The sequence below is a fragment of the Ensifer sp. LC384 genome (assembly GCF_001695865.1).
In the GTDB taxonomy this organism is placed as follows: Bacteria; Pseudomonadota; Alphaproteobacteria; order Rhizobiales; family Rhizobiaceae; genus Ensifer.
The window spans coordinates 115,344-170,683 of sequence record NZ_MBST01000005.1 but is presented as its reverse complement, the minus strand read 5'-3'; the positions used below and the strand labels follow the sequence as shown (position 1 = coordinate 170,683).

Genomic DNA, 55,340 nt, shown 5'->3' with positions numbered 1-55,340 from the left:
GCTGATCCTTGATTGAAAACCTGGTTTGAAACTAGAGGTTTTGTCCCGGGACGAAAAGCGCGGGGTCGATTGATATCCTGTTGTCTGCTCGATCTCCCAGAAGACCGGCCCTTGCCACGTCAGTTTCGTGCCAATTCCCTTACGGCTTTCTCGAATCTCTTGACGGCGCGCTCCCGCTTCAGGCGCGACAGACGCTGCGTCCAGAAGATGCCGTCGAGTTGGTCGATTTCATGCTGGAGGCAGATCGCCATGAGGCCATCCGCGTCCTCCTCGACAATGGTGCCGTCGAGCGTCTGGTATCGAACGCGGACGGCTCCGGGACGCTCGACGTCTTCGGAAATTCCGGGCATCGAAACGCTGCCCTCGGCGTGTTTCACAATGTCGTTCGAGCACGAGACGATCTCGGGATTGACGAAGATACGGACACCACTTTCGCGGTCGAGCTCGATCACCGTCAGCCGCTGCAACATGCCGACATGCGGCGCAGTGATGCCGATACCCGGTGCAGCGCGCATCGTGTCGAGAAGGTCGTCGGCAAGCGCCCGCAGGGCATCATCGAAATGATCGACGGTCTTCGCTTCCCGGCTCAGCAACGGATCTGGAAAACGAAGAATGGGACGGATCGCCATGGCATGCTCCTCGGCTGCGGCCGCATAGTGCTATCCGATCGCGCTGTCGATGTCGACTGCGTGCGTGCATGTGCGTTTCCCATGTATTTGCAACAGCTTGAATAAATCTGTTGCCACAGTGGCGACGCCTGCGCCTGCGATGTGGACCTCGGCAGGGCTTTGCGCTAGCAGGGCTGTAAGGCTCAGTTCCGAGAGGCGGATCTGGGCGGTAAAACCGGCAGTGATGTACCCTTTCCCAAGTCCGCGCGTGGCGGGCCGGAAAGTTGGCAATCGTTTCGAGGGCGCGCTCATGAGCAATACCGGCGACGACGACCGCGGTTCCGAAGAAATCCCCGCCTATGACGGGGCAGACATCTATGCCGACGATGGTTCGGTGCGCTCCGACCTCCTGATGCATGTCGGCGCGGCGATTGCCGACCGCGATACGATCTATCTGCGCCAGCATGTCGCCGGTCTGCATTCGTCCGAAATGGGCGACCTGCTCGAGGCGATCCAGCCGGAACAGCGCCTGGCGCTCGTCTCGCTGCTTGGCAAGGATTTCGACCTTTCGTCGCTGACCGAGGTCGACGAGGTCATCCGCCTCGACATCGTCGAGCATCTGCCTAACGAGCAGATCGCCGAGGCGTTGGGCGAGATGGATTCGGACGATGCCGTCTACATTCTCGAGGATCTCGATCAGGAGGACCAGGACGAGATCCTGGCGAAGCTGCCTTTTACCGAACGCGTTCGCTTGCGCCGTTCGCTGGACTATCCCGAGAGCACGGCTGGCCGGCGCATGCAGACGGAATTTGTCGCCGTGCCCCCGTTCTGGACGATCGGGCAGACGATCGACTACATGCGCGAGGACGCGGACCTTCCCGAGAGCTTCACGCAGATCTTCGTCATCGATCCGACCTTCAAGCTTCTGGGCGCGGTCGATCTCGACAAGGTTCTGCGCTCCAAGCGCTCGATCAAGGTCGACGCCATCATGCGCGACACAAGCCATGCCATTCCCGCGGAAATGGACCAGGAGGAAGCGGCGCAGCTCTTCGAGCAATACGACCTTCTCTCCGCCGCCGTAGTGGACGACAATGGTAGGCTCGTCGGGGTCCTGACCATCGATGATGTCGTCGACGTCATCCAGGAGGAGGCGGAGGAAGACTTGCTGCGCCTGAGCGGCGTCGGCGATGAGGAATTGTCGGACTCGGTGGCCGAGGCTTCCCGCTCGCGCGTTCCGTGGCTGTTCGTCAATTCGATGACGGCCTGCATATCCGCCTCGGTCATCGGCCTTTTCGATGCGACCATCCAGCAGATCGTCGCGCTCGCCATTCTGATGCCGATTGTCGCCGGAATGGGCGGCAATGCCGGCTCGCAGACGATGACCGTGACGGTGCGCGCGCTTGCGACCCGCGGCCTCGACATTCATAACGCTCCGCGAATCATCCGCCGCGAGGCGGGGGTCGGTCTGCTGAACGGCATGATCTTCGGCACTCTGATCGGTCTCCTGGCCGGACTCTGGTTCCAGGACCCGAACATCGGCGGCATCATCGCCACGGCCATGCTGATCAACATGATGGCTGCAGCCCTTGCCGGTATCTTGGTTCCGCTGCTTCTGGAGCGTTTTGGCGCCGACCCAGCCGTCTCCTCAGCGGTCTTCGTGACCGCCATCACCGACGTCACCGGCTTCTTCAGTTTTCTCGGTATCGCCACCTGGTGGTTCCAGGTCACGTGACGTCGGCGGTTGTTTGACTTTTACGTCAAGGTCAACGATAGTGACGGTCAAGAAATCATGGAATGGCAGCTTGAATAAGTACTATAGCATTACCGAATTGACGCGGGAATTCGGCATTTCGACCCGAACGCTGCGGTTCTATGAGGACGAGGGCCTCATCCATCCGGAGCGCCGCGGCCGAACCCGCATGTTTCGACCGGCAGACCGTCGGCTGATTCAAGAGATTTTGCGTGGCCGGCGCATCGGTTTCACGATTGCCGAGATTCGCGAAATCATCCAGGTCTACAAGGATCCGCCCGGTGAACTGGGTCAGTTGCAATTGCTGATGAGCCGCGTGGAGGTCAAGCGCGAAGAGTTGCGCCAGAAGCGCAAGGATATCGAAGACACCTTGACCGAGCTCGACAACGTCGAGGAGGCCTGTTTGACTCGTCTCGCCGAGATCGGCGTCGGCACCTGATTGAGCCCGTTTTCGGCGCGCATAGGGATTGAGAAGGGCGGCTCTGGCCGCCTTTTTTTGTGTCTATTTGCAGCCTGATCAGATCCAGCGGCTCGTATGCCGGCAGTAGCGCTCGAACTCGAAGCCGAAGCGCGAAAGCAGATGCCGCTCTTCGTTGCGAATGGCGAAGATCGTCGTCAACATCACCGCTGCAATCGCCATGATGAAGAACCAAGGATTGAGCGTGATCAGGCCAAAGCCGATCATCATCAACGTGTAGCCGAGGTAGATCGGATTGCGGGTGAAGCGGAACGGCCCGTAGGTGACGAGGCACGTGGCGCAGCGGTGCGGAAGCACGGCCGTATGGCGATCCAGCAGCGTCTTGACGGCCCAGAGGTCGAGCCAGATTGCAGCCGCGACAAGAATGCCGCCGGAAAGCCAGGGCACCCAGCCATGACCGTGGGCCACTGGGATCGGCGCGTATCGCGCAAGCAGCAAGGCTGCGAGGGTGGCGGTCCCGTAGAGCAGGGCCGGCCACGGGAAACTCAGCGGCTTGGCACGATAGGCATTCATGTCCTAGTCCCCTGATTGCACGTCCATTGTGCATTGACCGGCGATTCGCGCAATGCGTTCATCGGTGTTCACGTTGATCTTTCCCCTGTTCAGTTCATCGAACAGGTTCTGCTCCACCAGGCGATCGAGCGTGCATCCGCAGAAGGCGTCGCAAGGCACGGCCGGATTGCCGCGGCTGCAGGCCTCGACGCAGTTCGTGCGGTAGGCTTGCTTGGGGTCCGGCAGTGTCGGCGGTGAGACCAGCGAGAAGAGGTAGACCAATCCGATGAGCAGCGGCTGGTGGAGGAGGTATATGGCCAGACTGTGACGCCCTCCGAAGACCAGCGCTTTCGTCCACAGGCGCGTTTTTCCGTCGCCGACGGGGCGCCTTGCCAGAGCTGCCACCAGGCGCGCATGTGCCAGCTTTGCGGTGCCGACACCGAGGAGAAAGGGTGCGAGCCACGGCAGCAGCGGCACGTAGTCGTTCGAACGCGGGATCGTCTCGGAGAGCCCGACCCACCAAAGATACGGCGCATCGAAGATCGCCGAGCGAAGATAGAGCGGGGCGGCGAAGGCGGCGGCCGCAGTCGCGAACGAAATGATAGCCGGAAGGGGCAGGAAGAGCAGACCGAAGAGGCTTGCTGCGGCAATCGAATGCAGGATGCCGAAGAAGATGAACGTGTCGGGGAAGGCGAACCAGGTCGCGATGCTGATCAGTGCGGCCGCGCCGGCGATCTTGGCGAAACGACGCATGAAGGCGTCGAAACGGATCTTCGGCCGTTGCCCGAGTACGAGGCTGTAGCCTGCCAGAAACAGGAAGCTGCTGGCAATCAGCCGCGCAAACATCTTCCACCCGCCGGTGCCGGCGGTTCCGGCCGCGATATAGCCGAAGAATTCCAGATCCCAGACGAAATGGTAGAGGGCCATGGCCACCAGTGCCAAGCCGCGCAGCACATCGATGAAGACGAGCCGGCGACGAGCACTGCTCGTCGGTTGCGGTTCAACGGTTGAAGTCATGTTGGTATCGGACATGGTGCTCGCCATCCTGTTGGCGCGAATGAGACTGTCAGGTCTGGCTTGCGCCAGACCGGTTTTGATCGCTGGGAAAGAGAAGATGCCGCTGAATACCCGCCCGGACCATATCCGACGGGTATAGCAACAGCGGCTAGCCGGCGGCGTCCTGCAACAGGGCCGCACGCGCCTCTGAGAAGAACTGTCGGCGTGTTAGGACGAAGATGACGAAGATTGTCAGGCCAACGAAGGCGTAGGGGCTTATGAACCAGCCGAGATAACCGATCGATAGGAAGATCGCCCTGAGGCCGGCATTGAAGTGCTTGGCGGCAAGTACGTTCATGCGCACCGCGCGCTCGGCCGCAATTTCGGCGCTGTGCCGGTCGCGTATCATGTCCGCCGTCATCGGTATGCCGCCCATGAGGATCGAGCAGTAGTTGAACAGGCGATAGGACCAACCGAACTTGAAGAAGGAGTAGCCGAAGAGGCAGGTGAGCCCGGCGACCTTCAGCTCGAAGGCCGTCCGTCCGCCGTGGAAGACATAGGGCATGTCGGCGAAGATCATCTGTGCCTGCTCGGTCGCGCCCAAGAGAGCGAAGCAACCGCCGAGCGCGAAGATCGTTGTCGAGGCGAAGAATGCGGTGCCGGCCTGCAGCCCGGCAATGATCTGCGTATCGATCATCTTCAGGTCGCGGTTGAGCGAATTGCGAATCCACCGGCCACGATGCTCGTTCATCAGCCGCGTGAGACTGATGCGTTTGAAGCCACGAGTACCGTCTGTCGCCCAGCTGAAGCCGGCCCACAGCAGGATGAACACGACAAGTGCTATGTAATCTTCGAAGGTCATACACGTGTTTTTGGCATGGCTTTTGGAAATTGCAAGATCGGCGCGCCTGTGGAGAATCGGCGGTGCATCAACTAGTGTGATGAAATTGCGGCGGAATTTCTTCCTGCAAAAATGCGTCGACTCCAGCGTTTGGTCGATTGACGGGAGTGCGGATACGCCTCTGACACCTTTCCGCCATATTTCATCGTTGCGTCTTTACACTTTCTTCAGTATGCATTGCGCCATGCACGGGCCCCTGATGTGTGGCCCGCAGCCGTTGAGAGTTTTTCGGAGACATCATGGACAATACAATACAGAAGTCTTGCTGGGGCGTGACTGCTCGCGCCGTAGCCGGTTTCGCTGGCGTTCTTGTTCTTGCTTATCTTTTCGGCGGCCTTTGATACCCAAAAGTCCCCTGATTGACAGCGCGGCTTCGTAGAAGCCGCGCTGTTTTGATTCCGGGCGGTCGTAACGTCAGGCCTGGTGGCTGCTGCCCGTTTCGCCAGCGCAATGTCGCACCAGCGGGATCGGATGTCGGTTGATCGCCTGATCGACAGGGGTAGGATGGCTTAGGGTTTGATCCTATATCTAAGGGTGAGGGTACTGCTTCGGTCCTGAGGAGAGATCGAGGTTTGTATCGACTGTGCAATCATGCATATGACGGCATCCGGCGATCGGCCGGGCGGCATATGTTCAGGCTCCGGGCAGGCAATTCATGTTTCTTTCCGTTTTCGACGTCTTCAAGATCGGTATTGGTCCTTCGAGTTCGCATACGATGGGGCCGATGTCGGCTGCCAATCGCTTTCTCGAACTGATCCTGTCCGACGAATGGCCGCGGCCGTCGCACGCATCTGTCGCTGCCATCAAGGTCAGCCTGCACGGCTCGCTCGCCCACACGGGCATCGGCCATGGCTCGGGCAGGGCGGTTGTGCTCGGGCTTGTCGGCGAACGTCCCGATCGCGTCGATCCGGACCGCATGGATGCCTTGATCGACGAAGTTGAGCGGACCGGGCGCATAACGCCGCCGGGACATCCACCTTACGAATTTCAGCCGAAGACCGATCTGATCTTCGACAAGAAGGTGCCTTTGCCGGGCCATGCCAACGGCATGTCTTTCTCGGCTTTCGACAAGGACGGCCGCCTTCTGCTCAAGCGCATCTACTATTCGATCGGTGGCGGTTTCGTCGTGACCGACACGGAACTCGACGCCATGCGCGCCTCCAAGAACAAGCCCGCTGGCGTCAAGGTGCCGTTCCCCTTCAGCACCGCCCAGGAAATGCTGGATATGGCGGCCCGGTCGGGCATGACGATCGCGCAGATGAAGCGGGCAAACGAAGAATGCACCATGTCGCCCCAGGAACTGAACGAGGGGCTCGACCGCATCTGGGGCGCCATGAGCAGCTGCATCGATCGCGGCCTCAGCCAGGACGGCATCATGCCGGGCGGCCTCAAGGTGCGTCGCCGCGCCCGCTCTATTCACGACAAGCTGCAGGAAGAATGGCGCTCCAACAAGATCAACCCGCTGCTCGCCAACGACTGGCTGAGCGTCTACGCCATGGCCGTCAATGAAGAAAATGCGGCCGGCGGACGCGTGGTGACGTCGCCGACGAACGGTGCCGCTGGCGTCGTTCCCGCGACCATCCGCTATTACATGCATTTCCACGACGACGCCGATCAGGACGGCGTTCGCGACTATCTGCTGACGGCCGCTGCCATCGGCGGCATCATCAAGCACAATGCGTCGATTTCGGGTGCCGAAGTCGGCTGTCAGGGCGAGGTCGGGTCGGCCTCGGCAATGGCGGCGGCGGGCCTCGCGGCCGTTATGGGCGGTTCGCCAGAGCAGATCGAAAACGCTGCCGAGATTGCGCTCGAACATCACCTCGGCATGACCTGCGACCCGGTCGCCGGCCTGGTCCAGGTGCCCTGCATCGAACGCAATGCGCTTGGCGCCGTCAAGGCCGTTACCGCCGCGTCGCTGGCGCTCAAGGGCGATGGGCAACATTTTGTGCCGCTCGACGCCTGCATCGAAACCATGCGCCAGACCGGCGTGGACATGAACGAGAAATACAAGGAAACCTCGACCGGCGGCCTGGCGGTCAATGTCGTCGAATGTTGAGCGGCGCACGAACGATTGTGGATGACGCTGCGCAATTCGCTTGACCGTGACGGTAGGACGGGTGTTCAAAAACAGCCATGTCTCTGCATCTCATAAAGCTCTGCGTCGGAGCGGAATCGATCGAGGACCTGCGCGAATGGGTTTCGCGCAAGGCCCTGACTGCGATTGCCGCCGGCCTTGAACCGCATTCGTTCCACACGACCCGCATGGTCCCGAAACGCGTGGACGAACTTCTGGATGGCGGCTCGCTCTATTGGGTCATCAAGGGGCAGGTGCAGGCGCGTCAACCGTTGATCGGCATCGAGACTTTTACCGACGGGGAAGGGATCGGCCGCTGCAACCTGATTCTCGGCCCCGAAGTTGTCGAAACCGAGCTGCAGCCGCGCCGGGCTTTCCAGGGCTGGCGCTACCTCAAGGCTAACGAGGCACCGCGAGATCTTGCGTCGCTGTCCGGCGGCGGCGCCGACATGCCGCTCGAACTCCGGCGCGAACTGGCTGAACTCGGTCTGCTCTAGCCAGACGAAAAAGGCGGCCGAAGCCGCCTTTCAAATTCAGAACAATCAGAGGATGCGCATCTTCAGCGGCTGGCGACGGCCGGGCGCCGTCACGTGAAGATGGATGCCCGCGCGTGGCTGTGTCGAGCGCCAGGCTCTTGCGCCATGTGTCAGCAGCATGCCCACCAGATCCTTGGTCTTCGCCTTTGGGCGGTTGAGACCGAGATCGGCAATGCGCATCGCTGCCTCGTGCAGCGGATGCAGATTGATGCGCGACGGTTTAACCCGTCGCCCCGGCAAGGGAGTGACACCCGGAACATTCTCGTTCATTGCCATAACTAACCTCGTACGCTTTACAAAACCGAGGGGGGTGGCCGAACTAACAAACCGGCCACCGAAACTAGATGCCGTCTACTGCTGGGCGGCCCAGCAGGAAATACCTTTCTTCTTCAACGCCTTGCATGCGTTGACCGCTGCATTCTGGTCGTCGAATCCGCCAAAGCGGGCGCGGTAGACCTGAGCGCCGCCATTGCTGAAGGCGACGGTAAAGGGTGTTGCCTTGCTGAGCGCCTTACCACCCTTGTCCTTGGCGTTGCCGAGCAGCGTCATGGCCTGGTCCTTGTCCGGCGTCGCGCCGATCTGGATGACCCAACCCTGAGGCTGTGGCGCGGCCTGCGGCTCGGCTTCGGCCGCCACCGGCTCACGCTTGGGAACGGAATTGGTGATCTGAGCGTCGACCATGCCTGCAGCAACCGGCTGGCGCGATAGCTTGATGCTCTGGGCGTCCAGCGTATTGGGAACGATCTTCGGCGAAAGGACCGGGTTGTCCGAGGCGCGCTTGGTTCCGGCATAGGCCATCTGCACGCTGTTTGTATTTTCGCCATTGTAACGCACGGCCGGTACGGGGCCGGTGTTCGGCAGATCGAGACCTGCAACTGCGGCAACCGGGCTGGCAACGGGCGTTTCCGTGACCTGTGCGACAGCGATCGGCTCTTCTGCCACGGGCGCAGCCGGCGTTTCGGCGATCAGGTTGCCGCCGCCGCGGCGCGAGGCCGTCGGCATGTACTTTGCCACGAGACGGCGCATCTGGGCGTCGCGGCTGGCACCGGAGGTGCCGCCCATGACGACGGCAACGATGCTGCGACCGTCAAGTTGCGCGGAGGTCACCAGATTGAAGCCTGAGGCACGGGTGTAGCCGGTCTTGATGCCATCGACGCCGCGCACATTGCCCAGCAGGCGATTGTGGTTGCCGATCGTCTGCTTGCCGAAACGGAAGCTGCGGGTGGAGAAATAGTCGTAATACTGCGGAAAATGCTGGCGCAGCGCGAGGCCGAGGCGGGCCTGGTCACGCGCCGTCGTGCGCTGCTCGGTGTTCGGCAGGCCGTTGGCGTTGCGATAGGTGGTGCGGGTCATGCCCAGCGCACGCGCCTTGTTGGTCATCATGCGGGCGAACCGCTGCTCCGAGCCACCCAGCAGTTCGCCGAGCGCCGTCGAGGCGTCGTTGGCCGAGCGGGTGACGAGCGACAGGATCGCTTGCTCGACGGTGATCGCCTGTCCCGCGCGCACTCCAAGCTTCGACGGAGGCTCGGCCGAGGCGTTCTTGGAGAAGGGAACGGGTGTCGATTTGCTGATCCGGCCAGATTCGAGAGCTTCGAACGCCAGATAGAGCGTCATCATCTTGGTCAGCGACGCAGGGTAGCGCAGTTCATCCGCATCTTCTCCATAGAGAACCTTGCCGGTTTTCGCATCAACGACGATGCCCGAATATTTCGGATTGGCCAAAGCGGGCACTGCGAAGGCAACCGATGCGACGGCGCCCGCAAGGACGATCCGTCCTACCATCTTTGAAAAAGCGCCGAACGGGCGTTTCGCGAGATCAAGAAAACCTGATTGGGACACTACGCTACTCTTCATTCTCATGTCATGGGTGTTGTCCGGACGCCGCCTCCGGGAACGACCGTTCCTGAGACAGTATCGGCATAGCGTTACCAATCGGTTTATGATGAATGATTGGTTTCCGGAACCGGACGCATTTTTACAGAGGTGATACCGGTGTAGCGCAATGGTGCGGCGCACAAGCCAGCATCACACCACTTGGACGAAATCAGGGCACGAGATGGCTTTTCACAAAGCCACCCACAGCATTGTCGATTTCGCGCCATTGCGGCAGCAGATTGCGGGAAAACCGGTAAAGGATGACCAGATCCTTGCCTGCATGAATATCGCGCTGGCAGTCCGCACTCGTGGAGGCCTCGTTGGCGCCAGGATCCAGGCAGCGCACGACATAGGTTGGCTCCCCTTCGCGCTCAGCGGTAAAGAAGGCTTCGCCTGCATAACTCGACGTCGCCTTGATACCATGCCGCGTCAGCCCGTTGGGGCCGGGGCTTGCGGCGCCCTCGAAAACCTGGCTGTAGATGGGCTCGAGCCGACCGGACATGTCGCGCGACATGGTGCTCTGCGAGATCTGCAGGAAGATCAGGCTCTCGGGACGGTTGACGTTATTGAAGAGGTGGCGGTTGTCATCACTGTAGCCTTCGAACGCCGGCCAGGTCAGGTAGATGTCGACGCGTTCAGCGATCGATGTTGCCCGCTGGCTTTCAAAGCGAATGACATTGGCGGGCAAACGAAGATGATCCTGGCCGATGAAGATATCGTAGGGCGTGAGGCTGGACGTGTGGCCGGCAAGGGCGAGGTTTTCCCCAAACCAGCGTCCCGATAGCGAGAGCGCCGCGGTGATTGCTGCGAGCAAGACAACGACCGCGGTGACTTTGTAGACGAAGCGTCCTGAAAGAAGCGGGCTCAGTTCCGGCTCGGAGTTCCCGTTTGAAGAGGTGCTCATCGATGGGGCATCCCGTCGCGGTGGCCGCGCGATATGTGGCGGTTCAACTGCCGCCGGTCGGTTTGTAGCGTCAGGTGGACTCTGGCAAGGTTTGCTTGTCTGACGCTGGTCGAAGATGGTTAATTTTCGATGAAATCGACGCGCGTCTCCCGTCGGCACGAGCTTGGTCGTGGTTCAGTGGGGCGATCAGTAACGAAAAAGCCGGCTCCGAGGGACAGCGGAACCGGCCAGGGCCTGGTCTGATACGGGGATGGGGACTGACCAAAGCCCGGTAGGCGGAGCGTGGCGCGGGAAATCACCCAACCGCGCCACGGTTTCATCCGATGACGGCTTACTGGGTGCGGACGCTGCCGACGGCGACCGTACGGCCATCCTGCAGCTTGACCCAGCGACCGGCATGTTCTGTCGACTGCCGCTTGAGGTAGGTATATTCGGTGTCCGACCACAGCAGCACCTTGTTGCGCATGTTGTCGAGAATGAAGTCGCCGCGATCGGTGCGGACCGTGAGGACCGCGTGGCCATCGCCATTCGGCTGAAGGACGACGGTGATCAGCAGGTCAGAGGCGGAGAAGCCGCTTTCGATGAGTTTGCGGCGCTTCAGCAGAACGTAGTCTTCGCAGTCGCCGACGCTGTCGGGATAGGACCACTTTTCTTCGACGCCATGGATTTCCATGTCGGTCATCGGCGTGATCGCCTGATTGACGTCGTAGTTGACCTCGAGAATTTTTTGCCAGCCTTCGCGCGTCAGGACCGTCGGGCCGCGATCGGCGCCGTTCGACCGGCATTCGCCCGGATTGATCTTGCAGAATTCATAATGACCGATCGGCGGATTGGTCGCGCCGGTCACGGTCATGTTTGCCGGAAGGGCCAGCGCACCCTCGACCAGGCTGCCGGTGAAAAGTGCGGCGACAGCGATCATTTTGGTGATTGTCTTGAGCATGATTGTCTCCCCGTTATGGTTCGACAATGCCACGGACATTTTTATCGCTCGCGAAGATGCGAGGTAAAACAAAGTACAAATGAAAGCCGTATCAGAATAAAATAAGAATAGAATTTGAGATATATTTTAGTTGAATTTGATTCAAATTTTAACGGTTTTCAAAGGCTGCCAATCGCACAAGTGGAATCCATTAAGCATCTAAATGGTTGCAATGGCGGTGTTTTGCGAGCGTCATATCGACGGCACGCGCGACGATGCTAGGCTGTATGGCGGTGGTGGGATCTATCCGGAAGGGACAATTCCCCGCTTCACGCTCGGTCGCAATGCTTGAATTCAACGTGAAATCAACGCGAAGAGCGAAAATACGCGGAAAAAATATTTGAGAAAGTTGTGCCGGAAAATCGGTGCGGGGACTACGGGCTGTGCTGAAATGGAGCAAAAGGGCCGCGGGCAAAGCGCGGGCACGGGTACTTCAGTTCGATTGTCAGGGGCAGATCGGAATGGGGCCTTGGTGGTTTACTGTGTCTGCTTCACCGAGCGCGGTCGGCCGCATGTGGATGCCGCCACTGACATGGCGTCACGATTGAGGGCGGCAATATCAGTGCAGATTGGTATTACAGCGCCGCGCGTCTTTTAAGACGCGCCAAGGTCTCTGTAACACTTTGAATTACTGGATAATTTTATCCTTAAATCGATTCCGATTTAAGGAATTATGCATTAGAGGAATTCCGTCAGGGCTTCGCGGGACTGAACGCCCGAGAATTCGATGGCGACGCCTTCCTGGAAATGACGGACAATCTTGCCCTTCATGTTGCCGAGCCTGATCTGCGCGCCGATCGGCGGACGGTTTTCGATATCCACGGCGGCGCCGGACAGCGAAAGGTCGATGATGCGGCAGGGATATTTCGCGCCGGTATCGAGCGTCAGCTCGGTCAGTGTCTTGCGCGGCGCCAGACGATCATGGCGACGATCTTCCGGAAGCCCGAGTTCGTGCTTGTTGGCAATCCATGTCAATTGCGCCGCGAGCTTCTCGCGCTTGCGTTCCGTCGCGTTGAGCTGGATGACGAAGGCGTTCTCGGCAAGCCGAGATACGGTGCCTTCGAGCCGCCCGACATGGTCGATGTAAGCGATGATGCGTTCGCCGGCGCGCGGGCGGGCCGGCGATGAAAGGAGCACGTCGCCCGGTGACATGTCGACGGCGGTGCAGTCGTATTCGTCGTGGTTGGCAAGCATCAGTCGCCCGGTGAGATTCACCGAGACGCGCTGGAATGCGCCTTCCTGGTGCGGCTTCGGACCGTTATTTTGAGCGTGCTGAAACGAGAACATGATCACTCTGCATCGACGTATCTTGGCACGCGAAAGCATAGTGCGATCCGGTTAATAGAATGTTCGCCCTGCGGTTGGTATCTGCGCCGATCCTGGCACAGGCGCACCGTGTCAGGCGTCACGGCCGCCCTCGAAGACGCGCAAGTGTTGCACCCGGCGGATTCCCGGAGAAAACGTCTCGTCCTGGGCCGGTCCTTTGAGAAGGGCTGCGGTTCGATCCGGATCGAGTACCCTGAGGCCTGTAACATCGAGACCGTTGACGGGCGTCGCGTGCAACCAGTACGGGCGTGACAATGGTGAAAGGGAACCGAGAATGCGGTCGCTGTGGCCGTCGTTGGAGGCGAGGGGAAGGAGTAGGACCTCGGTCTCCAGCTCTCTGCCGTCTTCCGTTTGTGCTGTCGCCGACAGCATGACGGGCACGTGTCGCGCCATCACCTTCCGGCTGACCTGAAGCGTTCTGCCAGCCTGGCTCCCAAACCAAAGTGTGCCAAATTGCTGACCGCGCAACTCGTGGCCGAAGAGGGCGCAAACATGCGTTCCAGCGAGGCGGAATTTCATGCCGCCGAAGCGGTCCCGCTCGAGAATGAAGAGGTCGGGGAGGAGCGTGCGGATGGCCGACGGTTCGATTTCGTCGCGACGCGGTCGTTCGCGGTCGCCACGGATGAGGTTCCAGTACTGGAACAACTGCGTTGATGTCTTGCTGCGCATGATGTCGTTCATTCCATTTCACGCGATCTGTGTGCCGATCCGGCACAAATTCGATCGCTCATTCCGGTTGTGCCGATGACAGAGCGAATTCCGTGCCAGCCGGAAATTAAGGTTAACAAACGGTTTCGATTGCTTCGGCCGCACCGGGCTGGCACTTGGATAGACATCACTTCACGAAGGGTTGCCTTCGGCACAGAACTTGAGCTCGGGGTATTGTGGGCTTGCCGACCGTTCAGTTTTTACTGGACGGTCTTTTTTTGTTTGCTTATGGCTGGGCGCGCTGTCCGGCGATGCGCAATTGCCAGGCCGACTGGGTCGGAATGAAACGGATATGCGGACGAAGAGAGCAGCAACCATGGAACGAGATCAGGCGACGACGCCACCGGAGGCGGATCGGGAAGGCGCCGTCAATCGCACGCGCGAGCCCGCATTCAACCTGCCGGCGGGGCTGACGTGCATCCTGTTGTTCCTCATCGCCGTTCATGCACTGCGCACCTATGTCTTCCCGGACAGTCTCGACCAGGAAATCATCCTGAACTTCGCCTTCCTCCCGGCGCGCTATGATCATCCGCTTGCCGAACAGAGCCTCGCCTGGCTCTGGAGCCCGGTGACCTATTCGTTCCTGCACGGAAGCTGGGAACACCTGATCTTCAATATCTTCTGGATGGTTGCCTTCGGCGCACCGGTGGTCCGGCGCATCGGTATGGCGCGGCTTGCGGTCTTCTGGGCTCTGTCGGCCGCCGCCGCCGTCGCGCTTCATGTGGTTTTTCATTGGGGCGAGATGATCGTTGTCGTCGGCGCTTCGGGTGTCGTTTCGGGCTTCATGGGCGGCGCGGCGCGATTCGTGTTTTCGCCCAGCGGGCGCATCAGCCGCCAGTTCGCGCATCTTAATCGCCGGCTTTCCGTCAGCGAGGCGCTCTCAAATCGTTCCGTCGTCATATTCAGCGCAATCTGGTTCCTGACGAATTTCCTCGTCGGCTTTGGCATGTTCACGCCCGGTGGAGCCGACAGCGTGGCGTGGGAAGCGCATATCGGTGGTTTTCTCTTTGGCTTCCTTCTGTTCGCGCTGTTCGATCCACGCGATTGATAACACACCGATCCTGTTGCGATCATTGTCAGAACGCTTGATTTCCCGGTAACGCTGGCGCACCATTTGAAACGGCCGATATCGTCCGCGGACGGTGCGGCTCGTGAAGGCCGGGTGCTCATAGGTCGGCGCGTCTCTGAGGAGCGGCGCGCCAGCCATGCAGGCATCGGGGAGGGTATAGGTTCCGTTGCCCGACTGTGCCGCACACGACCGGCTGGAACCTTCCCCGCCGACCCGGCGTCGTCGCAACGGGGAGAAGTACGCATGTCAGTAAAAGCGATACTCAATGAAAAGGGCCGAAACGTCGTGACCGTCGGTCCTCGCATGCCGGTTCAACAGGCCGCGGTTCTTTTGCGTGACAATCATATCGGCGCGGTGATCATCATTGATGCGGATGACCAGATCGCTGGCATCCTGACTGAGCGCGATATCGTCGCCGCCATCGCCAAGCATGGCGCAGCCTGTCTGGAGAAACCGGTTTCGGCCGTCATGTGGCAGAATGTCTATTGCTGCACCGAGGACATGTCCGTCGATACGCTGATGGAGATGATGAGCAAGTTGCGAGCCCGTCACCTGCCCGTTGAAACGAATGGACATCTGGCTGGCATCGTTTCGATCGGTGATGTGATCAAACATCACATTCGCGCCATGGAGCAAGAGGCCGAGCACATCAAGGCCTACATCGCCGGATAATGGAAAGGGGCGGTTTCAGCCGCCCTTTTGTCGTCCGGCTGCGGCACAGACTCGAGCATCCGTCCTGAGCGCGCGGTGGCACTTTGCGCCATCGCGAAATATTCGGACAGATCAGCTATCCCGTGGGAGCAGGCGGACCCCGGCGTCGCGCCTGCTATCAGCGAACCAGGACTTCCTGCATCCGGCGGATCTCCGCGAGCTTGGCTTTCGCTTCCTGGTAGCCGCGATCGATCGCCTCCCCGGCGCGATGGAATTCCGAGAGCCCGATATCGTTGAGCTTCGGATGCAAGGATAGATCCGGAGGGTCGCCGGCAAGGCGTGCCCGGGAGATGCGGTCCTGGATGATGTTGAAGGCCTGAACCATCACGCTGGTCATGCCCATTCGCACGGAGTGATGCGTCGGCTCCTTGTTAGTCGGCATATCCTGGGTCTCGGTGCCGGCGCTGTGCTTGACGACGGCAGAGCGGCCATAGAGGTCGTAGTTGAGGTTCACGGCTACGACGAGTTGCTGCTCGTGCGCGCGGCAGACGGAAACAGGCACCGGATTGACGAGCGCGCCATCCATCAATGTCCGGCCGTTGGCCTTGATCGGTTCGAAGATACCGGGAAGGGCGTAGGACGCACGGATGGCGGTGATCAGCGATCCCTTTTCCAGCCAGACCTCGTGGCCGCTGTGGACTTCGGTTGCAACGGCGATGAAGGGTCGGTCGAGGTTTTCGATGCTCAAGCCCTGCAGGTGTTCCTGCATGCGCTTGGTCAGGCGCAGCCCGCCGAAAAGGCCGGCGCCACCGATGGCGAAATCGAGCAGGCCGGCAATACGACGCACAGTCAGCGAGCGGGCGAAGGTCTCAAGCTCGTCGAGCTTGCCGGCGAGATAGCAGCCGCCGACAAGGGCGCCGATGGACGTGCCGGCGATCATGCCGACTTCGATGCCCTCTTCGTCAAGCGCTCTGAGCACGCCGATATGTGCCCAGCCGCGAGCGGCGCCGCCACCGAGCGCGATCGCGATCTTGGGCGGCCTGGGCGGTACGGCGGGTTCTGATGGTGTTGTCGAGAGTGATGACCCGTCCGGGTCGGTCAGGTCGGCAATTTGGCTGCTACGCGTAAAAGTCCAGTTCAACATCCGGCACCTCCAACACCGCCGAACACTTGGCAGCGCGACACGTCCTTCAGAATGCGCGAAGGGCGTCGTGGCACTCCATGCATTGACCCAACCTTCCGAAGACCTGATTCGATCCTGGAACGACGCAATAGTTATGAGCGCTCTTGTCTGGAGGAGAACCTGCCAAGCCGGCGCTGGTGCCGGCCTTGTCCTTATTCATCGCTGAAAGACTGGCACCGTTACTCAGATTACCATCGATCCTGTCGCCGAGCGCGGCGGGGTCGATAAACATTCGCTACAGTCTGCAATACTGCCCGGCTTGCCGCCGTCCCCTAGGAAACGGCATCCTTGCCAAAGGATTAGGCGCCCGCTGGGTTACCAAAATATAAACGCAGTATGCACCCGCCCCAAAAAGGTGCGCAATGCTTAATTTTTGTCATAGACCTCGGTGGGGTCGAAATGACGGTGATCGTCGGTAATCGTAACGGTGGCCCTACCATCATCCATACCAACTGTTCGATAGAAGCAGGAGCGGCGGCCAGTGTGGCAGGTCGCGTCGTGCCCGGCGACCGAAACCTTGAGCCAGATGGCATCCTGGTCGCAATCGGTACGGATTTCCTTCACCGTCTGAAGATTGCCGGAGCTTTGGCCCTTCTTCCAAAGGCTTTTGCGGGAGCGGCTATAATAGTGGGCGACACCCGTCTCGATCGTCAGAGCGAGCGCTTCGGCGTTCATGTGCGCGACCATCAGCAACTCGCCGTCGCGCGCGTCGGTGACGACGGCGGTGATCAGCCCCTTTTCGTCGAAGCGCGGTGTGAAGGCCGGACCGTTTTCCAGTTCGGCCTTGTTGGGAGAGGGGGTCTCAAAGGTGAGCGTCATGAAAGGCTCCGTTGGCAGGAGCCTTACTTGAAGCCCCGCAGCATGGTCATGAAACGGGCCTGCTCGGCCGGTTCGGTCTGGAAGGTACCCGTAAATGTGGTGGTCAGCGTTGTCGAGCCTTGCTTTTGAACGCCGCGCATCGCCATGCACATATGTTCCGCCTCGATCATCACCGCAACACCGCGGGGCGCCAGCGACTCGTCGATCGCCCGGGCGATCTGGGCCGTCATCGATTCCTGCGTCTGCAGCCGACGGCCGTAGATGTCGACCACGCGGGCGATCTTGGAAAGTCCGAGAACCCTTCCATTGGGCAGATAGGCGACGTGCGCTTTGCCGATGATCGGCACCATGTGGTGTTCGCAATGCGAATAAAACGGAATGTCCTTCACCAGCACCATGTCGTCGTAACCGGCAACCTCTTCGAAGGTCCGGCCGAGCACGTCTTCGGCTGCGAGATCGTAGCCGCTGAAAAGCTCACGATAGGCCTTGGCCACGCGGGCCGGCGTATCCGCCAAGCCCTCCCGGCTTGGATCGTCACCTGCCCAGCGCAGCAGAACACGCACGGCGTCCTCGGCCTCTTTTTGCGTCGGCCGGTCGCTCGCGTTGTCGAGCACGGGGAAATTCTTCACTATGGCATCCATAATGGCCTCTTTGCGCAATACGGGGATTGCTTGACGTTTTATCTTTCGGACAACTCGCCACTGGCCATTCGCCTAACCCTGCAGGCTTGGGTTCCGTCGGCGGGCTCCGGGGCTTTCTGGTCCTTGCTTAGCAGTGCAATGGACCGTCCGGCACGGTTTCCCAAACAACAGGCGACATTTGAACCTCTTGCGGAACTGTCGCCCCAACACGACATAGCATATAGTATGGTGCCATAGAGATGAAAGAGGCCGAGGGTACTGCGTCGTGCTTTTTTCCTGGCTACAGGAGAAAATCATGCGCCGATCACCCAAAACCGCGAAAAATCAGCCGGATCGCGTCAAATGATGGATGACATCTACAACAATCGTATTCTCGACTTCGCCGGCAACATCCCGCGCATCGGGATTCTGGAAAATGCGGATGCCGAAGCGGTGGCGCATTCGAAACTCTGCGGCTCGAAGGTTCGGATCTGGCTGAAGATGGACGGTGACGTGGTCACGGATTTTGCCCATGACGTCAAGGCGTGCGCGCTCGGGCAGGCATCGTCATCGATCATGGCGCGCCATGTGGTCGGCGCGCAGGCGGGTGAAATCCGCCAGGCGCGCGACGAGATGCTGGCGATGCTGAAGGCGGACGGCGAGGGCCCGTCGGGTCGGTTCGAGGATATGCGCTTCCTGAGGCCGGTGAAGGATTACAGGGCGCGGCACGCCTCCACGATGCTCACCTTCGATGCCGTCGTCGATGCGATCGGCCAGATCGAGGCCAAGCGAACGGTGGCGGCCGTCTGAGCCATGTGCCGGGATTCGCATTGTGAACATTTATCTGACCCTGGAAACAGACGACCGGCGCGTGGGCGCAATTGGTCCGGTCCCTTCCGCAAGACGCCGGGCCGTCTCCTGGGCATGGCGCTCGTTCGCGCCTATCAATTGACGCTTTCCAGTCTCATCGGCAATGCCTGCCGGCATCTGCCGACCTGTTCCGAATATGGCTATGAGGCCATCGCCCGCCATGGCCTGTGGGCCGGCGGCTGGATGACGCTGTTCCGCGTCGCGCGTTGCGGCCCTGGCGGCACCCACGGCTTTGATCCGGTGCCAGAACGGCTGGAACGCAGGCATCTCTGGTATGCGCCGTGGCGCTACTGGCAACCGCGGCCGAAGGGCGGTTGAACACGATGACGATCCCCATGGAATACCGGCGGGCCTCTGTCGATTTTGATCGCTTCATCGTCGATGCCCGCGATATTTCGGGGCTTCAGACGACGAACCAGGCCTATACGATGGTTCAGGCGGTGCTGCGGGCCTTTCGCTGTCGTCTGGATGTCGAGGATGCGATCCTGTTTGCCGACGTGCTGCCGCCGGTTCTAAGAGCAATTTTCGTTGCCGAGTGGGACCTCGAAGAACCAAGGAGCCCCTTTTCGGTTAGGACGGCAATGACACGGGAAGTGCAGGAGTTTCGTGGCGATCACAATGTTTCGCCGGATACGGCGATCGCAGATGTGGCAGCCGCCTTGCGACGCAATATCGACGAAGCGAAGCTCGATCGCGTCCTGTCACGCCTGCCGGCAGGCGCTGGCGACTTCTGGCGTGGGTGAGAAGGAGCCCCTCGCGTGCAAAGCTACGTTGCGCTGCTCTATAGTATCGTGCTCGCTGAAGGACGCCGGGTCGTCATGGCTGATCTCAGAGCCATGGCCGAGCGACTTGGTCACCGGTCGCCGCGCACGCTCGTCGCGACGGGCAACCTCGTGTTCGAGGCGGACAGGACTGCGGTCCGCAATCTGGAGGCGACGCTCGAGGCGGCATTCGCCGAGACGTTCGGTCGCCATGTCGACATCATTGTCCGCCCTGGCGACGATTGGTTGAAACTCGCCGCAGCAAATCCGTTTCGTGACGACGGCGAGGAGGATGGCACCCGCGTCCATGTCCGCGTGATGCGCGATCCCCTCACCGGCGCCGTGCCTTCGGATTTCGAACGCTATTGCACCGCCGGCGAGCGCCTGGCGGTCGTCGATGGCCATCTCTGGGTTCATTTCACCGGTCAGGCGAGCGAATCGAAACTGCTCGGCGCCTTGACCAAAAAGCGCCTCGGCGTCGGCACGTTCCGCAACTGGAACACGGTGAAGGGCCTTGCCGCGATGCTTCGCGCCTACTGCATAATTCCTTAAATCGGAATCGATTTAAGGACAAAATTATGCAGCAACTCAAAGTGTTACAGCGACCTTTGCGCGTCTAAATAGACGCGCGGCGCTGTAGGCGCCCCTTACCTTTACTCCGCCTCGAAAAACCTCTATCAGGCCTGCGTCAAATAACCGGCTGCGCCGGTCAATCATACCACACCATACCACCCGCATTCGTTGGCGGGACTGGATAGGAGATCATGATGTCGAATCCCGTTTCCCTTACATTTCCTGATGGCTCCGTCCGCCAATACGTCCCGGGCACGACCGGGCGTGATGTCGCCGAGTCGATTTCGAAGTCGCTGGCCAAGAAGGCTGTCGCCATTGCGCTCGATGGAGAGCTGCGCGATCTGTCCGATACCATTGCCGATGGCCGCATCGAAATCGTCACCCGCGACGACAAGCGCTCGCTGGAGCTGATCCGCCACGACGCTGCGCACGTGATGGCCGAAGCCGTGCAGGAGCTATGGCCGGGGACGCAGGTGACCATCGGTCCGGTGATCGACAACGGCTTCTATTACGACTTTGCCAAGAACGAGCCCTTTACGCCCGGCGACCTGCCGGTCATCGAGAAGCGCATGAAGGAGATCATCGCTCGCAACAAGCCGTTCACCAGGGAAGTCTGGTCGCGCGATAAGGCACGCCAGGTCTTCGCCGATAAGGGTGAGGCCTACAAGGTGGAGCTGGTTGACGCGATCCCTGAAGGTCAGGATCTCAAGATCTACTACCAGGGTGACTGGTTCGACCTCTGCCGTGGACCGCACATGGCCTCGACCGGCCAGATCGGCACGGCGTTCAAGCTGATGAAGGTTGCCGGAGCCTATTGGCGCGGCGACAGCAACAACCCGATGCTGACCCGCATCTACGGCACGGCCTGGCATACGCAGGAAGAACTCGACCAGTACCTGCACATCCTTGCCGAAGCGGAAAAGCGCGACCATCGCCGCCTCGGCCGCGAGATGGATCTCTTTCATTTCCAGGAAGAGGGTCCGGGCGTCGTCTTCTGGCACGGCAAGGGCTGGCGCCTGTTCCAGACGCTGACGGCCTATATGCGCCGCCGGCTCGCCAACACCTACCAGGAGGTCAACGCGCCGCAGGTGCTCGACAAGTCGCTGTGGGAAACCTCTGGCCACTGGGGCTGGTACCGCGACAACATGTTCAAGGTGACAGTTGCCGGCGACGACACCGATGACGAGCGTGTCTTCGCGCTGAAGCCGATGAACTGCCCGGGCCATATCCAGATCTTCAAGCACGGCCTGAAGTCCTATCGCGAATTGCCGGTGCGACTGGCCGAGTTCGGCAACGTCCATCGTTATGAGCCGTCTGGCGCGCTGCACGGGCTGATGCGTGTACGCGGGTTCACCCAGGATGATGCGCACGTCTTCTGCACCGATGAGCAGATGGCGGCCGAGTGCCTGCGCATCAACGACCTGATCCTGTCGGTCTATGAGGACTTCGGCTTCAAGGAAGTCGTCGTCAAGCTGTCGACCCGTCCGGACAAGCGCGTCGGTTCCGATGAGCTCTGGGATCGCGCCGAAAGCGTCATGACCGAGGTGCTGAAGACGATCGAGGCGCAGTCCGAGGGTCGCATCAAGACCGGCATCCTGCCGGGCGAGGGCGCCTTCTACGGTCCGAAGTTCGAATATACGCTGAAGGACGCGATCGGCCGCGAATGGCAGTGCGGCACGACACAGGTCGACTTCAACCTGCCGGAGCGCTTTGGCGCATTCTATATCGACAAGGATTCCGAGAAGCGTCAGCCGGTGATGATCCACCGGGCGATCTGCGGTTCGATGGAACGCTTCCTCGGTATCCTGATCGAAAACTTCGCCGGCCATATGCCGCTGTGGATCTCGCCGTTGCAGGTCGTCGTCGCGACGATCACGTCGGAGGCCGACGACTATGGCCGCGAGGTCGCGGAGCTTCTGCGTGATGCCGGACTTACGGTCGAGACCGACTTCCGCAACGAGAAGATCAACTACAAGGTCCGTGAGCATTCGGTGACCAAGGTTCCGGTCATCGTCGTTTGCGGCAAGCGCGAGGCGGAGGAGCGTTCGGTCAACATCCGGCGCCTCGGCTCGCAGGCCCAGACGGCGATGTCGCTCGACGAGGCGATTGCTTCGCTCTCGGCCGAGGCCACGGCGCCGGATCTCAAACGCAAGGCCGAAAAGAAAGCCCGGGGTTAACACCCCGGGACCTTCGCTCCGTCAGCAAACTGTCATATTAGCGGAATATCCGGATGCTACAGCACCGCGCGTCTTATTGGACGCGCCAAGGTCGCTGTAGCGCTTTGAATAGCTGCATGTTTTGTCCTTAAATCGAGGATGATTTTGGGAAACATGCAGTAGGCCATCCATCGGAGACTTCCGTGCAGTTCAAAGAGCTGTCCTACGCAAACGAAAATGACCGGCGCCTGAAGCGCTGGTTCATCCGCTCCATGGAGGGCTTGGCGGGTCGTAACCGATACGCCAAGCTTTACGCCCGCTGGCGATCCGACATCGTCGGCAAGAGCGATCGGATCTTCGGTGAGATGCTGCAGCTCATCGATGTGCGCCTGCAGCTTCAAGGAGAATGGCCACCACGCCACCTGCCGGACACGCCGCTGGTCATCGTCGCAAATCACCCCTTCGGCATCGGTGACGGCATTGCCGTTCTGGCACTCGCCGAACAGCTCGGCAGACCGTTTCGGGTACTGATCAACAACGAGCTGTTGAAAGTGCCGGAGATGGCGCCCTATTCGCTGCCGGTGTCTTTCGAGGAAACGAAGGAAGCCTTGGCACTGAACATGGCCACGCGGCATGAGGCGGTGCGGCTGCTGAAGGAAGGCGTGACGATAGTGATCTTTCCGGCCGGCGGCGTGGCAACAGCACGCTCGGGCTGGGGCAGGGCCGAGGATCTGCCATGGAAGATCTTTCCGGCCAAGCTGATCCAGGCCGCGCGCGCCAGCGTCATACCGATCTATTTCGAAGGGCAGAACGGCCGTATCTTCCATCTCGCCAGCAAGGTGTCGCTGACGCTCAGGATCTCGTTGCTGATCCGCGAATTCCGAAAGCTGTCGGGCACGACGATCGCGGCGCGGATCGGGCACGTTCTCACCTGGGAAGAGCTTTGTTTGCACGCTGACCGCAAGGATCTGCTCGGTCGAATCTATGAGGCGGTCTTTTCGATGGCACCGCCGCGTCGCCGTTTCCTCAAGCGTGCCGGCTGACGCAGCGTTACAGCGCCGCGCGTCTATTTAGACGCGCAAAGGTCGCTGTAACACTTTGAGTTGCTGCATAATTTTGTCCTTAAATCGATTCCGATTTAAGGAATTATGCAATAGCGACCTGCGGTCACGTTATGCGTACGATGTCAGGTCAATCCTGCGCTTCCGCCGCTGCTTCCGGGCTTGCGGCCGCGCCGCCATTGGTCAGGAGCACTTCGATATCGGTGTTGACGCCGGCCTTCACCGTGAAGTCGCGCTGGTAGATCTTGTTCTTGTTTCTCGCGACGGCCGTATAGTTGCCCTCGAGAAGAACGAGCGTCGGGAACGCCCCTTCCTCCTGGTCGACGATATCGCCAGCCGAAGTGAGGATCGACCAGCCGGTGTCGGCGATGGCTTCGCCGCCTGGTTCGGAGACCAGCTTCAGCGTCAGCTTCGCAGCCTTGTGCTGGATCGTCGCCTCGGTCAGCTTGCCGGCTTCCACCTGGATGTCGGCGGTGATCACAGCGTTTGTGGTGCCGTAGTTGGAACTGACATGGTAAGTGCCGGCGCCGAGGCGGATGACGGTGCTGGGTTTCACGTCGGCGGCAATCAGTGCCCGCTCGCCGTCACCCTGCGTCTCGGACGAATAGATGGAGAAGCTGAGTTCGCCTGGCGGAATGCGCACATCGCTGCCGGAGACCGCGTTCAGCGTCATGCCGCCGGCATCGAGCACCAGCACCTGCTTGTCGAGCACGCCGTCTTCCGGGATGCGGATCTTGCGCGTCGCGGCAGCGCGGCCAAATGCGACGTTGACGAAGTACTCGCCTGGCACCAGGCTGAAGCCCGTTGATCCGCCTTCGGATGTGGCCAGCAGCGGCAGCTTGCCGTCGCTTCCCGGAATAGGGCTGAACACGCGCCAGGTCAGGCCGGCCTCGACGGGCTGCCCCTTGCCGGTCAGAAGCGCCTCGAGCTTGACGTCCTTCAGCGCGCCTTCCTGTGTCGGGTCGCTGGTCAATGGGCTGAAGCCGGTCAGCTTCGGCATCTTGCGGGTTCCGGAGATCGACGGGAAGCTCTCGAAGGCCTCGGCGGCGTCCTGCGCCAGGACGCTTCCGGCGGTGATGCTTGCGAGTGCGATCGCCAAACTGGTTCTGATGAAAATACGAGGGCAGGTGCGCATGAGAGCAGTTGACTTCCTGACTGGGTGACTCCACTTGAGACGCCGGTATGGCATTTTCGTGGCTGCCGGTCGGCGGCAAAATAGTGGAATTCACCCCATATGAAAACCGAAATAAAGCTCGTTGACTATCTCGCGTCCCGTCGATCCATTCCGGCTTTTCAGATGGGCGGCCCGGGGCCCGCCAGGGCCGAAGTCGAGGAAATGCTGACGCTCGCATCGCGCGTGCCGGACCACGGCAAACTGGCGCCCTGGCGGTTCATCGTTTACCGCGGCGAGGAGCGGGCGCGCATCAGTGCCGAGTTGAAGACGATGGCGCTCGCCAAAAAGCCCGATCTGTCGGAAGAGATGATCAAGGTCGAGGAGACGCGGTTGACGCGGGCACCCGTGGTCGTCGCCGTCGTCAGCAAGGCCGCCCCGCATTTCAAGATCCCCGAATGGGAGCAGCAGATGTCGGCCGGAGCCGTCTGCCTCAACCTGTTGATGGCCGCCAACGCGCTCGGTTATGCCTCCAACTGGCTGACCGAGTGGTACGCCTTCGACGAAGCTGCCTACCCATTGCTCGGCGTCAAACCCGGTGAGAAAATTGCCGGCTTTATCCACATCGGTACCGCGATGGTCCCGCCGACGGAGCGTCCGCGCCCGGAATTGGCCGAGATCGTCACCTGGGTCGGAGAAGACGCCTGATGTTCTACGACACCGCTGCAAACAGGCATGGCCTGCCGCATGACCCGTTCAAGGCCATTGTCTCGCCGCGGCCGATCGGCTGGATCGGCACGCGCGCCACGGACGGCTCGTTGAACATCGCTCCCTATTCCTTCTTCAACGCGATCAGCGACCGGCCGAAACTCGTGATGTTTTCGTCGAGCGGCTATAAGGATTCGGTTCGCAACATCGAAGCGACGGGTGAATTCACCGCCAGCTTTGCCAGCCGAAACCTGAGCGAGGCCGTCAACAAGACGTCGATCGCAGCCCCCCATGGCGAGAGTGAGTTTGCGATCGCCGGATTGACGCCGATCGACGGGACGCTGGTCAAGGCGCCATTCGTCGGGGAGGCCTATGCTGCGCTTGAATGCCGGCTGACCGAGATGTTTCAGCCGAAGGGGCTCGATGGCGAGCCCTCGGACAATTATGTCGTCATCGGTCAAGTCGTCGGCATTCACATTCGCGACGAAGCGATCCGCGACGGTCGTTTCGACATGGCGACGGTGCGGCCGCTTGCCCGCCTTGGCTACATGGATTACTGCGACGGCGGCGACGTCTTTCAGATGGTGCGACCGACGCGCTGAAGCGTAGCCTGTTCGGTCACGGACTGCCGGACCGATGGCGTCAGTCATCTGTTCCCAGCCATGCCGCTTGTTCCGGCGAGCGGCATACCACGGACGAAAAGCCGTTGCTGCGGCTCGCGGTGAAAGCGCGCCGGACGGCTTTTTCAGTCACAGCCGTTTGCGGCAACCCTTCGTAACAGGCAAGCCCCGCTTCGCCGGCGCGAAGAACACACGCTGCACGCCCGGTGACGATCACAGCGACCGTTTCTCCATCTTGTCGTTCTTCCGGTGGTTTGCAGCCCATTGCTGCGGCGAGTTCCGATCCGTCGAAAATAAGTCCTTCGAGACGCGGCGAGCTTCCGCCAAGGGAGTAGGGCGAAAGCGCGCTTTCGGGGACCGTGCCATATTCCGCAAGAATAGCCATCTGTTGCGCGCGACGGTCTGCGCTCGCCTCTGCGACACGCAGCATGACGTCGAGCCTCTGCACGTCAGCGCGGCTCCGACAACCGGAGAGCACGACGCCGTCAATATCGTGGCGAAGAAGCCGGACCAGTTCGTCTTCCGTCAGGCAGTCGACCGGGGCAATCCGCGCGAAGACACGGCAGGCGCTCTTTGCTGCTTCCATAACTCGAGCGAACGCATCGTTACCATAACCGAGATCGACAACGATGCCATCAACTGCCTTGAGGTCGGCCGAGGTCGGCGGCGGCGTGCCGATCCTCTGAAACAGCAGCGGCTTCCTGGTTTTGAAGCGGTTAACGGACATGGTGAACCAATCTTAAACCTTTGCCAGCTAGGCTTCGAACATCAGGTGGCTTTGGGTGTCTAGTGGGGCGTAGGTGATCATACAAGCATTTCTTCGCTGGGTGGAAACGGCGAGAACGGGCGACCGTGCCCGCGCCGCTCGCGCCCTCGGTCGCGCCTATGTCGACGCGCAGGTGAACGGTATCGATCGCCGTGCTGCCGAAATGGCGATGACCTTTCTGCTCGACGATCCCTCTCCAAAGGTACGTTCGGCTCTCGCCGAAGTGCTCGCGCCATCCTCCGACATTCCCCGCGCCATCATTCTCGGTCTTGCCGAAGACCAGCCCGAAATCGCCTATATCGTCATTTCCCGCTCGCCCGTTCTGACCGACGAGGATCTTGTCGATCTCGCGGCCCGGGGCTCGGCCGAGACGCGGGCGCTGATTGCGGCCCGTGCCTTCGTCTCGCGCTCGGTTTGCGCTGCCATCGCTGAAATCGGCAGCGAAGAAGAAATGCTGATCCTGCTGGAAAATAACGGTGCCCAGCTGTCGCGCCGGTCGTTGAAGCGGATCGCCGACCGTCTTGGCCATTCCGCCGCCATTCGCGATCTTCTGCTTGACCGTGCCGATTTGCCAAGCGACGCTCGGCACACGCTCGTCGAAGAAGTAGGGGTGGCACTTGCCGCATTCGGTCTCGTCCAGATGGCGATTGGGGCGACACGGGTTGAGCGCGTTACGCGCGAGGCTTGCGATGTCGCAGCCGTCGGCATGGCCGGCACCTTGGCGGTGGAGGAACTGCCGGGTCTCGTTGCTCATCTGCGCGAAACCGGCCGTTTGACGCCGGCGTTCCTGTTGCATGCGCTTGTCACCGGCCGGGCCGAGTTTTTCTCGGCCGCGATCGTCGACCTTTCCGGCGTCACGGAAAAGCGGGTTCGCTCGATCCTTTCGGGCGGCCGTATCCATTCCATTCGCGCGCTGTTCGAGAGTGCCGGCCTTGGGCGCGACATCAGCGAAGCTTTTGCCGAGGCGGTTCTTCTTTGGCGCAAGGACGGCGTGACGAGCAGCGACGATTGCCGCGCCTCCGTTTGCGCCGCACTGCTTGCAAGTTTGCGCGGTCAAGGAACGCCTTCGCCGGCATGCAACGCAATGGCGGAAATTCTCGAACGATTGGCCTTTGCCGAGCAACGGCAGTCCGCCCGCAACTATGCTCACTTGGCCGCGCGCCAGGCGGCCTGAGAACAACTCACCGAAAACTACAGCGCCGCGCATCAAATATGATGCGCAAAGGATGCTGTAACGCTTTAAACTTGCTGCATAATTTTATCCTTCAATCGATTCTGATTTAAGGAATTATGCAGTAGCTCCTGACCCTAGCCGGCCGAACCGGTCGCAGAGGCCACGATGCGGACCAGCGCATCGATGCGTTCCTCGATCTGATCGAGCCCATCGGATCCCTTCTTGATACCGTCGATGGCGCAGAAAATGAGCTCGGCCAGTAAGGTCGGCGTAACCGCCACTTTCCCAAGCGAAATCTCCCCAGCTTCGATTGCGTCTGCAATTGTGGCCTGCGTCAGCTGCTGTAATCTTGCTGCGGTTGCGACGTTGAGGTCTTCGGCAAGCGTGTTGTTCGCCTCGAACAGTTCCTGGCCGTAGGGGCTGGATTGCACCGGCGCCATTGCCGACAGCACGAACGCCTTCAAACCTGCGGAGAGGCGGCGCTCGAATGGTGCCGTCTGAGCAAAGCCGGCTTCGGCTTCGGCAGTCGCGGTCGCATGGTGCCTCTCCATCAGCACGCGAAACAGATCATCCTTGTTCTTGAAATACAGGTAGAGCGCAGCGCGTGACATGCCGGCGGCATCGGCGACATCCTGCATGGAGGTCTTGCGATAACCAAATCGGCTGAAGACCTCGACCGCGGCATTGAGGATATGATGTCTCTTCGTGTCCATTTTTGAATCGTTGACATTCTGGATCAATATTGTCAAACTGACATTATGGATAGAAAATGTCAGTACGTCAGTTTGGCGAATTGACGAATGAGGACGCGAAAACATGAATGCTAGACCCCCTGAGCTTGTCGCCGTGACCGGTATCGGCGGCTTCGTCGGACGGCACGTCGCCGCAACGCTGCTGAGACAGGGCTATGATGTGCGCGGGACGGTGCGCACGCTGGCGCGAACGCAGGAGATCGAGCAAGCGATACGTGGGGCAGGCGGAACAGAGGCGGGGCAACTGACATTCGCTGCCGCCGATCTGCTTGGCGACAAGGGCTGGCCAGACGCGCTTTCCGGCGCTGTCTATGTGATGCACACGGCGTCGCCTTTTCCGGCGAGCGTGCCCGGTGAGGAGGCCGAACTGATCGAGCCGGCGCGAAGCGGCACGCTGCGCGTACTGAAGGCGGCCCGTGCCGCCGCCGTCCGCCGGGTCGTGCTGACGTCGTCGATCGCAGCGGCGATCTATGGCGATGGCAGTGCGCCGTTCACGGAGGAGAACTGGAGCGATCCGCAATCGCCCTTCGCCACGCCCTACTACCGCTCGAAGACCTTTGCCGAACGCGCTGCCTGGGCCTATGCGCGGGAGAGTGGGCTTGAGCTCGCCGTGATCAATCCTTCGATGATCCTTGGTCCGCTGCTCGGCGGTGAAGTCGGGACCTCCGTCGGTGTGGTTCGCGACCTGTTGCGAGGCAAATATCCGGCCATGCCGAAGTTCAGCGTGCCCATCGTCGACGTGCGCGATGTCGCAGATGCTCACCTGCGCGCAATGACTGTCGCCGATGCGGCCGGCGAGCGGTTCCTCATTGGTGGCGCGGCGCTGTCGCTAGCCGATATTTCTGCCGTGCTGCGGCGGCATTTCCCGGCCTATGCCGGCAAGTTGCCGAAGATCATCTTGCCGAACTGGATGGCCGCGATCGCAGCACGCTTCGATCCCGGGCTTCGTCTCGTCGTTCGGGAGCTTGGCCGCGACCAGCGTATCTCCAATGACAAGGCGCGCCGCATTCTTGGCTGGGCGCCAAGAACGGAGGAGGAGGCGATCAAGGCGAGCGCCGAGAGCCTGATAGCGGCCGGCCTCGTCTGATTGCGTCAGTCGCTGAACCGCCGCGCCACCCAGGAGTAGCCGTCCTCGATATAGTGAACCGGCTTGGTGACGAGGTTCTTCAGCTTCTCGCGGTCGGGGACGGCGCCGGAGAGAAACGCAAGTGCGCGCTTCGGCAGGCCCGGTTGCGCCTCGGTCGGCTGAGGCGGTGGCGTCTCGGGCCGCGGGAGCGGGGCGACCACCTCCGGCTGGAGATCATCGGTTGCGAGGCCGGGACCGGAACTCTCGCAGACGGCAACCACCACCGGATAGTTGGCGTTGGAGAAACGCGGCAACTGTTTCTGCGAATCCGTATCGCACTGGGCGATCGATGGCCATGCCCCGTCGACCGTTGAGATATATCGGCACTGGTTGACGTCGTGGTCACAGCCAAGAATGGTCATGACGATCAAGGCGGCTTTCATGGTCAGGGTGTATCCATCTGGATTGAGGTTGTGCAGGTGCTACGATCAACTTATGCCTGCATGATTCTTCCGGAAATAGGGCAGTGGCTTGAAGGCGCAGAAACAATTTGTTTCGCGGCGTCATTCGGATTGATGGGGCAGGTCTGATCCTTGCGTCATTTGACGTATTGGTTGCCGCCGCGCCGGGCGTTAATTTCCTTCCGGGACCACAAGCGACCCGAGTCACTGCCGAGGATGGAAAATTGCCTGAAGTCACGATCGCCGAAGAACCGCCGCGACAGCCGGAAATCCTGCGCCTTCTGGAAATGTCGGACGCCTATGCCGCCTCGCTCTATCCTGCTGAAAGCAATCACCTCGTCGATGTATCGACGCTCGAGCAGTCGGCCGTATCGTTCTTCGTCGCGCGTTTAGACGGAGCTGTCCTCGGCTGCTGCGCGCTGGTCGAGGCGGGTGATGGCACGGCGGAGATCAAGCGCATGTTCGTCGATCCCGAGGCGCGAGGGCTGAAGGTCGGGAGGCTGTTGCTGCAGGCGCTCGAAAAGCGTGCAGAGAGCCGCGGCGTCGTCGCGATCCAGCTTGAGACCGGCATCCATCAGCCGGAGGCAATAGGGCTCTACAAAACAGCTGGATACATCGACCGTCCGCCTTTCGGCAGTTACCAGCCGGACCCGTTAAGCCTGTTCATGGAGAAGGCGCTGCACGGACCTGCTGATCTCAGCCCGTAATCGGAATGGGGTCTTTGAGGACGCCTTGCAAATGAACGAAGCTGATCGTTCTGATACCACTACAGCGCCGCGCGTCTATTTAGACGCGCAAAGGTCGCTGTAACACTTCGTCCTTAAATCGATCCCGATTTAAGGAATTATGCAGTAGCGAAGTCACCTACGGTGCCCGTCTGCTCGCAAACAAATAGGCACCGCGACGTCTCAGACGATCAGATATCGAGATTGTCGGCGAATACGGCCCGTTCCTGGATAAACCGGAAGCGTGCGTCGGCCTTAGTGCCCATGAGGCTGTCGACGGCTTCGCGCGTGCCTTCGAAATCGACGTCGTCGATCTCGACCTTGAGCAGCGTGCGGAACTTCGGGTCCATCGTCGTTTCCTTGAGCTGCGCCGGCAGCATCTCGCCGAGACCCTTGAACCGGCCGACTTCGACCTTGCCGCGGCCGTTGAATTCGGTGCGCATCAGCTCTTCGCGATGGGTGTCGTCGCGCGCATAGAGCGTCTTCGAGCCCTGGCTCAGGCGATAGAGCGGCGGTACGGCGAGATAGAGGTGGCCGCCGCGGATGAGCTCCGGCATCTCCTGGTAGAAGAAGGTGATCAGCAGCGAGGCAATATGCGCGCCATCGACGTCGGCGTCGGTCATGACGACGATGCGTTCGTAGCGCAGGTCCTCTTCCCGGTATTTGCTGCGGGTGCCGCAGCCGAGTGCCTGGATCAGGTCGGCGATCTGCTGGTTGGCGCCCAGCTTTTCCCGGCCGGCGCTGGCAACGTTCAGGATCTTGCCGCGAAGCGGCAGGATGGCCTGGTTGGCACGGTTGCGCGCCTGCTTGGCGGAGCCGCCGGCCGAATCCCCTTCGACGATGAAGAGTTCCGCACCTTCGGCAGTGTTCTGCGAGCAGTCGGCAAGCTTGCCGGGTAGGCGCAGCTTGCGCACCGCTGACTTGCGGTTGACTTCCTTCTCCTTGCGACGGCGGACGCGCTCGTCGGCGCGTTCGATCACCCATTCGAGGAGCTTTGCCGCCTCTGCCGGGTTGTCGGCGAGATAGTGGTCGAAAGGATCGCGCAAGGCGTTTTCGACGATGCGCTGCGCTTCGACAGTCGCCAACTTGTCCTTCGTCTGGCCGACGAATTCCGGTTCGCGGATGAAGACCGAGAGCATGCCGGCGGCCGAAATCATCACGTCATCGGTGGTGATGATGGCAGCGCGCTTGTTCTGCGTCAGCTCGGCGTAATTCTTCAGCCCCTTGGTGAGTGCGATGCGGAAACCCGCCTCGTGCGTCCCGCCTTCCGGCGTCGGGATGGTGTTGCAATAGGAGTGGACCTGCTGGTCGCCGCCATACCAGGTGACGGCCCATTCGAGCGAACCGTGGCCGTTCGACTTCTCGGACTTGCCGGCAAAAATCTCGCGGGTGACCGTGAACTCCTTGCCGAGCGTCGCGGCAAGATAGTCCTTCAGGCCGCCGGGGAAGTGGAAGACGGCTCGATCCGGAATCTCGGAGCCTTCCGCCAGCAGCGACGGATCGCACGACCAGCGGATTTCGACGCCGCCGAAGAGATAGGCCTTCGAGCGCGCCATGCGGAACAGCCGTGCCGGCTCGAAGCGGGCATGCGGTCCGAAGATCTGCGGATCGGGATGAAACCGCACCCGCGTTCCGCGCCTGTTGTGGACGTCGCCCAGTTCTTCCAGCCCGCCCTGCGGCACGCCGCGCGAAAAGCGCTGGCGATAAAGCTTGCGGTTTCTGGCAACCTCAACCTCAAGGTCGTCGGACAGTGCGTTGACGACGGAGACACCGACGCCGTGCAGACCGCCGGAGGTTTCATAGGCCTTGCCGTCGAACTTGCCGCCCGCATGCAGAACGGTCATCACGACTTCGAGCGTCGACTTTCCGGGGAATTTGGGATGGTTTTCGACCGGAATGCCACGGCCGTTGTCGGTCACCGACAGATAGCCATCGGCATCGAGATTGACTTCGATGAAGTTGGCGTGGCCGGCCACCGCTTCGTCCATCGAGTTGTCGATGACTTCGGCGAAGAGATGGTGCAGCGCCTTTTCGTCGGTGCCGCCGATATACATGCCCGGACGCCGACGTACCGGCTCCAGTCCCTCCAGCACCTCGATCGCAGAAGCATCGTAGTCACCGCTGTCGCTCCCCTTGGGGGCAGGGCGCGGTTCTTCGCGCGGAACCGGCGCCGCTCGCGCGACAGGTGCTGCATCTGGCGCAACGGGCTTCGGTTGTTCGGGCATTGCGGAGAAGAGGTCGTTGCTGTCGTCCATGGGGCGTCTAGATCATTCCTGTCGTGCGGAGGTGTTCAAGGCCATAGCAAGACCTCGGTCTTGTCGCCATCCCCAGTCATTCGAATCACCCGGATTCTGCCAGAGTCTTCCCGATTGTACGAACAAAAGGAGAATGGCAACGCCGGATGCCCGCAAAATAAAGCCTCTGCGTCGGCTTCCATCACCAACTGTTGCTTTGGCGCCGGGCCGATGGCAAGGCTTTGCGGCGAACCAGGGAGCCCTTCGTTGTCCGTGTCCACAGCTCATTTTTGCTTTCGCCGGCTTGCTGCCATGGTCCTGTCCACCGGCCTTCTTGCAGGCTCGGCCGCTTGCGCCGAGGCGCAGGTATTGAAGCCCTACAAGGACGATCTGTTTTCCTACGGCAAGGTGCTGGAGCAAGGCGATGGCGGTGACTACCGCGTCGTCGACTATCAGGAACTGCGCGACATCAATGAACGCGACGAAATTCCGGAGCGTCGGGTCAAGCGCGCGTTCCTCTCGCTTGGCGTCAAGAGCGAACAGGTCAACGAGACGCTCGATGTCGGCGAGCGCTCCATCGATGTGACACGCGTCGGTCGGGAGCGGGGGGCGGCGTTCAGCGTGATCTTCATTCACGGGCGAGGCGGGGACCGGCGCCTTGGCGCCAATGATTTTTCCTTCGGTGGCAATTTCAATCGCCTGAAGAACCTCGCTGTTGCCAATGGCGGTGTCTATTACGCGCCGAGCGTGCGATCCTTCGATGCCGCCGGGGCTGAGGATGTCGCAGGACTGGTCAAACTTGCCGCCGAGCGCTCAGGCGGCCGGCCGGTGGTACTGGCTTGTGCCTCCATGGGCAGCTTCATCTGCTGGGGCGTGTCGCGTGACGCAAGCGCCGTTGCTGTCCTTGGCGGCATGATGGTCATGGGCGGTGCCGCCGATCCGGATTTTACGAAGAGTGCCGCCTACAAGGCGAAGTTGCCGATGTTCTTCAGCCATGGCAGCCGGGATAGTGTCTATCCCGCCGAGAGCCAGAAGGCGCTCTACACCGCGTTGAAGGGGCAGGGCTACCCGAGCCGCTTCGTGCTTTTTGAAACCGGCTCGCACGGAACGCCGGTTCGCATGACCGACTGGCGCGACGCCCTGAACTGGATCGGCGGCCGCTAACGCACAGCGTTTGATGCTCGGCATTTGTTAACCAGACCGGCAATTTCCGGGTGCAGGCCGTCCGCTTGTTTCCACCTTTGAAAGTGATCGGCGCGATGATCTCCGGCAGATATTGCTGGGGTAAGTTTCATGGATGCGCGCACCGAAACACGGCGGGTTCCGCTGTGTGTCGACCTGGATGGCACATTGCTGGCCGCCGATACGCTGTGGGAAGGCGCTGCGATCATCCTCTTGCGCAATCCGCTCATGCTCGTGCTGATGATGCTGTGGCTGCTGCAGGGCAGGGCGCGCCTGAAGCATGAAGTCGCCTTGCGCTCCCGGCGAAAGGCGGCGGACTGGCCGTACCGCCAGACCGTCCTGGCCCGACTGGCCGCAGAGAAGGCGGACGGGCGCGACATCGTGCTCGTCACTGGTGCTGCGCCTTCCGTCGCCCGGGAGGTCGCGGCGCATGTCGGGCTCTTTTCCTCGGTCATGCATTCGTCGGAGGCGCTCAATCTGACGAGCAGCCGAAAGCGTGACGCACTGGTGAAACGGTTCGGCGAGGGCGGTTTCGATTACATGGGCAACAGCCGCGACGACATCGCGGTGTTCGAGGTGTCACGCCGTGCGATTGTCGTGGCGCCGGATTCGGCGGCGGAGAAATGGCGCCGCAACCACGATGCCGAGAAGCTCGATACCGGCAAGGTGAGCATGCTTGCTCCTTTGAAATCGATCCGCGTCCATCAATGGGCGAAGAATGTACTGATCGGCGTACCGATGATCCTCAATCATGAGGTGCTGCATCTCGATGCGCTGGTGAGTGTTATCATCGCATTCTTCGCCTTCAGCTTCCTGGCCTCCGCCGTCTACGTCATCAACGATCTCTCAGACCTTGCGAATGACCGGCGCCACGCAAAGAAGCGCAACCGGCCGCTTGCCAGCGGCCAGATGTCGGTGCCGACGGCGCTCATCCTCGTCGTCTGCCTGATGCTGGCCTCGCTTTCGCTGACGTTCGTCCTGCCGTGGAAGTTTGCAGGCGTGCTCGCCTTTTATGCCTGCGCCACGACGGCCTACACTTTTGTGCTCAAGCGCAAGCTTCTCGTCGATGTTTTCACGCTTGCGGGCCTCTACACCACACGCATCGTGGCCGGCGCGGCGGCGACCGGAACGGAACTTTCCTTCTGGCTCGTGTCTTTCGCGATCTTCTTCTTCCTCAGCCTGGCGCTGGTGAAGCGCTATGTCGAACTGCATGAATTCGAGGATAAGGACGGTGGTGTCGTTCCCGGGCGCGGCTATCTGGCGGTCGATTTTGAAATGGTCGGGCAGGCGGGTGTGGCCTCCGCCTTTACCTCGGCGCTGGTGCTTGCGCTCTATGTGCACAGCAAGGAGTTGCAGGAAATGTACACGACGCCCTGGGCGTTGTGGCCACTTTGCCCGCTGGTGCTTTATATGCTGCTGCGGATCTGGATGCTGGCGCGCCGGGGCATGTTGCACGAGGATCCTGTCGTCTTCATCATGCGCGATTGGCGCAGCCAACTGACCATGCTGATCGGGGCGTTACTCATCCTTTTCGGAGCCGTCGGGCCGCAATGAACACGCAAGACTACGACAGCTGGGGCAGGCTCGACCGTCGGCCGCGACAGGGCATTTCGCCCGACGACTACGAGGATCGCCTCGGCTCGATAGAGCCCGATGCCTTCCTGCCTTTCGGCAATGGTCGCAGCTACGGCGACAGCTGCCACAACGACGGCGGCCTGCTGATCGACAATCGCCGTCACGCTCGCATCCTCGCGTTCGACCCGGGCACCGGCGTGATGACCTGCGAGGCAGGTGTCACGCTCCGCGACGTCCTGACCCGTGCCATTCCGCACCGTTTCTTTCTTCCGGTGACGCCAGGTACGGCCTTTGTCACCGTGGGCGGTGCGCTTGCCAACGATGTTCACGGCAAGAACCATCATGCGCGCGGCACCTTCGGCAATCATGTGTCCGGCTTTACGTTGTTGCGTTCCGATGGCGAGCACCTGACCTGCACTTCCGTCGAGAATCCGGAGCTGTTTTCAGCCACGATCGGCGGAATGGGGCTGACCGGCCTGATCCTGACCATCAGCCTTCGGCTCAGCAAAGTGCCGTCGCCGCATGTGCAGCAGCATGCGATCCGCTTCGACAATCTCGACGAATATTTCGGTCTGGTGGATCGCGTCGATGAGGAACACGAATATTCCGTCGCCTGGATCGACCAGCTTGCGACGGGACGGCGCATGGGCCGCGGCGTTCTGTTGGCCGGCGATCATGCCGATGGCTCCTGCGAGTTTCCCGACATGCCGAAGGGCATGAAGCTCTCTGTGCCGTTCTCGCCACCTTTCAACCTTCTCAATTCCGCGACGCTCAAGGTCTTCAACGAGTATTATTTCCGCAAGGAGAAACCGGGGGAAACCGTTTCGACGGTGCCGTGGACTTCCTATTTCTACCCGCTCGACGCCATCGGCGCGTGGAACAGGCTCTATGGTCCCAAAGGGCTCTATCAACACCAAAGCGTCTATCCCTCGGAGAATGCGCGGGAAATCACAGCGACGCTGATGGAGACTGCGCGCCGTGCCGGACACGCGTCCTTCCTGACCGTCTTGAAGCGCTTCGGGGACGTCGCCTCGCGCGGTCTCCTGTCGTTTCCGCGGCCCGGTTTTACTTTGACGCTCGACTTCGCCAATCAGGGTGAACGGACGGTAAAACTGCTGGACCGCCTCGACGCGATCGTTGTCGAGGCCGGAGGTGCGGTGAATCCCTACAAGGATGCACGCATGAGCCCGCAAGTCTTTGAAAAGTCTTTCGCTTCCTGGCGGTCGCTTGAGGCGCTCCGCGATCCGGCGTTGACGTCGAACTTCTGGCGCCGCACGGCGCTGGCTCTGCCAAAATGAGACTGCCGACAATTTTATTAAATTAAACGCGCGAACTTCACTGAATATGCGTCTCTCACGTGTAAGTACATTCCCGGGACTGGGAGTAAAACCATGAAATATATTCCATTCATTCTCTTCACTGTGCTGACCAATGCGGCCGCGCAGTTGATGCTGAAGCAGGGCATGATGTCGCTCGGGCCGATCTCTATGACGGCAGAGACCGCCATCGTCCGCCTGTTCCAGATTGTTTTCAATCCATGGGTCTTTGCCGGTCTAGTGACCTTCGTCATCTCCATGGCATCGCATCTATACGTGCTGTCGAAGGTAGAGCTTTCCTTCGCCTATCCGTTCCTGAGCCTGGCTTATGTGGCGGTTGCGATCTTCGCCTACTTCGTCTTCCGCGAGGACCTCAATGCCTGGCGCATCGCCGGCATTGCGCTCATTTGCGCCGGAACGGTTCTGATCGCCCAGTCGGGCATGTCATCCCATAGCGACGAGAAGCCGGTCGATGCGGCTGGTGCAAGAACAGCAGACTTCGGGAGCAAGTCATGAGGCATATTATTTTTGGGGGCGATGGTTTCGTCGGCCGGCATCTGGCGCAACGCCTTGTCCAGGATGGCGAAGAAGTCGTGGTCGCCGATATCGTCAAGTCCGACCTGCCGCACTACAATCGCGCCCGTTTCGTCCATTGCGACGTCACGCAGATGAGCGATGTGCTGAAGGTCGGTATCGCCCCGGACGACATGATCTACAACATGGCGGCCAAGATGCTGTCGCCGTTGCAGATCCGTTCGAAGCGTTGGGATTTCTTCTGGCCGGTCAACTACTACGGTGCCGAGAACATCATGAAGGCCATGGGGGCAGCGAACGCATCGCGCCTCGTGCAGTTCACCACCGACATGATCTACGGCCACACGGTGCAGTCGCCGCAGACCGAGGATCATCCGGCAAAGCCGCTCGGCGAATACGGGAAATCGAAGTGGGCGACCGAACAACTGGCCGTGCAATGGCGCAAGCAGGGCATGAGCATCTCGATCTTCCGCCCGCGCCTGATTATCGGCCCCGGACGCCTCGGCATTCTCGAAAAGCTGTTCAAGCTGATCGACATGAACCTGCCGGTGCCGATGATCGGGTCGGGCAAGGTGCCGTACCAGTTCATCTCGGTGTTCGATTGCGCTGAAGCGGCACGGCTTGCCTGGAAGGGCGGCGTGCCCAACGAGGCCTACAATCTCGGCTCGGACAGTCCTCCTTCCGTGCGTGAGCTTCTCGGTAACCTGATCAAGCACGCCGGCTCGAAGTCCTTCCTACTGCCGACGCCTGCCTTCGCAGTGAAACAGACGCTGGCGCTGTTCGACCTGATCAACAAGCCGATCATGGATCCGGAGCAATACCTGATTGCCGACGAACTATGTGTGCGCGAGACGGGCAAGCTGAAGCATCAGCTCGGCTGGCGGCCGGAGTTCAACGATGGCGACATGCTGATTGCTGCCTATGACGAGTATCGGGCCAAGAAGTCCAGCGCCGCGATGCAAGACGCCGCCGCCGTGCCGGCCGAGTGAGGGGGATGACAATGCTGGATAGACCGAACTATAAAGCCGTCTCGGCGCCGCCTCTCGACAATGACCTCGCCAGGCCGAATCTGCTCACGGTCGAGCAGGCGAAAGCCATGTCGATCGGCGACATCACCACTGCCTTCAAGGACCATCTCAACCCTGGCCAGCTCCATTTCATGAAGCTGCTCGGCTTTCACAAGGTGAAGATCGAAAGCGCCGAGGGCATGCACTACACCGACCAGAACGGCCGGAAGATCCTCGATTTCTTCGGTGGCTTCGGCTCGCTGGCCTTTGGCCACAACCACCCGCGAGTCCTCGAGGCGCGCCGGAAGTTCCAGGACGAAAAGCGCCACGAGATAGCCATTGCCTTCATGTCGCAATATGCGGCGGCGCTCGCCAAGAACATTGCCGCCTGCTCGCCGGGCGATCTCGACATGGTCTTCCTCGGTTCATCCGGTTCAGAGGCGATGGAGGCGGCGGTCAAGCTTGCCGAGCGCGCGGCCGGCCCGAAGCGACCGAAGGTCGTCTATGCGGAAAACTCCTTTCACGGGAAGACCAAGGGCGTACTTGCCATTACCGATGGCCAGCTCTACCGCGCCGAGTTTAGGCTTGCCGACAACACGGTGCGCGTTCCCTTCGCCGATATCCAAGCCGTCGAGAATGCCTTCAAGTCCGATCCGGAGATCGGCGTCATCGTGCTCGAGACGATCCAGGGCGGTGGCGGCATCATCCAGGCTCCAGCCGAGTACTGGCAGCAGTTGCGTGCGCTTTGCGATCGCTATGGCGTCCTGTGGGTCGCTGACGAAGTGCAGTGCGGTTACGGCCGCTCGGGTCGCTTCTACGCCTTCGAGCACTATGGCGTCGTTCCTGACGTGACTGCACTCGCCAAATCGCTCGGTGCCGGCAAGGCGGCGGTGGGCGCGATGATCGCGCGCCGCGAGGTCTATATGAAGGCCTATGGCACATCGAAGACGGCGATGATCCACGCCATGGCGACCTTTGGCGGCATGGGCGAAGCCTGCGTCACCGCGATCGAGGGTATCAATGTGCTCTATGACGAGCATCTGATCGATCGCGCGGCGGACAGCGGCGACTATCTGCTTGAACGCCTGCAGGCGCTGAAGGAGAAGTATCCGAAGATCATCAAGGACGTGCGCGGCAAGGGGCTGATGGTTGGCCTGGAGTTCCAGGACTTCAGCCAGACGTTGCCGATGGTCCTGCGTCCGGTCGTTTCTGTGCTTGACGACAAGCTGAAGGGCTCGCTCTCGGGCTTCATCGGTGCCTTGCTTCTGCGCGACTACGACGTGCTGGTTGCCTTTACCGAATACAATCGCAACGTCATCCGGCTCGAACCGCCGCTGATCTGCGAACGGTCCCACGTCGACCAGTTCATCGCTGCGCTCGACGAGCTCTTGGGCCGTGGCATTGTCCGTATCGTCAAGGACTTCGTCGGCAGCCAGATCGGCGGCTGAAGGAAGCCCGAAAATGTCTCGGAGGGCAGGAGGGCTTAACGCTTCTGCCCTTTTATGTTCATGTCGAATTCGACGACATTGGAGTAGATCGGCGTGCCGACGTCCATGCCGTAGGGCGAGCGAAAGATGCTGCCGCGGATCTTGAATGAGATCGACCGGTTGTTCCAATCCATCAGCTTTACCGAGAACCGTTCCTTGCGGGCTTTGCCGCGTGCGGTCAGCGTGCCTTCGACGGCGGCCGTGTCGGGGCCGGTCTGCGTGATGCTGGTCGAGCGGAAGGTGACCGTGCGGTAGGTCGCGCTGTCGAAGACGGCGCTCGACTTCAGGAAGTCTTCGACGCGCCTTTCTCCCGTCTCGACACTTTCCGGATAGAGTGTGAAGTCGACCGACGAGCGGGCGATGTTATTGCCATCGATGCGGAAATTGCCGGAGAACTTGCCGAAGTCGCCGACGATGCCGCCACCACCGACTTGCGCGACGGAGAAATGGACGCGTGACGCGGCGGTGATGCCGTAGCTGCCGGCGGCGTCCGAGAGTTGCGGCGCGCTGGCCGCTGTGGCACTTGGCCCGAATGTCGCAGCTAGCATGGCGCAGAGTGCCGATGCGACGGGTGATGCCTTCGATTTCTGCTTCATCATGGTTCATTTCCTCTTGGCAATGACCTGACTGCTCTTGCTCTTTTCGAGCTCGCGGCGCCGCTGCGGTCGCGTAGACAGCATGCGGACCAGAACCTCGTCGCGACGGACCAGATGGTGGTAGAGCGCAGCCATCGCGTGGAGCACGAGAAGACCCAATGTCGCGTAGGCGAGGATGGAGTGGGTCGACGCCCAGAAGCTCTCAGCCGCTTCTGTTTTCGCCATCGGCAAATGAGGGATGACGAACCAGTCGAAATAGAAGCTTGGAATGTTCAGCGTCGAGGTCGACGCGACTGCCCAACCGGCGAGGGGCACTGCGATGGTGAGGCCGATCAGGATTGCATGCGTGGCTCGGGCTGCGCGTCGTTCGAGCGGGGAAAGGCCGGCTGGCGCCTGTGGTTGCTTGTCAAGCACATGCCAGGCGGCGCGCAGCGCGGCGAGGGCGAGCACCGTAAAGCCGAAGGACTTGTGCCATTGGTAGAGCGAGAATTGCAGGCTCGGATCCAGTGGGAGTCTGCGCATGACAAAGCCGAGCGCCAGGAGGCCAAGGATCAACACAGCGATCAGCCAGTGAAGGATGATCGTCACCCAGCCGAATGCAGACTTGCTGTTTTGCAGCATGGCAAGCTCCTGCGGCGTTCGGATGAAATCCTCGATTTCGCCCTTGTCGCGCGGATAAGACCCACTGGGCCCGCCTTTTATTCTCCGACGATACCGTAAATTTGCAGGCCGATCATGTTGATGCGGCGAAAGGATATCTCATTTGCTCGACACAGGGCAGTCGACTGGCTGGCCCGAGTGGTTGCACCAACTTAATGCGGAACATTCGTCATGACCAAGAATAGCTCGACATACGAGTTGATCCCACTTGAAAACGTGGTGTTGAAGCACGCCAACGCCGGCATCGCGCTGGGGGCCGAGCATAGGTTCGCGGAATCGCTCGAGCAATGGCGGCTGGCGGCGCAACTGGCGGATGCGAACTTTGAGGGCGAAGACCTTTATTATTGGGTCAGGGGTGGTTACGGCGCCGCGCTCCACGATGTCGGTCGTCACCGCGAAAGCATCGCCGTTTCGAAACTCGTGCGGGAGTGGACGCTTTCGCTACGCCAGCCGCTCGCGGACGACGGGGTCGATTGCCCTGGCGTCTACCTCTGGCGCTTCATGATCGCTCGCCCGTTTCAGGGAAAGGGCGTCGGCAAGAAGGCGATCGAACTTGTCGTACGCGACCTCAAGGCACGCGGCATCCGCGAGCTACACACCAGCTACGGCTTGGGCGAGGCGAGCCCCGAAGGTTTCTACAAGGGATTGGGCTTTGTTCCAACAGGCGACAGCCATGGCGAAGAACCGGAGGTTGTGCTCAAGTTTGCGGCCTGAAAGAGAGATCATTGGCGCCACTCGACCCGGCGTCGCCCAGAATATTTGACGAGAGAGACATGCAAAACGATCTGCACGAGGCCAATCGGCTCTCATGGAACGCGGCGACCGTCGCGCACAACAGCCACAAGGGCGATCAAGCGGCGTTCTTCCGCAACGGCGGTTCGACGCTCTATCCCGAAGAGATCGAGCTGCTCGGCGACTTGACCGGCCTCGATCTGCTGCATCTGCAATGCAACTCCGGGCAGGACAGCCTGAGCCTCGCCCGCCTCGGCGCCAAGGTGACCGGCGTCGATATTTCCGACGAGGCGATCGCCTTTGCCAAGCGGCTTTCGAGCGAAAGCGGCATTGCCACGACTTTCGAGCGCGCCGATCTTTTCCACTGGTTTGACGACGCAAGAGTGCGCGGTCTGACGTTCGATCGGGTTTTTTCTTCCTATGGCACGATTTGCTGGCTGTCCGACCTCGGCCCTTGGGCTCGAGGTATCACTTCCGTACTGAAGCCCGGCGGCCGGTTCGCCTTCGTCGAGTTCCACCCGTTTGCGATGGTTTTCGATGATAAGTGGTCGCCGCGTTACGACTACGCGCCGAGAGAGCCGGTCTGCGAAGCGGGCATTAGCGACTATGTCGCTGCGTCCGGGACGGGGTTGGCGCCGGATGGCTACGAACAGGGCGTCGTGGATTTCCGCAATCCGCACCCCTCGTTCGAGTTCAACTGGGGTATCGCCGACGTCGTCCAGGCGTTGATCGATGCCGGTCTCAGGATCGAATGCCTGAAGGAATATCCCTATGCCAACGGCTGGGCCGGCTTTGAGCGGATGCGCGATTCCGGCGGCGGGCGGATGCTGCCACCCGAAGCCATGCCGAGCATTCCCCTGATGTATGCGATCGCGGCAGAAAAACCGAAGACGATAACGGCCGCACCGGCAGGGTCACGGCGCGAAACGGTGATCCGGCCCTACCGTGCCGAGGATCGCGACCGGCTGGCGGAAATCTGGCTGTCCGCCTCGCGTATCGGACATCCCTTCCTCGGCGAGGAGCGCCTGCTCACCCAGTTGCAGATGGTTCGCGACAAGTACCTGCCGATGGCCGACAATTGGGTCGCCGAGGTCGATGGCCGCCCGGCCGGTTTCATCGGCCTGATCGGCAATTTTGTCGGCGGCCTGTTCGTCGATCCCGATATCCATGGCGCCGGCGTCGGCCGCGGGCTGATCGAGCACGCGGCGACGCGGCTCGGTCGTCTCGAGGTCAGCGTTTATGCCGACAATCCGAGTGCTGTCGAATTCTATCGCCGTCGCGGTTTCGTTGAGACCGGCCGACAGGAGACTGACGACGAGGGCTTGCCCTTTGCGGTGATCCACATGGCTCGCGCCTCCTGAGGCGAGAGACCGCCGGCAGGGCCGATCGTCCTGGTCCTGCCGGAATATTCCGCGACGGATGCTTTCCTTTGCCGGCAGCATTTGCTAGGCCGCTTTCCGGAGAAAAAGGTCCTGACCCGGAGGAAATTTCATGACGCCTGACATCCGCCCGCTCGTCGCCGGAAACTGGAAGATGAACGGAACGCGCGCCTCGCTCGATCAGATCAAGGCGATGGCCGAAGGGGTCAAGGGCGATCTGTCGGGCAAGGTCGAAACGCTGATCTGCCCACCGGCGACGCTGCTCTATGTGGCGACCGCGCTTTGCGACGACAGCCCCCTGATGATCGGCGCCCAGGATTGCCACCAGAAACAGTCCGGCGCGCATACCGGCGAAGTTTCGGCCGAGATGATTGCCGATTGCTTCGGCACGCATGTGATCGTCGGCCATTCCGAGCGCCGCACGGACCATGCAGAGCATGACGGGCTGGTGCGCGCCAAGACGGATGCCGCCCATGCTGCCGATCTGATCGCCATTGTGTGCATCGGCGAAACCGGTGACGAGCGTCAGTCGGGCCAGACGCTCGACGTGCTCAAGCGTCAGCTCGCAGAAAGCTTGCCCGACAGCGCCACGGCGGAAAACACGGTCATTGCCTACGAGCCTGTCTGGGCGATCGGTACGGGTCTGACGCCGACGGCCGCGGACGTCGAAGAGGCTCATGCGTTCATGCGCAAGGAACTGGTGTCGCGCTTTGCCGATGCCGGCGGCAAGATGCGTATTCTCTACGGTGGTTCGGTCAAGCCGTCCAATGCGCGCGAACTGATGGGCGTTGCCAATGTCGATGGAGCGCTGATCGGTGGCGCGAGCTTGAAAGCGGAGGACTTTCTCGCCATCTACCGGGCTTATGAAGATTTGACGGCCTGATTGTCCGGCACGGGCCGGACAGGGGGTTGGAATAGCGGGCAGGTTGGTATAAAGAGGCGCGAAAATTGCGCCCGGGAAAACCCGAGTCCGCGCAAGATTTGATTCGTTTGCCCAAAGGGCAGGACTGGAAGCTGATGCAGACCGTACTACTCGTCATCTATCTCATGGTCGTCGTCGCCCTGATCGGCGTCGTTCTCATTCAGCGTTCCGAAGGTGGCGGCCTCGGCATCGGCGGCGGTTCGGGCTTCATGTCCGCGCGCGGCACAGCCAATGCGCTGACCCGCACGACGGCGATCCTCGCGGCACTCTTCTTCGTTCTGGCCCTGGCGATGGGCATTCTCGCCCGTTATCAGCCGCAGGCGACCGATATCCTCGACCGTATTCCGGGCACCAGCTCGGGTGGCGGCGTCCTCGATTCGCTCGGCGGCGGCAACACCACGGCTCCGGCCGGTGGCGCAACCCAGCAGCCGGCAACAGGCAACGGCGCCACGGCGCCGGCTCCCGCCACGACAGGCGAAGCTCCGGCCGGCGGTGCCACGACAACGGAAACGCCCGCAGGCGGCGCCAACAGCAATACGGGATCGCAAGTTCCCAGCGGCCAATAAGGTCGCAATTCAGAAGAACCCTCCGGCGGATGGCACCATCCGCCGGTTTTGTTTTGTGTGAAATCTGATTCCCTTCGAAGACGGAAAAGTTCGGATAGACGAATTTTTCGGTGGCGGAATCGTTTGTTAAAAGGTATCCGGTGACTCCCATGGCGCGATATGTATTCATCACTGGCGGCGTGGTTTCCTCCCTCGGAAAAGGCATCGCTGCGGCCGCTCTTGGAGCGTTGCTGCAGGCGCGTGGCTACCGGGTGAGACTGCGCAAGCTCGACCCCTACCTCAACGTTGATCCGGGCACCATGAGCCCGACCCAGCACGGCGAGGTGTTCGTCACCGACGACGGCGCCGAGACCGATCTGGATCTCGGCCACTATGAACGCTTCACGGGGCGCTCGGCGACGAAGACCGACAACATCACCACTGGCCGGATCTACAAGAACATCATCGACAAGGAACGTCGCGGCGACTATCTCGGCGCAACCGTTCAGGTGATCCCGCACGTTACCAACGAGATCAAGAACTTCGTTACCGAAGGCAATGACGACTATGATTTCGTGCTGTGCGAGATCGGCGGCACCGTCGGCGACATCGAAGCGATGCCGTTCATGGAAGCGATCCGCCAGCTCGGCAACGACCTGCCGCGCGGGACCGCGGTCTATGTTCACCTGACGCTGATGCCCTACATTCCGGCAGCGGGCGAACTGAAGACGAAGCCGACGCAGCATTCGGTCAAGGAACTGCAGGCGCTGGGCATTCATCCTGACATCCTGCTCGTCCGCGCCGATCGCGAAATCCCCGAGGCCGAGCGTCGCAAGCTTTCGCTGTTCTGCAATGTCCGCCAGTCGGCGGTTATCCAGGCGCTCGACGTTGCCTCGATCTACGACGTGCCGATCGCCTACCACAAGGAAGGCCTCGACAACGAGGTGCTTGCCGCCTTCGGCATCGAGCCGGCGCCGAAGCCGCGCATGGAAGCGTGGGAAGAAGTTGCCGATCGCATCCGCACGCCGGAAGGCGAAGTCACCATTGCGATCGTCGGCAAGTACACCGGCCTCAAGGATGCCTACAAGTCGCTGATCGAAGCGCTTTATCACGGCGGTATTGCCAACCGGGTCAAGGTCAAGCTCGAGTGGATCGAGTCGGAAGTCTTCGAAAAGGAAGACCCGGCGCCGTACCTTGAAAAGGTGCACGGCATTCTGGTTCCCGGCGGCTTCGGCGAGCGTGGCTCCGAGGGCAAGATCAACGCGGCGCGTTTCGCCCGTGAACGCAAGGTGCCGTATTTCGGCATCTGCTTCGGCATGCAGATGGCGGTCGTCGAAGCGGCACGCAACCTTGCCGGCATCGACAAGGCATCGTCGACCGAGTTCGGTCCGACCAAGGAGCCGGTCGTCGGCCTGATGACCGAATGGGTGAAGGGCAACGAACTGCAGAAGCGTTCTGCGTCCGGCGATCTCGGCGGCACCATGCGCCTTGGCGCCTATCGTGCGTCGCTGAAGGCGGATACGAAGATCGCGGACATCTATGGCACGTCCGATATTTCGGAGCGTCATCGCCACCGCTACGAGGTCAACGTCGACTACAAGCCGCAGCTCGAATCCTGTGGCCTCGTCTTCTCCGGCATGTCGCCGGACGGCATTCTGCCTGAGACCGTCGAGTACCCGGACCATCCGTGGTTCATCGGCGTGCAGTATCACCCTGAGCTGAAATCGCGCCCGCTCGATCCGCACCCGCTGTTTGCGAGCTTCGTCGAAGCGGCACTCGAACAGTCGCGCCTCGTTTGATCCGTTAGCGCGGCTCTGAAAATTGCGGCCGGTCCCTTGAGACCGGCCGCTTTCGTTTTGGCTTCATATGCCGCGCTGTCACCGAGGTGACGGCTGCCCTTGCCGGCGTGAGAGGATGTAGCTGTAAAGGCTGCCGACGACGAATGGCAGCACGAACGCTGCGATCGCTATTGCTGCAAGCCATGGCCCGGCGGTCAGTGCCAATGCCGCCAGCATCAGCATGATGCCGGATATCAGCATGAGCCTACCGGTTAGGCGATGCGTTGCCGCCCAGTTGGCCGGGTCTGCGAGTGTCCACGGCAGGCGGAGGCCAGCGAAACCGTTCGGTTGCGACTTCGGCATCACATTGCCGATGACGACTGAAAGCAGACCCATGGCGAACGCGATGACGCGGACCATCGACACGTCGATCCCGAGGCCGATCAACACGATGACGGTCTGGATTGCCGTAAAGAGTGCAAGAACGCCGGTCGACGCGGCGGCGGCGACATGGTGGCCGGCCTGTCGTCCGGGTGCGAAGCGGTCGGCGAAAGCCACCAGCGCCAGAACGATCGTTGCACTGATTGGCGCCATCAGTAGCGCACGGTCGCGCGGCCAGAACCCATCCGGCTTGCCGTCGACGCCCCAATGGATCGGAAGTTCGCTTCCGGGTAGGATCATGAGGTAGCCGGCGAGCGTCGTCGCGACGAGCGCGGCCGCCAAGGGCAACACCAGGGGAGAGCGCAGCACAGATGTCATGGCCTTTGATCCTTCTTGCCCAGAAGCCCGCCTAGGGCTTCTTCCAGGATGGACATATTGAGATGATAGATCAGGCTCGTGCCACGGCGCTCGACTGCGACCAGCTCGGCGTCGCGCAACTTGTTGAAATGCACCGAAAGCGTCGGCTTGGTCAGATCGAAATGGCCGGCGAGCTCACCCGCACTCTTCGGGCCGCTTTTCAGCAGCGTCAGAATTTGTCGCCGCACCGGGTGTGAAAGTGCTTCGAAGACGGTGTTGATCCGCATAGCCCATGATCCGTTGTCGTTCAGTGGTTAGATAATTATCTAATTAGAGTCAACACGAATGAGAAGGCCCGTTGAACGCCAAGACGCTTGGGGTGACGGTGGTCAATGGATTCGGTTTGAAGGATGCGGTCCGCCGCGAAGTCGCTATTTGCCTGTGGCTTTGGCCTTCAGCCAGGCGGTCTGCCGCCGTGCGCGACGCAGTGCCGTGAAGGCTGCGCCGAGCGAGACGACGACAAGTGCGACGAGGATCACTTCGCCATCGCCGAGCCACAGCCCTTCGAAAGCCGAGACGACTGCGGCCAACGTGATCGCCGCCATTCGATGCTGCTTTGCCATCGGGCCCGAAAAGTCGCTCGGCGCGCCATTGGCGCGTCCGAGTTCGCGCACATAAGCGGTGAGCACGGCGAAGGCGCCGGCAGCAAAGCCGAGCGCGGGCAGGCCGATGCCACAACCGGCGCCGACGAGAATGAAGAGGTCGGCGATCCGGTCGGGAAATTCGTTCCAGAACGGGCCGTCCGGCCCTCCCTTGCCGCCTTCGACGGCGACCATGCCGTCGAAAAGATTGCAGAGCAGACGCATCTGGCAGAACAGGGCAGCCGCGATGAAAAGCAGGGCGCGAAGTCCGTCCTGGGCCTCGCTGGTTAGCCAGAAGGCAAGGCCCGCAAGGGCCGCGGCCGCCACACTCGCCTGCGATATCTGATTGGGTGTGATCGCCATTGAGGCGAGGCGTCGGGCGATTGCCTGCGCCCAGCGGGTGTTGCGGCTGGCCAAGGGCCTGCGGTCGCCGGTTTCTTTCATTGTTCAAGTTCCCCTGCGACTGATCGAAAAGTTGTAGAGTACCGCATAGCTGGTCGATACCAGCAGCGGTACGGCAATCGTCTTGAGAATTTCCGGTGTTCCGGTTGCCGCATGGACGGCGACGAGAATGGTGATTGAGGCAAGGCAGGCGAGGAATGGTGGCATCCAAAGCCGCAAGACCCCGCGGAAACGAAGAGACAGCGCCTCGATCGTCGATTTCAGGCATAGCGTCAGCGCGGCTGAAAGCGCGCCCTGCACCAAGCCGGCTATCAACGGTCGCGGCATTGCATGATGCCTGTTGGCAAACAATGCCCATCCGCCCATCGCCAGAAACGCAAAAAGCACATGGACGATGCTGCTGCGGGCAAGGGCGCGCAGACGGCTGCTCATGTCAGCGACCACCAATATCGCGTCAGATGAAAGAAGATCGGTGCCGAGAACACGACCGAATCAAGCCGGTCGATCAAACCGCCATGTCCTTCGATCAGGTGACCCCAGTCCTTGACCCCGCGGTCCCGCTTGATCGCCGACATTACCAGCCCGCCGAAGAAGCCCATCATCGTGATGATGAACGACATCAGCCCAGCTTGAAGCGGCGTAAATGGCGTGATCCACCAGAGCGAGGCGCCGAGCAGAGTTGCGCTGGCAACTCCGCCGGCAAAACCCTCCACCGTCTTCGACGGCGAGAGTTTCGGGGCGATCTTCGTGCGTCCGAAGAGCTTGCCCCAGATATACTGCAGCACGTCGCTCGATTGCACGACGATCACCAGGAAGGCGATCAGCAGCACATTGCGTCCCTCGTAGCCGGGTATCTGCAGGGTCAGCAGTGCCGGCACATGCGAGGCACAAAAGACGCAGATCATCAGCGCCCATTGGACTTCGGAGATCCGCAGCAGGAAGTTTTGCGTGTCGCCGCGCAGGACGGCGATGATCGGCATGAGCAGGAAGGCATAAACAGGAATGAAGATCGCATAGATGCCGTATTCCTCCGCCCAAAGCAGATAGTAGTTGATCGGCAGGGCCAGGAAGAAGGCGGCGGCAATCGCCCAATGATCGGCGCGGCGGGTGTTGATGAGCGTGATGAATTCGCGAAGCGCTGCAAAAGAGCAGAAGGCGAAGAGCAGCAGCACCCCGACCCGTCCGGCAAGGAAGGCAATGGCGATCAGGAAGACCATTGCCCACCAGGCCTTGATACGGGCATTCAGGTTCTCGATCGCGCCATTGGAGCCATCGGGCGAGAGCTTGCGCTGCAGAACATAACCGACCGACGAGGCGAACAGCAGGATACCGCCGACGCCGAGCAAAAGGGTGACCATGTCGGAAGTCGTCGTGCTCATGCGTCGTTGTCCGTCTGTGCCGGGGCGAGGGAAAGCAGCGCGCCTTGCGCCCTGGTGATGAAGTCTTCCTTGCTCTCGTCTGGTTCAACCCTCAGCGGTTCGCCGAAGTTGATCGTGCAGATCAACGGGATCGGAACAAACTCGCCCTTCGGCATCACGCGGTTGAGATTGTTGATCCAGACCGGGACGAGGGCGACGTCCGGCCGCTTGCGCGCAAGGTGATAGAGGCCGCTCTTGAACGGCAGCAGCTTGGCCTCGGTCTGGTTGCGTGTACCTTCGGGAAAGACGATCAGTGACGCGCCTTCGTCAAGTGCCGTTGCCATCTGTTCGACGGGGTCGCTGGTGCGGGCGGCGGGGTCGCGTTCTATCAGAACGGCATCGAAGACGTCGCGGCCGATGAAGGATGTCAGCTTCGACTTCAGCCAATACTCGGCGCTGGCGACGGGACGGGCACGTTCGCGCAGCCAGGGCGGCAGCACAGCCCAGATCAGGATGAAATCGCCATGGCTGGAGTGATTGGCGAAATAGATGCTCTGTTTCGGCGGCAGGCCGGTTTCGTGCCAGATTGCGCGGGCAGCTGTCAGCGCACGCGCAAACATCATGATGGCGACCGAAGCGAGCTTGGCAAGCAAATCGCGAATCATTCCGCCTCGATCCCATCTTGAAGGTATCCCGGTGTCGAGGGATGCGTTGCCCCTCGTGCCCGCATGCGTCCCACGCCCTGCAATGAAATGATCAAATGTCGCCCCTCAAACCTGCAACCGGTCGTAACCTCAGGCTGCATCGACCGACTTTACGCGATTGCCTCCGCTTCACAAGCGGCCGAAGTCGCTCCTGGGATGATGACGTGCGAGCGGCTCAATTTCTTCGATCTCCGTAGTTTTTTGAGTGCTCTGGAAAACGATGCGACGTCGCACCGCAGCCTTCGACCGCAGAGTGGTTCCATCCGACGTTGACCGCTTGCAACTCCGCCGCTAATTTTCGAGCTCAACAAGAGGAGCGTCGTCCAATGCGCCAGTAATGCCCGGTGAAAGCCGAATTCGCTTCAACTTCGCTCGCGAAGGGGATGGACAATGGCATTGCTCGATCCGCAACAGACGGACAGACGCCGAGGTATTTTTGCCTCCGATCTCTATTCTCCACCGTGAGCGGTCATATTTGGACGTGTTTCCAGGGACCGATTATGCAGAATATATCCTCCAATCTCGATCTCATCGATCACAACCGACAGGCCTGGGACAGGCAGGCGAGCCAGCAATGCGAATGGTCTCAGCCGGTCACGCCGGAATTGATCGCCGCCGCCCGTAACGGACAATGGCAGGCTCGGCTGACGCCCGGTGACCTGCCTCAGGGATGGCTGCCCGACATCCGCGGCAAGAAGATCCTGTGCCTGGCTTCGGCCGGTGGCCAGCAGGCTCCCATTCTGGCAGCGGCCGGTGGCGAGGTTACCGTCTTCGATATTTCGGAGCGGCAACTCGATCAGGACCGGCTGGTGGCGGCGCGCGAAGGCCTGCTGCTGAAAGTCGTCCAGGGCGACATGCGCGATCTCTCGCTCTTTGCCGATGGCACCTTCGACATCGTCTTCCATCCGATATCGAACCTCTACGTCCCCGATATCCAGCCGGTCTGGCGCGAATGCCACCGGGTTCTGAAGACGGGCGGTCGGCTGCTTGCAAGCTTCTACAATCCAGTGGTGTTCGTCGGTGACCGCGACCCGAGCTATGCCGAACAGGGCCTCATCCGCCCCGTTAATCAGCTTCCCTTTGTCGAGGCCGAACATCTCGCTGCCGACTCGGTGCGGTCCAAGATCGACAGGGGCGAAGCCCTGGTGTTCGGGCACAGCCTGGCTGAACAGATCGATGGTCAACTGCGGGCCGGCTTCGTGCTGGCTGGCTTCCACGAAGACTGGCAGCCTGTGCCACGCTTCGTGATCGACAGGTTTGTGCCGACCTTTATCGCGACCTGCGCCATCAAAAGCGATCTTGGTCTTTGACGCGGATGGCCCGATCTCGCTGTTCGGGCCGCAAACGCAGGCGGAAAGAGAACAACCGCAGCGGCCGACGCGACGCTGCGGTTGCGGTCCCCAGCGCTCCTCGTGGCGCCGTGTTACGTCGTGTTACTGTTACGTACTTCCCAAACCACCGATTTCATCCTTTTCTGTTCTCCAACTAAAGAAAGGGTCGATACGTATGCGCTTCATAGCTTTGTTGTTTGTGCCTTTGACGATCGCCGTATTGGGGCTTTCGGGCTGTGCCACTACTCCCTCGAGCAATACGACCTACGCACAGCCCCAAACGTCCGCCCCCGGTCTCGGGGCCTCGAATACGGCCAACGCCACGGCGGCTCCGGGATTCTACTAACGCTCAGGCAGTTCGGTACCTGCTGGCAAGTATATATCTGCGGCGGGCGGTGCCCGCCACGGACGGCTCCTGTTTGCGGCGGATGCTTGGGGCCAAGCGGCCAATCGGCGCCATAGCCGCCAGCCGGCTTGCATTCGCCGGCCAAAAGTTGCAAACAGCGGCGAACCATCAGGGAACACGCCATGAGCCTCTCCAAGCGCACCACCCGCCCGCTCGATCACCTCGTGCTGCCGGTGGATACGCTCGAACAGGCACGGCGTCGCCTCAATGATCTCGGCTTCATGGTGGCCGAGGATGCCCGCCACCCCTTCGGTACCGAAAACGCCTGCGTTTTCTTCTCCGACAACACCTATCTCGAGCCGCTTGCCGTCGCTTCGCGCGAGGAATGCGAGGCGGCAGCCTTGGCCGGCAACGCCTTCGTTGCCCGCGACCAGGCATTCCGTTTCCGCCAGGGGCCGGAGGGCCTCTCGGCGATCGTGCTCGGTACCGAGGACGCTGCTGCCGATCACATGCGGTTTCGCGCCCGTGGCATTTCCGGCGGCGACATGCTGGAGTTCTCCCGGCCGATGCGGCTACCCGATGGTCGGGAGGGTCTCGGATCCTTCCGGCTGGCCTTTGCCGCCGACCTGCGCTCGCCGGATTTCTTCCTGTTCAGCTGTCAGCGCGTGCGTGCCCTTCCGACCGACCGGGGTGCGCTCGAACGGCACGAAAACGGCGTGCTCGGCATTTCCGAGGTGGTGCTTTCGGAGACGAACCCGACCGATTTCCAATACCTGCTGCAGGAGGCGGTCGATGAGCGCGAAGTCGCGGCTCACTCCTTCGGCATGGACATCGAGACGACGAACGCCAAGATCTCGGTTCTGAGTGCTGCCGGTATTGAAGCCTTCTTCGGCCGCTCGGTTCGCGACGCCGAGCGCGGCTTGCGCGGCCGGGCCGTAATCTTCCGTGTCGCCGACCTCGAAGTGACGCGCGCGCTCTTTGCGCGCAACGATATCGAATTTTCAGAAATGGGCGGACGCCTCATTGTCCCCGAAATGGCGGGGCAAGGGGTGATCTTCGCGTTTGGAGCTTGATGATGGAAACGAATGCCAGAGTAGTCGTCGGTGAAGGTGCCAGCCAAGTCGCCTTCTCGCAGAAGGAGCGCCTGTCGCTGATCGCCGGCCCCTGTCAGATGGAAAGCCGCGAGCACGCCTTCATGATGGCGGGAAAGCTTGCCGAACTGTGCAAGTCGCTTGATATCGGCCTCGTCTACAAGTCGTCCTTCGACAAGGCCAACCGCACGTCGCTTTCGGGCAAGCGCGGCATTGGCCTCGACACCGCCATGGAGATCTTTGCCGATCTCAAGAAGGAGTTCGGCTTCCCGGTCCTGACCGATGTCCACACCGAGGAGCAATGCCCAGTCGTCGCCGAGACCGTCGACATCCTGCAGATCCCGGCCTTCCTGTCGCGCCAGACCGACCTTCTGGTGGCCGCTGCAAAGACCGGCCGCACCATCAACGTCAAGAAGGGCCAGTTCCTGGCGCCTTGGGACATGAAGAACGTGCTTGCCAAATTCACCGAGAGCGGCAACCCGAACGTGCTTCTGTGCGAGCGCGGCGCGTCCTTCGGCTACAACACGCTGGTTTCCGACATGCGCTCGTTGCCGATCATGGCCTCGCTCGGCGCGCCTGTCGTCTTCGACGCCACCCACTCGGTACAGCAGCCGGGCGGGCAGGGCGGTTCCACCGGCGGTCAGCGCGAATTCGTTGAAACGCTGTCGCGTGCAGCCGTTGCCGTCGGCATCGCCGGCCTGTTCGTCGAAACCCACGAGGATCCGGACAACGCGCCCTCCGATGGCCCCAACATGGTGCATCTGAAGGACATGCCGCGGCTGCTCGAAAAGCTGCTGGCCTTTGATGCCGTCGCCAAGGGCTGAGACAGCCTCGTGAAATTTTCATGAACCCCGGTGGCGCGGTTGTTTTTGCATCTTGCACGCCATTGAAATTCCCGGGCCTTCGCTTATGACAGGCCCGACCCACCACCGTCCTCAAGCAGGGAAGAGATCATGACTGCAATCATCGACATCATCGGCCGAGAAATTCTGGACAGCCGCGGCAACCCGACCGTCGAGGTCGACGTCCATCTGGAAGACGGAAGCTTCGGCCGCGCAGCCGTGCCGTCGGGTGCCTCGACCGGTGCGCATGAGGCAGTCGAGCTGCGCGATGGTGGAACGCGTTACCTCGGCAAGGGTGTCGAGCGCGCCGTCGATGCCGTCAACGGCGAGATCTTCGAGGCGATCGGTGGCCTCGACGCGGAAAACCAGATCCAGATCGACAAGACGATGATCGAGCTGGATGGCACGGCCAACAAGTCGCGCCTTGGCGCCAACGCCATCCTCGGTGTGTCGCTGGCCGTCGCCAAGGCTGCTGCAGAAGCTTCCGGCCTGCCGCTCTACCGTTACGTCGGCGGCCCGAACGCGCACGTGCTTCCGGTTCCGATGATGAACATCATCAACGGCGGCGCCCATGCCGACAACCCGATCGACTTCCAGGAGTTCATGATCGTTCCGGTCGGTGCCGAGACGATGCGTGATGCGGTCCGCATGGGTTCGGAAGTGTTCCACACCCTGAAGAAGCAGCTTGCAGCCGACGGCCACAACACCAATGTCGGCGACGAAGGCGGCTTTGCGCCGGGTCTGGCCTCCGCTCCGGCAGCGCTCGACTTCATCATGAAGTCGATTGAAAAGGCTGGCTACAAGCCGGGCGAAGACATGTTCATCGCGCTCGATTGCGCCGCGACCGAATTCTTCAAGGACGGCAAGTACGTGCTCGAAGGCGAGGGCCGCACGCTGGAGCCGGGCGCAATGGCCGAATACCTGGCGGAACTCGCCGCCAGGTACCCGATCTTCTCGATCGAAGACGGCATGGCGGAAGACGACTGGGACGGCTGGAAGGCCGTGACCGACCTCATCGGCAACAAGTGCCAGCTCGTCGGCGATGATCTGTTCGTCACCAACTCCGCGCGCCTGCGCGACGGCATCAAGATGGGTGTTGCCAACTCGATCCTCGTCAAGGTCAACCAGATCGGCTCGCTGTCGGAAACGCTCGACGCCGTCGAGACC

The 55,340-nt window shown here is 61.0% G+C and carries 59 protein-coding genes (1 of these 59 only partly in view); 33 read left to right on the top strand and 26 right to left on the bottom strand.

Going from position 1 to position 55,340, the window contains the following annotated elements; genetic code table 11:
• Positions 1 to 119: 119 nt before the first annotated feature.
• Positions 120 to 629: a peptide deformylase gene (locus BC363_RS07340; protein ID WP_065781298.1), complete on the bottom strand. Its 510-nt coding sequence runs from the start codon at positions 627 to 629 to the stop codon at positions 120 to 122.
• 289 nt (positions 630 to 918) lie between these two features.
• Here BC363_RS07340 and mgtE point away from each other — a divergent pair, with 289 nt between their 5' ends.
• Positions 919 to 2,340 (top strand): magnesium transporter, encoded by a 1,422-nt coding sequence (mgtE, locus tag BC363_RS07330; protein WP_065781296.1) that lies wholly within the window; start codon positions 919 to 921, stop codon positions 2,338 to 2,340.
• Between the two features lie 70 nt (positions 2,341 to 2,410).
• On the top strand, positions 2,411 to 2,797 hold the full coding sequence (locus BC363_RS07325) for a MerR family DNA-binding transcriptional regulator (protein WP_053247195.1): 387 nt from the start codon (positions 2,411 to 2,413) through the stop codon (positions 2,795 to 2,797).
• 78 nt (positions 2,798 to 2,875) lie between these two features.
• On the opposite strand, the gene BC363_RS07320 is transcribed toward BC363_RS07325, so the two are convergent.
• From BC363_RS07320 to BC363_RS07310, 3 genes are all read right to left on the bottom strand, one after another.
• Positions 2,876 to 3,349 (bottom strand): isoprenylcysteine carboxylmethyltransferase family protein, encoded by a 474-nt coding sequence (locus BC363_RS07320; RefSeq protein WP_065781295.1) that lies wholly within the window; start codon positions 3,347 to 3,349, stop codon positions 2,876 to 2,878.
• A gap of 3 nt (positions 3,350 to 3,352) precedes the next feature.
• Positions 3,353 to 4,360 (bottom strand): DUF1624 domain-containing protein, encoded by a 1,008-nt coding sequence (locus BC363_RS07315; protein WP_065781294.1) that lies wholly within the window; start codon positions 4,358 to 4,360, stop codon positions 3,353 to 3,355.
• 133 nt (positions 4,361 to 4,493) lie between these two features.
• Complete coding sequence (locus BC363_RS07310; protein ID WP_065781293.1) at positions 4,494 to 5,186, bottom strand: DUF599 domain-containing protein; 693 nt, start codon at positions 5,184 to 5,186, stop codon at positions 4,494 to 4,496.
• A gap of 694 nt (positions 5,187 to 5,880) precedes the next feature.
• On the opposite strand from BC363_RS07310, the gene BC363_RS07305 reads away from it, so the two are divergent.
• Positions 5,881 to 7,281 (top strand): L-serine ammonia-lyase, encoded by a 1,401-nt coding sequence (locus BC363_RS07305; protein ID WP_065781292.1) that lies wholly within the window; start codon positions 5,881 to 5,883, stop codon positions 7,279 to 7,281.
• A gap of 77 nt (positions 7,282 to 7,358) precedes the next feature.
• Positions 7,359 to 7,796, top strand: a complete 438-nt coding sequence (locus BC363_RS07300; RefSeq protein WP_065781291.1) for a DUF1489 family protein — start codon at positions 7,359 to 7,361, stop codon at positions 7,794 to 7,796.
• A gap of 45 nt (positions 7,797 to 7,841) precedes the next feature.
• On the opposite strand, the gene BC363_RS07295 is transcribed toward BC363_RS07300, so the two are convergent.
• From BC363_RS07295 to BC363_RS07270, 6 genes are all read right to left on the bottom strand, one after another.
• Positions 7,842 to 8,111: a hypothetical protein gene (locus BC363_RS07295; protein ID WP_065781290.1), complete on the bottom strand. Its 270-nt coding sequence runs from the start codon at positions 8,109 to 8,111 to the stop codon at positions 7,842 to 7,844.
• Between the two features lie 75 nt (positions 8,112 to 8,186).
• Complete coding sequence (locus BC363_RS07290; protein ID WP_065781289.1) at positions 8,187 to 9,695, bottom strand: D-alanyl-D-alanine carboxypeptidase; 1,509 nt, start codon at positions 9,693 to 9,695, stop codon at positions 8,187 to 8,189.
• Positions 9,696 to 9,879: 184 nt separating this feature from the next.
• Positions 9,880 to 10,614: a hypothetical protein gene (locus BC363_RS07285; protein ID WP_065781288.1), complete on the bottom strand. Its 735-nt coding sequence runs from the start codon at positions 10,612 to 10,614 to the stop codon at positions 9,880 to 9,882.
• Between the two features lie 331 nt (positions 10,615 to 10,945).
• Entirely contained in the window at positions 10,946 to 11,554 is a 609-nt protein-coding gene (locus BC363_RS07280; RefSeq protein WP_053247203.1) for a transglutaminase-like cysteine peptidase, read from the bottom strand.
• Between the two features lie 717 nt (positions 11,555 to 12,271).
• A complete protein-coding gene (locus BC363_RS07275; protein WP_065781287.1) occupies positions 12,272 to 12,880 on the bottom strand; it encodes a PilZ domain-containing protein in 609 nt (202 codons plus the stop codon).
• Positions 12,881 to 12,991: 111 nt separating this feature from the next.
• Positions 12,992 to 13,600 (bottom strand): PAS domain-containing protein, encoded by a 609-nt coding sequence (locus BC363_RS07270; RefSeq protein ID WP_083223404.1) that lies wholly within the window; start codon positions 13,598 to 13,600, stop codon positions 12,992 to 12,994.
• A gap of 343 nt (positions 13,601 to 13,943) precedes the next feature.
• Between BC363_RS07270 and BC363_RS07265 the strand changes: the two genes are divergently transcribed.
• Together BC363_RS07265 and BC363_RS07260 are read left to right on the top strand one after the other, a co-directional pair.
• The gene (locus tag BC363_RS07265; RefSeq protein WP_065781286.1) at positions 13,944 to 14,675 is read left to right on the top strand and encodes a rhomboid family intramembrane serine protease; all 732 of its coding nucleotides are present in this window, start codon (positions 13,944 to 13,946) and stop codon (positions 14,673 to 14,675) included.
• Between the two features lie 264 nt (positions 14,676 to 14,939).
• Positions 14,940 to 15,368, top strand: coding sequence for a CBS domain-containing protein (locus BC363_RS07260; protein WP_065781285.1), 429 nt, complete (start codon positions 14,940 to 14,942; stop codon positions 15,366 to 15,368).
• Between the two features lie 157 nt (positions 15,369 to 15,525).
• On the opposite strand, the gene BC363_RS07255 is transcribed toward BC363_RS07260, so the two are convergent.
• The 3 genes from BC363_RS07255 to folE all read right to left on the bottom strand — a co-directional run bounded on the left by BC363_RS07255 (position 15,526) and on the right by folE (position 17,990).
• Complete coding sequence (locus BC363_RS07255) at positions 15,526 to 16,491, bottom strand: patatin-like phospholipase family protein (RefSeq protein ID WP_065781284.1); 966 nt, start codon at positions 16,489 to 16,491, stop codon at positions 15,526 to 15,528.
• 405 nt (positions 16,492 to 16,896) lie between these two features.
• Positions 16,897 to 17,349 (bottom strand): phosphoribosyl-AMP cyclohydrolase, encoded by a 453-nt coding sequence (gene hisI / locus BC363_RS07245; RefSeq protein WP_065781282.1) that lies wholly within the window; start codon positions 17,347 to 17,349, stop codon positions 16,897 to 16,899.
• Positions 17,350 to 17,372: 23 nt separating this feature from the next.
• Positions 17,373 to 17,990 (bottom strand): GTP cyclohydrolase I FolE, encoded by a 618-nt coding sequence (gene folE, locus BC363_RS07240; RefSeq protein WP_053247211.1) that lies wholly within the window; start codon positions 17,988 to 17,990, stop codon positions 17,373 to 17,375.
• A gap of 345 nt (positions 17,991 to 18,335) precedes the next feature.
• Between folE and BC363_RS07235 the strand changes: the two genes are divergently transcribed.
• The 6 genes from BC363_RS07235 (at position 18,336) to BC363_RS07210 (ending at position 23,372) form a co-directional block, all read left to right on the top strand.
• Positions 18,336 to 18,779: an iron-sulfur cluster assembly scaffold protein gene (locus BC363_RS07235; RefSeq protein WP_065781315.1), complete on the top strand. Its 444-nt coding sequence runs from the start codon at positions 18,336 to 18,338 to the stop codon at positions 18,777 to 18,779.
• 3 nt (positions 18,780 to 18,782) lie between these two features.
• Complete coding sequence (yidD, locus tag BC363_RS07230; RefSeq protein ID WP_065781281.1) at positions 18,783 to 19,157, top strand: membrane protein insertion efficiency factor YidD; 375 nt, start codon at positions 18,783 to 18,785, stop codon at positions 19,155 to 19,157.
• Positions 19,154 to 19,582 (top strand): DUF2267 domain-containing protein, encoded by a 429-nt coding sequence (locus BC363_RS07225; RefSeq protein WP_244512917.1) that lies wholly within the window; start codon positions 19,154 to 19,156, stop codon positions 19,580 to 19,582. Before yidD ends, BC363_RS07225 begins: the two co-directional genes overlap by 4 nt.
• 15 nt (positions 19,583 to 19,597) lie before the next feature.
• On the top strand, positions 19,598 to 20,152 hold the full coding sequence (locus BC363_RS07220; RefSeq protein WP_065793287.1) for a DUF1697 domain-containing protein: 555 nt from the start codon (positions 19,598 to 19,600) through the stop codon (positions 20,150 to 20,152).
• 215 nt (positions 20,153 to 20,367) lie between these two features.
• Positions 20,368 to 22,350 (top strand): threonine--tRNA ligase, encoded by a 1,983-nt coding sequence (thrS, locus tag BC363_RS07215; RefSeq protein ID WP_065781280.1) that lies wholly within the window; start codon positions 20,368 to 20,370, stop codon positions 22,348 to 22,350.
• 182 nt (positions 22,351 to 22,532) lie between these two features.
• The gene (locus tag BC363_RS07210; RefSeq protein ID WP_065793286.1) at positions 22,533 to 23,372 is read left to right on the top strand and encodes a lysophospholipid acyltransferase family protein; all 840 of its coding nucleotides are present in this window, start codon (positions 22,533 to 22,535) and stop codon (positions 23,370 to 23,372) included.
• A 148-nt stretch (positions 23,373 to 23,520) separates the two neighbouring features.
• On the opposite strand, the gene BC363_RS07205 is transcribed toward BC363_RS07210, so the two are convergent.
• Entirely contained in the window at positions 23,521 to 24,525 is a 1,005-nt protein-coding gene (locus BC363_RS07205) for a hypothetical protein (RefSeq protein ID WP_065781279.1), read from the bottom strand.
• Positions 24,526 to 24,624: 99 nt separating this feature from the next.
• Here BC363_RS07205 and BC363_RS07200 point away from each other — a divergent pair, with 99 nt between their 5' ends.
• Both BC363_RS07200 and BC363_RS07195 read left to right on the top strand, forming a co-directional pair.
• Entirely contained in the window at positions 24,625 to 25,209 is a 585-nt protein-coding gene (locus tag BC363_RS07200) for a nitroreductase (RefSeq protein WP_065781278.1), read from the top strand.
• Positions 25,209 to 25,811, top strand: a complete 603-nt coding sequence (locus BC363_RS07195; RefSeq protein ID WP_065781277.1) for a flavin reductase family protein — start codon at positions 25,209 to 25,211, stop codon at positions 25,809 to 25,811. The genes BC363_RS07200 and BC363_RS07195 overlap by 1 nt, the downstream gene beginning before the upstream one ends.
• Positions 25,812 to 25,851: 40 nt before the next feature.
• On the opposite strand, the gene BC363_RS35840 is transcribed toward BC363_RS07195, so the two are convergent.
• Positions 25,852 to 26,214 carry a hypothetical protein gene (locus tag BC363_RS35840; protein ID WP_244512908.1) on the bottom strand — a complete coding sequence of 121 codons (363 nt, stop codon included), beginning with the start codon at positions 26,212 to 26,214 and terminating at the stop codon, positions 25,852 to 25,854.
• A 3-nt stretch (positions 26,215 to 26,217) separates the two neighbouring features.
• Here BC363_RS35840 and BC363_RS35835 point away from each other — a divergent pair, with 3 nt between their 5' ends.
• Positions 26,218 to 26,619, top strand: coding sequence for a hypothetical protein (locus tag BC363_RS35835; RefSeq protein WP_244512906.1), 402 nt, complete (start codon positions 26,218 to 26,220; stop codon positions 26,617 to 26,619).
• A gap of 10 nt (positions 26,620 to 26,629) precedes the next feature.
• A complete protein-coding gene (locus BC363_RS07185; RefSeq protein WP_065781275.1) occupies positions 26,630 to 27,769 on the top strand; it encodes a DUF2336 domain-containing protein in 1,140 nt (379 codons plus the stop codon).
• A gap of 134 nt (positions 27,770 to 27,903) precedes the next feature.
• Here BC363_RS07185 and BC363_RS07180 read toward each other — a convergent pair whose 3' ends face one another.
• Positions 27,904 to 28,482, bottom strand: a complete 579-nt coding sequence (locus tag BC363_RS07180; protein WP_161952443.1) for a TetR/AcrR family transcriptional regulator — start codon at positions 28,480 to 28,482, stop codon at positions 27,904 to 27,906.
• A gap of 103 nt (positions 28,483 to 28,585) precedes the next feature.
• On the opposite strand from BC363_RS07180, the gene BC363_RS07175 reads away from it, so the two are divergent.
• Positions 28,586 to 29,608 (top strand): NAD-dependent epimerase/dehydratase family protein, encoded by a 1,023-nt coding sequence (locus BC363_RS07175; RefSeq protein WP_065781273.1) that lies wholly within the window; start codon positions 28,586 to 28,588, stop codon positions 29,606 to 29,608.
• A gap of 5 nt (positions 29,609 to 29,613) precedes the next feature.
• Here BC363_RS07175 and BC363_RS07170 read toward each other — a convergent pair whose 3' ends face one another.
• Positions 29,614 to 30,030, bottom strand: coding sequence for a hypothetical protein (locus BC363_RS07170; RefSeq protein WP_065781272.1), 417 nt, complete (start codon positions 30,028 to 30,030; stop codon positions 29,614 to 29,616).
• Positions 30,031 to 30,272: 242 nt separating this feature from the next.
• On the opposite strand from BC363_RS07170, the gene BC363_RS07165 reads away from it, so the two are divergent.
• Positions 30,273 to 30,755: a GNAT family N-acetyltransferase gene (locus BC363_RS07165; RefSeq protein ID WP_065781271.1), complete on the top strand. Its 483-nt coding sequence runs from the start codon at positions 30,273 to 30,275 to the stop codon at positions 30,753 to 30,755.
• 209 nt (positions 30,756 to 30,964) lie between these two features.
• On the opposite strand, the gene parE is transcribed toward BC363_RS07165, so the two are convergent.
• On the bottom strand, positions 30,965 to 33,028 hold the full coding sequence (gene parE, locus BC363_RS07160; RefSeq protein WP_065781270.1) for a DNA topoisomerase IV subunit B: 2,064 nt from the start codon (positions 33,026 to 33,028) through the stop codon (positions 30,965 to 30,967).
• A 291-nt stretch (positions 33,029 to 33,319) separates the two neighbouring features.
• Here parE and BC363_RS07155 point away from each other — a divergent pair, with 291 nt between their 5' ends.
• From BC363_RS07155 to BC363_RS07130, 6 genes are all read left to right on the top strand, one after another.
• On the top strand, positions 33,320 to 34,171 hold the full coding sequence (locus BC363_RS07155) for an alpha/beta fold hydrolase (protein WP_244512915.1): 852 nt from the start codon (positions 33,320 to 33,322) through the stop codon (positions 34,169 to 34,171).
• A gap of 129 nt (positions 34,172 to 34,300) precedes the next feature.
• A complete protein-coding gene (locus BC363_RS07150; protein WP_065781268.1) occupies positions 34,301 to 35,743 on the top strand; it encodes a UbiA family prenyltransferase in 1,443 nt (480 codons plus the stop codon).
• Complete coding sequence (locus tag BC363_RS07145) at positions 35,740 to 37,062, top strand: FAD-binding oxidoreductase (protein WP_065781267.1); 1,323 nt, start codon at positions 35,740 to 35,742, stop codon at positions 37,060 to 37,062. Before BC363_RS07150 ends, BC363_RS07145 begins: the two co-directional genes overlap by 4 nt.
• 93 nt (positions 37,063 to 37,155) lie before the next feature.
• Positions 37,156 to 37,596, top strand: a complete 441-nt coding sequence (locus BC363_RS07140) for an EamA family transporter (RefSeq protein ID WP_065781266.1) — start codon at positions 37,156 to 37,158, stop codon at positions 37,594 to 37,596.
• Positions 37,593 to 38,603, top strand: coding sequence for an NAD(P)-dependent oxidoreductase (locus BC363_RS07135; protein ID WP_065781265.1), 1,011 nt, complete (start codon positions 37,593 to 37,595; stop codon positions 38,601 to 38,603). Before BC363_RS07140 ends, BC363_RS07135 begins: the two co-directional genes overlap by 4 nt.
• A 5-nt stretch (positions 38,604 to 38,608) precedes the next feature.
• Complete coding sequence (locus BC363_RS07130) at positions 38,609 to 40,069, top strand: aspartate aminotransferase family protein (protein WP_065781264.1); 1,461 nt, start codon at positions 38,609 to 38,611, stop codon at positions 40,067 to 40,069.
• Between the two features lie 35 nt (positions 40,070 to 40,104).
• On the opposite strand, the gene BC363_RS07125 is transcribed toward BC363_RS07130, so the two are convergent.
• The gene (locus BC363_RS07125) at positions 40,105 to 40,656 is read right to left on the bottom strand and encodes a YceI family protein (RefSeq protein WP_244512913.1); all 552 of its coding nucleotides are present in this window, start codon (positions 40,654 to 40,656) and stop codon (positions 40,105 to 40,107) included.
• Positions 40,657 to 40,710: 54 nt separating this feature from the next.
• On the bottom strand, positions 40,711 to 41,325 hold the full coding sequence (locus tag BC363_RS07120) for a cytochrome b (RefSeq protein ID WP_065781263.1): 615 nt from the start codon (positions 41,323 to 41,325) through the stop codon (positions 40,711 to 40,713).
• Positions 41,326 to 41,535: 210 nt separating this feature from the next.
• Between BC363_RS07120 and BC363_RS07115 the strand changes: the two genes are divergently transcribed.
• From BC363_RS07115 to BC363_RS07095, 5 genes are all read left to right on the top strand, one after another.
• Positions 41,536 to 42,078, top strand: coding sequence for a GNAT family N-acetyltransferase (locus tag BC363_RS07115; protein WP_065781262.1), 543 nt, complete (start codon positions 41,536 to 41,538; stop codon positions 42,076 to 42,078).
• A 59-nt stretch (positions 42,079 to 42,137) separates the two neighbouring features.
• A complete protein-coding gene (locus BC363_RS36310; protein WP_065781261.1) occupies positions 42,138 to 43,457 on the top strand; it encodes a bifunctional class I SAM-dependent methyltransferase/GNAT family N-acetyltransferase in 1,320 nt (439 codons plus the stop codon).
• A gap of 130 nt (positions 43,458 to 43,587) precedes the next feature.
• On the top strand, positions 43,588 to 44,358 hold the full coding sequence (gene tpiA / locus BC363_RS07105; RefSeq protein WP_065781260.1) for a triose-phosphate isomerase: 771 nt from the start codon (positions 43,588 to 43,590) through the stop codon (positions 44,356 to 44,358).
• A gap of 134 nt (positions 44,359 to 44,492) precedes the next feature.
• The gene (gene secG / locus BC363_RS07100) at positions 44,493 to 44,963 is read left to right on the top strand and encodes a preprotein translocase subunit SecG (protein WP_065781313.1); all 471 of its coding nucleotides are present in this window, start codon (positions 44,493 to 44,495) and stop codon (positions 44,961 to 44,963) included.
• Positions 44,964 to 45,103: 140 nt separating this feature from the next.
• Positions 45,104 to 46,741, top strand: a complete 1,638-nt coding sequence (locus BC363_RS07095; RefSeq protein WP_083222735.1) for a CTP synthase — start codon at positions 45,104 to 45,106, stop codon at positions 46,739 to 46,741.
• A gap of 78 nt (positions 46,742 to 46,819) precedes the next feature.
• Here BC363_RS07095 and BC363_RS07090 read toward each other — a convergent pair whose 3' ends face one another.
• From BC363_RS07090 to BC363_RS07065, 6 genes are all read right to left on the bottom strand, one after another.
• Positions 46,820 to 47,479, bottom strand: coding sequence for an SdpI family protein (locus tag BC363_RS07090; protein WP_065781258.1), 660 nt, complete (start codon positions 47,477 to 47,479; stop codon positions 46,820 to 46,822).
• On the bottom strand, positions 47,476 to 47,745 hold the full coding sequence (locus BC363_RS07085) for a metalloregulator ArsR/SmtB family transcription factor (protein ID WP_202618545.1): 270 nt from the start codon (positions 47,743 to 47,745) through the stop codon (positions 47,476 to 47,478). Before BC363_RS07085 ends, BC363_RS07090 begins: the two co-directional genes overlap by 4 nt.
• A 144-nt stretch (positions 47,746 to 47,889) precedes the next feature.
• Positions 47,890 to 48,543, bottom strand: coding sequence for a CDP-alcohol phosphatidyltransferase family protein (locus BC363_RS07080; RefSeq protein ID WP_065781257.1), 654 nt, complete (start codon positions 48,541 to 48,543; stop codon positions 47,890 to 47,892).
• Positions 48,544 to 48,546: 3 nt separating this feature from the next.
• Positions 48,547 to 48,933, bottom strand: a complete 387-nt coding sequence (locus tag BC363_RS07075) for a hypothetical protein (RefSeq protein WP_065781256.1) — start codon at positions 48,931 to 48,933, stop codon at positions 48,547 to 48,549.
• Entirely contained in the window at positions 48,930 to 49,880 is a 951-nt protein-coding gene (locus BC363_RS07070) for a phosphatidate cytidylyltransferase (protein ID WP_065781255.1), read from the bottom strand. The genes BC363_RS07075 and BC363_RS07070 overlap by 4 nt, the downstream gene beginning before the upstream one ends.
• Entirely contained in the window at positions 49,877 to 50,521 is a 645-nt protein-coding gene (locus BC363_RS07065) for a lysophospholipid acyltransferase family protein (protein ID WP_065781311.1), read from the bottom strand. Before BC363_RS07065 ends, BC363_RS07070 begins: the two co-directional genes overlap by 4 nt.
• A gap of 542 nt (positions 50,522 to 51,063) precedes the next feature.
• Here BC363_RS07065 and BC363_RS07060 point away from each other — a divergent pair.
• The 4 genes from BC363_RS07060 to eno form a co-directional block, all read left to right on the top strand.
• Positions 51,064 to 51,873, top strand: a complete 810-nt coding sequence (locus BC363_RS07060; RefSeq protein WP_141690248.1) for a class I SAM-dependent methyltransferase — start codon at positions 51,064 to 51,066, stop codon at positions 51,871 to 51,873.
• Positions 51,874 to 52,422: 549 nt separating this feature from the next.
• On the top strand, positions 52,423 to 53,313 hold the full coding sequence (locus BC363_RS07055; RefSeq protein WP_065781254.1) for a VOC family protein: 891 nt from the start codon (positions 52,423 to 52,425) through the stop codon (positions 53,311 to 53,313).
• Positions 53,313 to 54,155: a 3-deoxy-8-phosphooctulonate synthase gene (kdsA, locus tag BC363_RS07050; RefSeq protein ID WP_065781253.1), complete on the top strand. Its 843-nt coding sequence runs from the start codon at positions 53,313 to 53,315 to the stop codon at positions 54,153 to 54,155. The genes BC363_RS07055 and kdsA overlap by 1 nt, the downstream gene beginning before the upstream one ends.
• A gap of 129 nt (positions 54,156 to 54,284) precedes the next feature.
• On the top strand, positions 54,285 to 55,340 hold the 5' portion of the coding sequence (eno, locus tag BC363_RS07045; RefSeq protein ID WP_065781252.1) for a phosphopyruvate hydratase. It continues 219 nt past the right edge of the window; 1,056 of the gene's 1,275 nt are visible here — the first part of the coding sequence; the start codon lies at positions 54,285 to 54,287; its stop codon lies off the right edge, out of view.

Bases quoted from the DNA above. Each gene is read 5' to 3' on its own strand.
- BC363_RS07130 (WP_065781264.1), top strand. From the start codon at position 38,609: ATGACAATGCTGGATAGACCGAACTATAAAGCCGTCTCGGCGCCGCCT.
- BC363_RS07265 (WP_065781286.1), top strand. From the start codon at position 13,944: ATGGAACGAGATCAGGCGACGACGCCACCGGAGGCGGATCGGGAAGGC.
- BC363_RS07060 (WP_141690248.1), top strand. From the start codon at position 51,064: ATGCAGAATATATCCTCCAATCTCGATCTCATCGATCACAACCGACAG.
- BC363_RS07150 (WP_065781268.1), top strand. From the start codon at position 34,301: ATGGATGCGCGCACCGAAACACGGCGGGTTCCGCTGTGTGTCGACCTG.
- BC363_RS07125 (WP_244512913.1), bottom strand. From the start codon at position 40,656: ATGCTAGCTGCGACATTCGGGCCAAGTGCCACAGCGGCCAGCGCGCCG.
- BC363_RS07145 (WP_065781267.1), top strand. From the start codon at position 35,740: ATGAACACGCAAGACTACGACAGCTGGGGCAGGCTCGACCGTCGGCCG.
- BC363_RS07305 (WP_065781292.1), top strand. From the start codon at position 5,881: ATGTTTCTTTCCGTTTTCGACGTCTTCAAGATCGGTATTGGTCCTTCG.
- BC363_RS07275 (WP_065781287.1), bottom strand. From the start codon at position 12,880: ATGTTCTCGTTTCAGCACGCTCAAAATAACGGTCCGAAGCCGCACCAG.
- BC363_RS07340 (WP_065781298.1), bottom strand. From the start codon at position 629: ATGGCGATCCGTCCCATTCTTCGTTTTCCAGATCCGTTGCTGAGCCGG.
- kdsA (WP_065781253.1), top strand. From the start codon at position 53,313: ATGATGGAAACGAATGCCAGAGTAGTCGTCGGTGAAGGTGCCAGCCAA.
- BC363_RS07155 (WP_244512915.1), top strand. From the start codon at position 33,320: ATGGTCCTGTCCACCGGCCTTCTTGCAGGCTCGGCCGCTTGCGCCGAG.
- BC363_RS07205 (WP_065781279.1), bottom strand. From the start codon at position 24,525: ATGCGCACCTGCCCTCGTATTTTCATCAGAACCAGTTTGGCGATCGCA.
- BC363_RS07085 (WP_202618545.1), bottom strand. From the start codon at position 47,745: ATGCGGATCAACACCGTCTTCGAAGCACTTTCACACCCGGTGCGGCGA.
- BC363_RS07170 (WP_065781272.1), bottom strand. From the start codon at position 30,030: ATGAAAGCCGCCTTGATCGTCATGACCATTCTTGGCTGTGACCACGAC.
- BC363_RS35840 (WP_244512908.1), bottom strand. From the start codon at position 26,214: ATGGCTATTCTTGCGGAATATGGCACGGTCCCCGAAAGCGCGCTTTCG.
- BC363_RS07120 (WP_065781263.1), bottom strand. From the start codon at position 41,325: ATGCTGCAAAACAGCAAGTCTGCATTCGGCTGGGTGACGATCATCCTT.
- tpiA (WP_065781260.1), top strand. From the start codon at position 43,588: ATGACGCCTGACATCCGCCCGCTCGTCGCCGGAAACTGGAAGATGAAC.
- BC363_RS07180 (WP_161952443.1), bottom strand. From the start codon at position 28,482: ATGGACACGAAGAGACATCATATCCTCAATGCCGCGGTCGAGGTCTTC.
- thrS (WP_065781280.1), top strand. From the start codon at position 20,368: ATGTCGAATCCCGTTTCCCTTACATTTCCTGATGGCTCCGTCCGCCAA.
- BC363_RS07285 (WP_065781288.1), bottom strand. From the start codon at position 10,614: ATGAGCACCTCTTCAAACGGGAACTCCGAGCCGGAACTGAGCCCGCTT.
- BC363_RS07175 (WP_065781273.1), top strand. From the start codon at position 28,586: ATGAATGCTAGACCCCCTGAGCTTGTCGCCGTGACCGGTATCGGCGGC.
- BC363_RS07090 (WP_065781258.1), bottom strand. From the start codon at position 47,479: ATGACATCTGTGCTGCGCTCTCCCCTGGTGTTGCCCTTGGCGGCCGCG.
- BC363_RS07315 (WP_065781294.1), bottom strand. From the start codon at position 4,360: ATGTCCGATACCAACATGACTTCAACCGTTGAACCGCAACCGACGAGC.
- BC363_RS07055 (WP_065781254.1), top strand. From the start codon at position 52,423: ATGAGCCTCTCCAAGCGCACCACCCGCCCGCTCGATCACCTCGTGCTG.
- BC363_RS07255 (WP_065781284.1), bottom strand. From the start codon at position 16,491: ATGTTGAACTGGACTTTTACGCGTAGCAGCCAAATTGCCGACCTGACC.
- BC363_RS07080 (WP_065781257.1), bottom strand. From the start codon at position 48,543: ATGAAAGAAACCGGCGACCGCAGGCCCTTGGCCAGCCGCAACACCCGC.
- hisI (WP_065781282.1), bottom strand. From the start codon at position 17,349: ATGACGCTCACCTTTGAGACCCCCTCTCCCAACAAGGCCGAACTGGAA.
- BC363_RS07115 (WP_065781262.1), top strand. From the start codon at position 41,536: ATGACCAAGAATAGCTCGACATACGAGTTGATCCCACTTGAAAACGTG.
- secG (WP_065781313.1), top strand. From the start codon at position 44,493: ATGCAGACCGTACTACTCGTCATCTATCTCATGGTCGTCGTCGCCCTG.
- BC363_RS07295 (WP_065781290.1), bottom strand. From the start codon at position 8,111: ATGGCAATGAACGAGAATGTTCCGGGTGTCACTCCCTTGCCGGGGCGA.
- BC363_RS07310 (WP_065781293.1), bottom strand. From the start codon at position 5,186: ATGACCTTCGAAGATTACATAGCACTTGTCGTGTTCATCCTGCTGTGG.
- BC363_RS07280 (WP_053247203.1), bottom strand. From the start codon at position 11,554: ATGCTCAAGACAATCACCAAAATGATCGCTGTCGCCGCACTTTTCACC.
- yidD (WP_065781281.1), top strand. From the start codon at position 18,783: ATGTGCCGGGATTCGCATTGTGAACATTTATCTGACCCTGGAAACAGA.
- BC363_RS07320 (WP_065781295.1), bottom strand. From the start codon at position 3,349: ATGAATGCCTATCGTGCCAAGCCGCTGAGTTTCCCGTGGCCGGCCCTG.
- BC363_RS36310 (WP_065781261.1), top strand. From the start codon at position 42,138: ATGCAAAACGATCTGCACGAGGCCAATCGGCTCTCATGGAACGCGGCG.
- BC363_RS07260 (WP_065781285.1), top strand. From the start codon at position 14,940: ATGTCAGTAAAAGCGATACTCAATGAAAAGGGCCGAAACGTCGTGACC.
- BC363_RS07075 (WP_065781256.1), bottom strand. From the start codon at position 48,933: ATGAGCAGCCGTCTGCGCGCCCTTGCCCGCAGCAGCATCGTCCATGTG.
- BC363_RS07070 (WP_065781255.1), bottom strand. From the start codon at position 49,880: ATGAGCACGACGACTTCCGACATGGTCACCCTTTTGCTCGGCGTCGGC.
- BC363_RS07270 (WP_083223404.1), bottom strand. From the start codon at position 13,600: ATGAACGACATCATGCGCAGCAAGACATCAACGCAGTTGTTCCAGTAC.
- BC363_RS07140 (WP_065781266.1), top strand. From the start codon at position 37,156: ATGAAATATATTCCATTCATTCTCTTCACTGTGCTGACCAATGCGGCC.
- BC363_RS07290 (WP_065781289.1), bottom strand. From the start codon at position 9,695: ATGAGAATGAAGAGTAGCGTAGTGTCCCAATCAGGTTTTCTTGATCTC.
- BC363_RS07195 (WP_065781277.1), top strand. From the start codon at position 25,209: ATGTTCTACGACACCGCTGCAAACAGGCATGGCCTGCCGCATGACCCG.
- BC363_RS07300 (WP_065781291.1), top strand. From the start codon at position 7,359: ATGTCTCTGCATCTCATAAAGCTCTGCGTCGGAGCGGAATCGATCGAG.
- mgtE (WP_065781296.1), top strand. From the start codon at position 919: ATGAGCAATACCGGCGACGACGACCGCGGTTCCGAAGAAATCCCCGCC.
- BC363_RS07200 (WP_065781278.1), top strand. From the start codon at position 24,625: ATGAAAACCGAAATAAAGCTCGTTGACTATCTCGCGTCCCGTCGATCC.
- BC363_RS07135 (WP_065781265.1), top strand. From the start codon at position 37,593: ATGAGGCATATTATTTTTGGGGGCGATGGTTTCGTCGGCCGGCATCTG.
- parE (WP_065781270.1), bottom strand. From the start codon at position 33,028: ATGGACGACAGCAACGACCTCTTCTCCGCAATGCCCGAACAACCGAAG.
- BC363_RS07235 (WP_065781315.1), top strand. From the start codon at position 18,336: ATGGATGACATCTACAACAATCGTATTCTCGACTTCGCCGGCAACATC.
- folE (WP_053247211.1), bottom strand. From the start codon at position 17,990: ATGGATGCCATAGTGAAGAATTTCCCCGTGCTCGACAACGCGAGCGAC.